At 71.3% G+C, this 54,139-nt stretch carries 62 protein-coding genes (2 of these 62 only partly in view); 21 read left to right on the top strand and 41 right to left on the bottom strand.

Going from position 1 to position 54,139, the window contains the following annotated elements; all coding sequences use genetic code 11:
• Together AB0O48_RS28880 and AB0O48_RS28875 are read right to left on the bottom strand one after the other, a co-directional pair.
• Positions 1-25, bottom strand: partial view of a low temperature requirement protein A gene (locus AB0O48_RS28880; RefSeq protein WP_357249326.1) — the start only. Its footprint begins 1,178 nt before the window's first position; 25 of the gene's 1,203 nt are visible here — the first part of the coding sequence; it begins with the start codon at positions 23-25; its stop codon lies off the left edge, out of view.
• Entirely contained in the window at positions 12-470 is a 459-nt protein-coding gene (locus tag AB0O48_RS28875; protein ID WP_357249328.1) for a hypothetical protein, read from the bottom strand. The genes AB0O48_RS28880 and AB0O48_RS28875 overlap by 14 nt, the downstream gene beginning before the upstream one ends.
• Before the next feature lie 147 nt (positions 471-617).
• Here AB0O48_RS28875 and AB0O48_RS28870 point away from each other — a divergent pair, with 147 nt between their 5' ends.
• Complete coding sequence (locus AB0O48_RS28870; RefSeq protein WP_357249331.1) at positions 618-2,321, top strand: acyl-CoA dehydrogenase family protein; 1,704 nt, start codon at positions 618-620, stop codon at positions 2,319-2,321.
• 31 nt (positions 2,322-2,352) lie between these two features.
• Entirely contained in the window at positions 2,353-3,525 is a 1,173-nt protein-coding gene (locus AB0O48_RS28865) for a hypothetical protein (protein ID WP_357249334.1), read from the top strand.
• 25 nt (positions 3,526-3,550) lie between these two features.
• Here the strand turns inward: AB0O48_RS28865 and AB0O48_RS28860 are convergent, their stop codons facing one another.
• From AB0O48_RS28860 to AB0O48_RS28825, 8 genes are all read right to left on the bottom strand, one after another.
• On the bottom strand, positions 3,551-4,396 hold the full coding sequence (locus AB0O48_RS28860; protein WP_357249337.1) for an LLM class flavin-dependent oxidoreductase: 846 nt from the start codon (positions 4,394-4,396) through the stop codon (positions 3,551-3,553).
• 28 nt (positions 4,397-4,424) lie between these two features.
• On the bottom strand, positions 4,425-5,423 hold the full coding sequence (locus AB0O48_RS28855; RefSeq protein ID WP_357249340.1) for a tyrosine-type recombinase/integrase: 999 nt from the start codon (positions 5,421-5,423) through the stop codon (positions 4,425-4,427).
• A gap of 67 nt (positions 5,424-5,490) precedes the next feature.
• On the bottom strand, positions 5,491-5,916 hold the full coding sequence (locus tag AB0O48_RS28850; RefSeq protein WP_357249343.1) for an Hsp20/alpha crystallin family protein: 426 nt from the start codon (positions 5,914-5,916) through the stop codon (positions 5,491-5,493).
• 103 nt (positions 5,917-6,019) lie between these two features.
• Entirely contained in the window at positions 6,020-6,241 is a 222-nt protein-coding gene (locus AB0O48_RS28845; RefSeq protein ID WP_365069245.1) for a GNAT family N-acetyltransferase, read from the bottom strand.
• Between the two features lie 5 nt (positions 6,242-6,246).
• Positions 6,247-6,501, bottom strand: coding sequence for a hypothetical protein (locus tag AB0O48_RS28840; RefSeq protein WP_365069244.1), 255 nt, complete (start codon positions 6,499-6,501; stop codon positions 6,247-6,249).
• A gap of 41 nt (positions 6,502-6,542) precedes the next feature.
• Positions 6,543-6,956, bottom strand: a complete 414-nt coding sequence (locus AB0O48_RS28835; protein WP_357249350.1) for a DUF6069 family protein — start codon at positions 6,954-6,956, stop codon at positions 6,543-6,545.
• Between the two features lie 76 nt (positions 6,957-7,032).
• Entirely contained in the window at positions 7,033-7,509 is a 477-nt protein-coding gene (locus AB0O48_RS28830) for a MarR family transcriptional regulator (RefSeq protein ID WP_357249353.1), read from the bottom strand.
• A gap of 52 nt (positions 7,510-7,561) precedes the next feature.
• Positions 7,562-8,077, bottom strand: coding sequence for a DUF2087 domain-containing protein (locus tag AB0O48_RS28825; protein WP_365069243.1), 516 nt, complete (start codon positions 8,075-8,077; stop codon positions 7,562-7,564).
• 124 nt (positions 8,078-8,201) lie between these two features.
• On the opposite strand from AB0O48_RS28825, the gene AB0O48_RS28820 reads away from it, so the two are divergent.
• Positions 8,202-8,921, top strand: a complete 720-nt coding sequence (locus tag AB0O48_RS28820) for a VOC family protein (RefSeq protein WP_357572797.1) — start codon at positions 8,202-8,204, stop codon at positions 8,919-8,921.
• Positions 8,922-8,966: 45 nt separating this feature from the next.
• Here AB0O48_RS28820 and AB0O48_RS28815 read toward each other — a convergent pair whose 3' ends face one another.
• On the bottom strand, positions 8,967-9,470 hold the full coding sequence (locus tag AB0O48_RS28815) for a MarR family transcriptional regulator (protein ID WP_357572798.1): 504 nt from the start codon (positions 9,468-9,470) through the stop codon (positions 8,967-8,969).
• A gap of 68 nt (positions 9,471-9,538) precedes the next feature.
• Here AB0O48_RS28815 and AB0O48_RS28810 point away from each other — a divergent pair, with 68 nt between their 5' ends.
• A complete protein-coding gene (locus AB0O48_RS28810) occupies positions 9,539-10,771 on the top strand; it encodes an MFS transporter (RefSeq protein WP_365069242.1) in 1,233 nt (410 codons plus the stop codon).
• Positions 10,772-10,968: 197 nt separating this feature from the next.
• A complete protein-coding gene (locus AB0O48_RS28805; RefSeq protein ID WP_365069241.1) occupies positions 10,969-12,240 on the top strand; it encodes an MFS transporter in 1,272 nt (423 codons plus the stop codon).
• An 80-nt stretch (positions 12,241-12,320) separates the two neighbouring features.
• Here AB0O48_RS28805 and AB0O48_RS28800 read toward each other — a convergent pair whose 3' ends face one another.
• The 3 genes from AB0O48_RS28800 to AB0O48_RS28790 form a co-directional block, all read right to left on the bottom strand.
• Positions 12,321-12,815 (bottom strand): CAP family protein, encoded by a 495-nt coding sequence (locus AB0O48_RS28800; RefSeq protein ID WP_357249371.1) that lies wholly within the window; start codon positions 12,813-12,815, stop codon positions 12,321-12,323.
• Positions 12,816-13,237: 422 nt separating this feature from the next.
• Positions 13,238-13,744, bottom strand: a complete 507-nt coding sequence (locus AB0O48_RS28795) for a DinB family protein (RefSeq protein ID WP_357249374.1) — start codon at positions 13,742-13,744, stop codon at positions 13,238-13,240.
• Positions 13,741-14,772, bottom strand: a complete 1,032-nt coding sequence (locus AB0O48_RS28790; RefSeq protein WP_357249377.1) for an aldo/keto reductase — start codon at positions 14,770-14,772, stop codon at positions 13,741-13,743. Before AB0O48_RS28790 ends, AB0O48_RS28795 begins: the two co-directional genes overlap by 4 nt.
• Positions 14,773-14,894: 122 nt before the next feature.
• Between AB0O48_RS28790 and AB0O48_RS28785 the strand changes: the two genes are divergently transcribed.
• The gene (locus AB0O48_RS28785; RefSeq protein WP_365069240.1) at positions 14,895-16,445 is read left to right on the top strand and encodes a glycosyltransferase family 39 protein; all 1,551 of its coding nucleotides are present in this window, start codon (positions 14,895-14,897) and stop codon (positions 16,443-16,445) included.
• Positions 16,446-16,482: 37 nt separating this feature from the next.
• Here the strand turns inward: AB0O48_RS28785 and AB0O48_RS28780 are convergent, their stop codons facing one another.
• Complete coding sequence (locus tag AB0O48_RS28780; protein ID WP_357249384.1) at positions 16,483-16,965, bottom strand: Rrf2 family transcriptional regulator; 483 nt, start codon at positions 16,963-16,965, stop codon at positions 16,483-16,485.
• A 137-nt stretch (positions 16,966-17,102) separates the two neighbouring features.
• Here AB0O48_RS28780 and AB0O48_RS28775 point away from each other — a divergent pair, with 137 nt between their 5' ends.
• Together AB0O48_RS28775 and AB0O48_RS28770 are read left to right on the top strand one after the other, a co-directional pair.
• A complete protein-coding gene (locus AB0O48_RS28775; protein ID WP_357249387.1) occupies positions 17,103-17,843 on the top strand; it encodes an NAD(P)H-binding protein in 741 nt (246 codons plus the stop codon).
• Between the two features lie 93 nt (positions 17,844-17,936).
• Positions 17,937-18,671 carry an SMI1/KNR4 family protein gene (locus tag AB0O48_RS28770; protein ID WP_357249390.1) on the top strand — a complete coding sequence of 245 codons (735 nt, stop codon included), beginning with the start codon at positions 17,937-17,939 and terminating at the stop codon, positions 18,669-18,671.
• 28 nt (positions 18,672-18,699) lie between these two features.
• Here the strand turns inward: AB0O48_RS28770 and AB0O48_RS28765 are convergent, their stop codons facing one another.
• Positions 18,700-19,182 (bottom strand): NUDIX hydrolase, encoded by a 483-nt coding sequence (locus AB0O48_RS28765; protein ID WP_357249392.1) that lies wholly within the window; start codon positions 19,180-19,182, stop codon positions 18,700-18,702.
• Positions 19,183-19,311: 129 nt separating this feature from the next.
• The gene (locus AB0O48_RS28760; RefSeq protein ID WP_357249395.1) at positions 19,312-20,430 is read right to left on the bottom strand and encodes an NAD(P)/FAD-dependent oxidoreductase; all 1,119 of its coding nucleotides are present in this window, start codon (positions 20,428-20,430) and stop codon (positions 19,312-19,314) included.
• A 53-nt stretch (positions 20,431-20,483) separates the two neighbouring features.
• Here AB0O48_RS28760 and AB0O48_RS28755 point away from each other — a divergent pair, with 53 nt between their 5' ends.
• Positions 20,484-21,176 carry a TetR/AcrR family transcriptional regulator gene (locus AB0O48_RS28755; RefSeq protein WP_357249398.1) on the top strand — a complete coding sequence of 231 codons (693 nt, stop codon included), beginning with the start codon at positions 20,484-20,486 and terminating at the stop codon, positions 21,174-21,176.
• A 151-nt stretch (positions 21,177-21,327) separates the two neighbouring features.
• On the opposite strand, the gene AB0O48_RS28750 is transcribed toward AB0O48_RS28755, so the two are convergent.
• On the bottom strand, positions 21,328-21,930 hold the full coding sequence (locus AB0O48_RS28750; RefSeq protein WP_365069276.1) for a uridine kinase: 603 nt from the start codon (positions 21,928-21,930) through the stop codon (positions 21,328-21,330).
• A gap of 132 nt (positions 21,931-22,062) precedes the next feature.
• The gene (locus AB0O48_RS28745; RefSeq protein ID WP_357249675.1) at positions 22,063-22,506 is read right to left on the bottom strand and encodes a nuclear transport factor 2 family protein; all 444 of its coding nucleotides are present in this window, start codon (positions 22,504-22,506) and stop codon (positions 22,063-22,065) included.
• Between the two features lie 94 nt (positions 22,507-22,600).
• Here AB0O48_RS28745 and AB0O48_RS28740 point away from each other — a divergent pair, with 94 nt between their 5' ends.
• Positions 22,601-23,059 (top strand): HNH endonuclease, encoded by a 459-nt coding sequence (locus tag AB0O48_RS28740; RefSeq protein ID WP_357249404.1) that lies wholly within the window; start codon positions 22,601-22,603, stop codon positions 23,057-23,059.
• A 102-nt stretch (positions 23,060-23,161) separates the two neighbouring features.
• On the opposite strand, the gene AB0O48_RS28735 is transcribed toward AB0O48_RS28740, so the two are convergent.
• On the bottom strand, positions 23,162-23,686 hold the full coding sequence (locus AB0O48_RS28735; protein WP_357249407.1) for an NUDIX hydrolase: 525 nt from the start codon (positions 23,684-23,686) through the stop codon (positions 23,162-23,164).
• A 317-nt stretch (positions 23,687-24,003) separates the two neighbouring features.
• Positions 24,004-24,399: a RidA family protein gene (locus AB0O48_RS28730; protein WP_365069275.1), complete on the bottom strand. Its 396-nt coding sequence runs from the start codon at positions 24,397-24,399 to the stop codon at positions 24,004-24,006.
• A gap of 130 nt (positions 24,400-24,529) precedes the next feature.
• Here AB0O48_RS28730 and AB0O48_RS28725 point away from each other — a divergent pair, with 130 nt between their 5' ends.
• The gene (locus AB0O48_RS28725; RefSeq protein ID WP_357572803.1) at positions 24,530-25,504 is read left to right on the top strand and encodes a WYL domain-containing protein; all 975 of its coding nucleotides are present in this window, start codon (positions 24,530-24,532) and stop codon (positions 25,502-25,504) included.
• Positions 25,505-25,543: 39 nt separating this feature from the next.
• Here the strand turns inward: AB0O48_RS28725 and pip are convergent, their stop codons facing one another.
• The 3 genes from pip to AB0O48_RS28710 form a co-directional block, all read right to left on the bottom strand.
• Entirely contained in the window at positions 25,544-26,551 is a 1,008-nt protein-coding gene (pip, locus tag AB0O48_RS28720) for a prolyl aminopeptidase (RefSeq protein WP_365069274.1), read from the bottom strand.
• Positions 26,552-27,077: 526 nt separating this feature from the next.
• Positions 27,078-27,740 (bottom strand): response regulator transcription factor, encoded by a 663-nt coding sequence (locus AB0O48_RS28715; protein ID WP_357249418.1) that lies wholly within the window; start codon positions 27,738-27,740, stop codon positions 27,078-27,080.
• Positions 27,737-28,786 carry a histidine kinase gene (locus AB0O48_RS28710; protein ID WP_365069239.1) on the bottom strand — a complete coding sequence of 350 codons (1,050 nt, stop codon included), beginning with the start codon at positions 28,784-28,786 and terminating at the stop codon, positions 27,737-27,739. The genes AB0O48_RS28715 and AB0O48_RS28710 overlap by 4 nt, the downstream gene beginning before the upstream one ends.
• Before the next feature lie 129 nt (positions 28,787-28,915).
• Here AB0O48_RS28710 and AB0O48_RS28705 point away from each other — a divergent pair, with 129 nt between their 5' ends.
• Entirely contained in the window at positions 28,916-29,842 is a 927-nt protein-coding gene (locus AB0O48_RS28705; protein ID WP_365069238.1) for a hypothetical protein, read from the top strand.
• A 949-nt stretch (positions 29,843-30,791) separates the two neighbouring features.
• Here the strand turns inward: AB0O48_RS28705 and AB0O48_RS28700 are convergent.
• Entirely contained in the window at positions 30,792-31,802 is a 1,011-nt protein-coding gene (locus tag AB0O48_RS28700) for a helix-turn-helix domain-containing protein (RefSeq protein WP_365069237.1), read from the bottom strand.
• A gap of 53 nt (positions 31,803-31,855) precedes the next feature.
• Here AB0O48_RS28700 and AB0O48_RS28695 point away from each other — a divergent pair, with 53 nt between their 5' ends.
• A complete protein-coding gene (locus tag AB0O48_RS28695) occupies positions 31,856-32,251 on the top strand; it encodes a cupin domain-containing protein (protein WP_365069236.1) in 396 nt (131 codons plus the stop codon).
• Positions 32,252-32,307: 56 nt separating this feature from the next.
• On the opposite strand, the gene AB0O48_RS28690 is transcribed toward AB0O48_RS28695, so the two are convergent.
• From AB0O48_RS28690 to AB0O48_RS28680, 3 genes are all read right to left on the bottom strand, one after another.
• Positions 32,308-34,209 carry a prolyl oligopeptidase family serine peptidase gene (locus AB0O48_RS28690; RefSeq protein WP_365069235.1) on the bottom strand — a complete coding sequence of 634 codons (1,902 nt, stop codon included), beginning with the start codon at positions 34,207-34,209 and terminating at the stop codon, positions 32,308-32,310.
• 45 nt (positions 34,210-34,254) lie between these two features.
• Positions 34,255-35,742 (bottom strand): rifampin monooxygenase, encoded by a 1,488-nt coding sequence (gene rox, locus AB0O48_RS28685; RefSeq protein ID WP_365069234.1) that lies wholly within the window; start codon positions 35,740-35,742, stop codon positions 34,255-34,257.
• A gap of 196 nt (positions 35,743-35,938) precedes the next feature.
• The gene (locus AB0O48_RS28680) at positions 35,939-36,670 is read right to left on the bottom strand and encodes a TetR/AcrR family transcriptional regulator (RefSeq protein ID WP_357249436.1); all 732 of its coding nucleotides are present in this window, start codon (positions 36,668-36,670) and stop codon (positions 35,939-35,941) included.
• Between the two features lie 85 nt (positions 36,671-36,755).
• On the opposite strand from AB0O48_RS28680, the gene AB0O48_RS28675 reads away from it, so the two are divergent.
• Entirely contained in the window at positions 36,756-37,619 is an 864-nt protein-coding gene (locus AB0O48_RS28675; protein WP_357572808.1) for an NmrA family NAD(P)-binding protein, read from the top strand.
• Here the strand turns inward: AB0O48_RS28675 and AB0O48_RS28670 are convergent.
• The gene (locus tag AB0O48_RS28670) at positions 37,594-38,541 is read right to left on the bottom strand and encodes an EamA family transporter (RefSeq protein ID WP_357572809.1); all 948 of its coding nucleotides are present in this window, start codon (positions 38,539-38,541) and stop codon (positions 37,594-37,596) included. The two genes, AB0O48_RS28675 and AB0O48_RS28670, sit on opposite strands and share 26 nt — an antisense overlap.
• A 40-nt stretch (positions 38,542-38,581) precedes the next feature.
• On the opposite strand from AB0O48_RS28670, the gene AB0O48_RS28665 reads away from it, so the two are divergent.
• Positions 38,582-39,106, top strand: coding sequence for a MarR family transcriptional regulator (locus AB0O48_RS28665; RefSeq protein ID WP_357249445.1), 525 nt, complete (start codon positions 38,582-38,584; stop codon positions 39,104-39,106).
• A gap of 123 nt (positions 39,107-39,229) precedes the next feature.
• On the opposite strand, the gene AB0O48_RS28660 is transcribed toward AB0O48_RS28665, so the two are convergent.
• A complete protein-coding gene (locus AB0O48_RS28660) occupies positions 39,230-39,847 on the bottom strand; it encodes a TetR family transcriptional regulator (RefSeq protein ID WP_357572810.1) in 618 nt (205 codons plus the stop codon).
• 92 nt (positions 39,848-39,939) lie between these two features.
• Here AB0O48_RS28660 and AB0O48_RS28655 point away from each other — a divergent pair, with 92 nt between their 5' ends.
• The gene (locus AB0O48_RS28655; RefSeq protein ID WP_357572811.1) at positions 39,940-40,374 is read left to right on the top strand and encodes a nuclear transport factor 2 family protein; all 435 of its coding nucleotides are present in this window, start codon (positions 39,940-39,942) and stop codon (positions 40,372-40,374) included.
• Positions 40,375-40,409: 35 nt separating this feature from the next.
• On the opposite strand, the gene AB0O48_RS28650 is transcribed toward AB0O48_RS28655, so the two are convergent.
• Positions 40,410-41,936: an MFS transporter gene (locus AB0O48_RS28650; RefSeq protein ID WP_365069233.1), complete on the bottom strand. Its 1,527-nt coding sequence runs from the start codon at positions 41,934-41,936 to the stop codon at positions 40,410-40,412.
• 54 nt (positions 41,937-41,990) lie between these two features.
• On the opposite strand from AB0O48_RS28650, the gene AB0O48_RS28645 reads away from it, so the two are divergent.
• Positions 41,991-42,359: a MerR family transcriptional regulator gene (locus AB0O48_RS28645; protein ID WP_357249681.1), complete on the top strand. Its 369-nt coding sequence runs from the start codon at positions 41,991-41,993 to the stop codon at positions 42,357-42,359.
• Between the two features lie 17 nt (positions 42,360-42,376).
• Here AB0O48_RS28645 and AB0O48_RS28640 read toward each other — a convergent pair whose 3' ends face one another.
• The gene (locus AB0O48_RS28640) at positions 42,377-43,069 is read right to left on the bottom strand and encodes a class I SAM-dependent methyltransferase (protein WP_357249458.1); all 693 of its coding nucleotides are present in this window, start codon (positions 43,067-43,069) and stop codon (positions 42,377-42,379) included.
• A gap of 100 nt (positions 43,070-43,169) precedes the next feature.
• Between AB0O48_RS28640 and AB0O48_RS28635 the strand changes: the two genes are divergently transcribed.
• Positions 43,170-43,646: a tetratricopeptide repeat protein gene (locus AB0O48_RS28635; RefSeq protein ID WP_365069232.1), complete on the top strand. Its 477-nt coding sequence runs from the start codon at positions 43,170-43,172 to the stop codon at positions 43,644-43,646.
• A gap of 33 nt (positions 43,647-43,679) precedes the next feature.
• Here the strand turns inward: AB0O48_RS28635 and AB0O48_RS28630 are convergent, their stop codons facing one another.
• The 4 genes from AB0O48_RS28630 to AB0O48_RS28615 form a co-directional block, all read right to left on the bottom strand.
• Positions 43,680-44,465, bottom strand: coding sequence for an ABC transporter permease (locus AB0O48_RS28630; protein ID WP_357249464.1), 786 nt, complete (start codon positions 44,463-44,465; stop codon positions 43,680-43,682).
• Between the two features lie 31 nt (positions 44,466-44,496).
• Positions 44,497-45,255: an ABC transporter permease gene (locus AB0O48_RS28625; RefSeq protein WP_365069231.1), complete on the bottom strand. Its 759-nt coding sequence runs from the start codon at positions 45,253-45,255 to the stop codon at positions 44,497-44,499.
• A gap of 14 nt (positions 45,256-45,269) precedes the next feature.
• A complete protein-coding gene (locus AB0O48_RS28620) occupies positions 45,270-46,211 on the bottom strand; it encodes an ABC transporter ATP-binding protein (RefSeq protein ID WP_357249684.1) in 942 nt (313 codons plus the stop codon).
• Positions 46,212-46,301: 90 nt separating this feature from the next.
• Positions 46,302-47,288, bottom strand: coding sequence for a helix-turn-helix domain-containing protein (locus AB0O48_RS28615; protein WP_365069230.1), 987 nt, complete (start codon positions 47,286-47,288; stop codon positions 46,302-46,304).
• 107 nt (positions 47,289-47,395) lie between these two features.
• Here AB0O48_RS28615 and AB0O48_RS28610 point away from each other — a divergent pair, with 107 nt between their 5' ends.
• Complete coding sequence (locus tag AB0O48_RS28610; protein ID WP_357572817.1) at positions 47,396-47,971, top strand: maleylpyruvate isomerase N-terminal domain-containing protein; 576 nt, start codon at positions 47,396-47,398, stop codon at positions 47,969-47,971.
• Positions 47,972-47,974: 3 nt separating this feature from the next.
• Here AB0O48_RS28610 and AB0O48_RS28605 read toward each other — a convergent pair whose 3' ends face one another.
• Both AB0O48_RS28605 and AB0O48_RS28600 read right to left on the bottom strand, forming a co-directional pair.
• Positions 47,975-48,583 carry a GNAT family N-acetyltransferase gene (locus AB0O48_RS28605; protein ID WP_357572818.1) on the bottom strand — a complete coding sequence of 203 codons (609 nt, stop codon included), beginning with the start codon at positions 48,581-48,583 and terminating at the stop codon, positions 47,975-47,977.
• Positions 48,562-49,047, bottom strand: a complete 486-nt coding sequence (locus AB0O48_RS28600) for a DUF1992 domain-containing protein (protein ID WP_365069229.1) — start codon at positions 49,045-49,047, stop codon at positions 48,562-48,564. Before AB0O48_RS28600 ends, AB0O48_RS28605 begins: the two co-directional genes overlap by 22 nt.
• A gap of 224 nt (positions 49,048-49,271) precedes the next feature.
• Here AB0O48_RS28600 and AB0O48_RS28595 point away from each other — a divergent pair, with 224 nt between their 5' ends.
• The gene (locus tag AB0O48_RS28595; RefSeq protein WP_357572820.1) at positions 49,272-49,922 is read left to right on the top strand and encodes a LysE family translocator; all 651 of its coding nucleotides are present in this window, start codon (positions 49,272-49,274) and stop codon (positions 49,920-49,922) included.
• Positions 49,923-49,982: 60 nt separating this feature from the next.
• Here AB0O48_RS28595 and AB0O48_RS28590 read toward each other — a convergent pair whose 3' ends face one another.
• From AB0O48_RS28590 to AB0O48_RS28580, 3 genes are read right to left on the bottom strand one after another with little or no spacing between them, the layout of a single operon-like run.
• Positions 49,983-50,807 carry an SDR family NAD(P)-dependent oxidoreductase gene (locus AB0O48_RS28590; protein ID WP_357572821.1) on the bottom strand — a complete coding sequence of 275 codons (825 nt, stop codon included), beginning with the start codon at positions 50,805-50,807 and terminating at the stop codon, positions 49,983-49,985.
• Positions 50,804-52,162, bottom strand: a complete 1,359-nt coding sequence (locus tag AB0O48_RS28585) for an NAD(P)-binding domain-containing protein (RefSeq protein WP_357572822.1) — start codon at positions 52,160-52,162, stop codon at positions 50,804-50,806. The genes AB0O48_RS28590 and AB0O48_RS28585 overlap by 4 nt, the downstream gene beginning before the upstream one ends.
• Before the next feature lie 56 nt (positions 52,163-52,218).
• A complete protein-coding gene (locus AB0O48_RS28580; RefSeq protein ID WP_357572823.1) occupies positions 52,219-52,866 on the bottom strand; it encodes a TetR/AcrR family transcriptional regulator in 648 nt (215 codons plus the stop codon).
• A gap of 57 nt (positions 52,867-52,923) precedes the next feature.
• Here AB0O48_RS28580 and AB0O48_RS28575 point away from each other — a divergent pair, with 57 nt between their 5' ends.
• A protein-coding gene (locus AB0O48_RS28575) for an MFS transporter (RefSeq protein WP_365069228.1) crosses the window boundary here: on the top strand, positions 52,924-54,139 show its 5' portion. Its footprint extends 176 nt past the window's final position; only the first 1,216 of its 1,392 coding nucleotides appear in the window; its start codon is at positions 52,924-52,926; the stop codon falls past the right edge of the window.

The following is a 54,139-nucleotide window of genomic DNA, read 5'->3' as shown; positions in this document are numbered from 1 at the left end:
AGGTCGGTGGCTCAGAAGGGGTCACCGCACACCCGCCAGTCCCCGCCCTCGCGGACCACCGGCAGGCGCCGTTCCTCGCTGAGCCCGCCGTCACGGGTCACCTTCACCGTCACCGTGCCGTGCGGTCGTCCGCTGCGGGTGGCGACCGACACGTCGGTGATCTCGTAGTCGGTGACCATCGGCGGCGTCCGCACCCAACTGGTGAAGCCGATCGCGCTCCACCGGCTGCGCGCGTCCGCGCAGAGCCGCTCGTACGCCTGGTCGCTGTCGCCCAGGGCGACCTCGCTGAGAAAGTCGTCAGCGGTTTCCCGGATCGGGCCGGCGGCCTGGCGGACGGTCTGCAGGTTCCAGGCGGCCACCCCGGCCACGCCGACGCAGCACAGCGCCACACCGAACCCGGCGAACGCCAGCCCGGTGCGCATCGGGCGGTTGCGCCGGGCCGGTCGGCTCCACGGCTGGCCGGCACCCACGACTACCGACCGTAGAGAACGCCATCGCACTGAAGTGCGACAAGTCGGAAATCGGGCGTACCTGGGTCGGTGGGACTGCCCTGTTCGGAGCGGCCACGGATCGTCTACCGTCGGCGCACGTCCCCGAGCAGTGCCAGGAGTCGATCGATGAGCCGCTTCGTGCAGCCGGTGCCACCTCCCGTCGACCCGTACGCCGGTGACGGCCTGCTGCGCTCCTGGCTGGAGCGCCACCTGGGTCCGGACGGGCACGCCGCCGCGAAGGGACGCCTCGCCGACCTGGCCGCCGACGTCAGCGGGCCGCTGCGCGCGGCGCACGCCGACGCGGAGGCGCACCCGCCGACCCTGGTCCGCTACGACCCGTGGGGTGCCCGGATCGACCGGATCGACACCTCCGCCGGCTGGCAGGCGCAGCGCGCCGCCGCCGCCCGACACGCCGTGGTCGCGCTGCCCTACCTGACCGACGCGCGCGGCACCTGGGGCGCCGCCGCGCGGGTCGTGCAACACGCCCTGCTACACCTGTACGGGCCGGAGTCGGCGACGTTCTCCTGCCCGGTGGCGATGGCCGACGGGGCGGCGGCGCTGCTGAGCATGCCCGACGTGGACGCCGGGGTGCGCGACGCGTGGCTGCCCCGGTTGATCTCCACGGACCCGGCCACGGCGATCACCAGTGGGCAGTGGATGACCGAGTCGCAGGGCGGCTCCGACCTGGGCCGGTCGAGCACGATCGGCCGACCGGCGGCGGATGGGTCCTGGCGGCTGACCGGGGAGAAGTGGTTCTGCTCGGCCGCCGACGCGGCGATGGCGGTGGCGCTGGCCCGACCGGAGGACGCCGGACGCGGCAGTCGGGTGCTGGCACCGTTCCTGGTCCCCCGCTACGCGGCCGACTCGCCGTTGAGCATCGGCGGGGCGCCGGACGCGCCCGCATCGGGTGTCACCGTGCGCCGCCTCAAGGACAAGCTCGGCACCCGCGCGCTGCCCACCGCCGAGATCGGTCTGCACGACGCGTACGCGCTCCCGCTGGGCGACCCGGCGGTGCCCGGCCTGGTCCGGGCGATGACCCTGGTCGTGGTGACCCGGGTGCACAACGCCGCCGCGGCGGCCGGCGGGATGCGCCGCGGGCTGGACTACGCCCGCGCGTACGCCGACGTGCGGCACGTCGCCGGCGGGCCGTTGCTGTCCTCGCCGCTGCACCGGGCCACGCTGGGCACCCTCGCGGTCGACGCGGCGGGCGCGTTCGCCCTCGCCGGGCACGCGTTCGCCCTGCTGGGGCGGGTCGAGGTCGGCGCCGATCCGGAGGCCGTGGCGGAGCTGCGCATCGTGGCGCCGCTGGCGAAGCTGGCCACCGGCCGGCTGGCCGTCAGCTCCGCCAGCGAGTACGTGGAGAGTTTCGGCGGCGCCGGTTACGTGGAGGACACCGGCGTGCCCCGGCTGCTGCGCGACGCGCAGGTGCTGCCGATCTGGGAGGGCACCACAAACGTGCTGGCCCTGGACGTGCTGCGCGCGTTGACCAGGGAGGACGCCGGGACCCCGGTGCTGGGCCGGCTCGCCGCCGCGGTCGACCTGGCCCGACCGCTGTCGCCGACGCTTGCCGACACCCTGGCCGCCGCCGCCACGGGGCTGGGCGACACGATCACCTCGGTGACCGCCGATCCGGGCGCCGCCGCGGTGCAGGCCGGTGCCCGTGGTCTGGCGCTACGCCTGGCGTATGCGCTGACCACCGCGTTGCTCATCGAGCACGCCGCGTGGGGTGACGAGCAGGCCGAGCTGGCGGCCCGGCTGTGGGCGCGGCGCTGGCTGCGGCACGAGGAGATCGCTGAGGACGCCCACCACCACCTGGAGTTGCTCTGCTGACCGGCCGGAGCGAGCACACGGACGGGCACCCGTGTCGGTGCTGATCGAGCTGGGCGACGACCGGGGTGCGCCCCGAGACGACGACAGACCCCCGCCGACGGTGTCGCGGGGTCGGCGGGTGGCGCTGCTGGTGGTGGCGTGCGCCCTGCTCGGCGGGGCCGCCGAGCCCGCGTACCTGACACCTGAGCTGGGACCGGCGACGCCCGCCGGCGCGACCGTGCTCGGTGCGGGGCCGCTGCTTCTGGTCGTCGACCCCGGCCCGGACCCGCCGACGATGAGTGCCTACGACGCGGCCGCGCCACGTCGCCCGGCGCGGTGGCGGGTCGCGGTGCCGCCGGGCTCCGGGTGGTCCGCCGAAACAGTCGGTGACGTGGTGCTGGTCGCCGAACGCGACCAGGTACGCGGGACGCGAGTGACCACCGCCCGGTCGATCCGCACGGGCCAGGTGGTGTGGCGACGACCCGAGCGGGTGTACGCGGCCGGCGACGTGGCGGTCGCGGTGAGCGAGGTACGCAGTGCCTCCGAGCCGGGTCGCCGGATCGAGGGCGGCGTGCACGGGGTCGATCCGGCCACGGGCGTCAATCGTTGGTCGGTGCCGGTGCCCTCCACGGCCGTCCTGCGGGTGCTGCCCGACGTACCCGGGCGGTTGCTGCTGGTCCAGGACGACGGGCTGGCCCGGCTGCTCGACATCCGCGACGGCGCCGACCGGGGGCGGGGGCGACTTCCGCCGGCCGACTACGGCCCGGACAACCCGCAGGTCGTTGGCGCGCACCTGGTGCTGCGGCATCCGAGCGGCAGCGGAGGGTCGGCGCTGACCGGTTACGACCTGCCCGGGCTGACGCCGCGCTGGCAGGTGGCGGCCGAGCCGGGCGAGTTGACCCTGCGGCCCTGCCAGGGTCTGATCTGCGGGCAGGACGAGCAGGGCCGCTGGGCCATCGACGCGGGCACCGGCGCGCGGCGGTGGACGTGGCCGGGCGGGGCGCGTTGGCACACCGTCGCGGGCGCTCGGGTCGCCGGCGAGTCGTTGGTGCTGCTGGGCTTGGCCTCGGACGGCCGGCGCGTCCTGGTCGCGACGGTGGGCGCGGACGGTCACCGGGTGATCGCGGTGCTTCCGGCCGGGCTGAGCGGCTGCCGGCGGGTCGGCGCCCGGCTCATCTGCGGCGACGGCACCCGCGTGACGCTCTGGCCGCTCGGTGTCCCCTGACCCGACCGCGTCCGCGGGTCGGCGCTCAGCGCAGCGGGCCTCGGGCGACGGCGGCGCGCATCGTGCCCGGGTCGTCGACCGGGATGAACTCCAACCACCAGGTGGCGCCGGCTGCCGCGAGGTCACCGAGGTACGCCCGTTCGGCGCGTTCGTCGGATCGGCGTCGCCGGCCACCGATCGCCACGTCGAACGGTTGACCGTCGGCGCGGGTCGCGGGCAGGGCGCTGACCAGGTCGTGGACCTCGTCGGGGGTGAAGTCGGACCACCCGTCGGTGTCGGTGAGCTTGTACGGCACGATGCCGTCGGCGCGGGCCGCCCGGCGGCGCACCGCCCCGGCCTGGGTGCTGCCGCCGACCCAGACCGGCACCCGGGGCGACTGCACCGGCGGTGGTCGGAGCGCGACGCCGTCGGCGCGGTAGTGGGTGCCGTGGTGGTCGACCCGCTCGCCGCTGAGCAGCCCGGTCAGCAGGTCGAGGCCCTCGTCGAGCATCGCGGCGCGCACGGACACCTCGGTCTGCTCGCCGAACGCCGCCATCCCCCGGTCAGCGGGGTCGCCGACGCCGACCGCCACGGTGGCGCGGCCCGCGCTGAGGTGGTCGAGGGTGAGGACCTCCCGCGCCAGCTTCGCCGGGCGGCGTCGGGGCAGCGCGGTGACCGTGGTGCCCAGCCGCACCCGGTCGGTGCGGCCGGCGATCGCGGTGAGCACCAGCCACGGGTCGTAGGTGGACGGGTCGTCGCCGGAGTAGTAGATCAGGTAGTCCTCCAGGAACACGCCGTCCCAACCGGCGCGCTCGGCGAGCTCACCCAGCTCGACCAGGGTGGACACCGCGACGGCGGCGCCGCCGCAGGAGATTTCCAGACCGTGTCTCATCGGTCGACCGTAGGACGGGGGTACGACGTCAGCTGCGGCGGCGGGACCGGGCCGCCCACACCACGTAGGCCGGGTCGCGGTCGAGGTTGTGCCGGTCGCGGTCGTAGCGGCGGGTGGTGCGCGGGTCGGCGTGGCCCATCGCGTCCTGCACGTCCTCCAGCGGCACCCCCTCGGAGCGGGCGGTGGTGGCGAAGGCGTGCCGCAGTGAGTGCGGGGACAGCTTCGCCCAGGCCGGGATACCGGCGGCGCGGGCGAGGCGGCGGACCATCCGGAACACCGAGTGCCGGTCCAGCCGGGCGCCGCTGGCGGTGACCAGCAGCGGCCCGGTGAGCTGTGGCACGGGCACGCCGGTGGCGGCGGCCCGCTGGGCCAGGTAGGCGTCCACGGCGTACCCGCTGCCGGGGGTGAGGGCCCGGCGGCGCTGCTTGCCGCCCTTGCCGACGAAGCGCACGCTGCGGTGGCCGCGTTCGGTGCCGAGGTCGGTCAGGTCCAGCGAGATCAGCTCGCCGACCCGCAGGCCCAGGTCGGCGAGGAGCGCGATCGCCGCCCGGTTGCGCAGGGCGGTCGGGCCGGTGTCCGCGTCGGCGGCGGCGAGCAGGGCGTCCACCTCCTCCGGGCTGAGCCCGAGGGTGGCGGAGTGGTCGCGGTCGACGCGGGGCCGGTCCGCGCCGGAGACCGGGTTGGCCGGCACCGCGCCCAGCTTCACCAGGAAGTCGTACCAACTGGACAGCGCGGAGAGTCGTCGCGCTACGGTCGCCGGGGTCAGCGGTCGGCCGCTGCGGGCGGCGAGGGTGGACTCCAACGCCCGGGCGTAGTCGTTGACGTGCAGGAACGTGGCGCGCAGCGGGTCGAGGTCGCGGCCGGCGCACCAGGTGAGCCAGCCGGTGACGTCGCGTCGGTACGCGTCGCGGGTGTGCTCGGACAACCGCCGGTTACGCAGCCACGCCTCGGTGACCTCGACCGGTCCACTCGGCAGCGCGGGTGGCGCGGACGGGCGGGCCAGCACCGGAGCGTCGGAGAACACCATGTGAAAAAGGTTCTCAGCCTCGGGTGGGATCAGCGCGCAGGCGCGCCGATCCCACCCGACACCGTGCTCATGCGTTGATCTGCCGACGCCCGTCGCCGTTGGCGGTGATGGTCACGCGGCGGGGCTTGGCGCGCTCGGCGACCGGGATGCGCAACGTCAGCACCCCGTGCTCGTACCCGGCTTCCAGCTTGTCGCTGTCCAGGGTGTCGCCCAGGAACAGCTGCCGGGTGAAGGTGCCCATCGGGCGTTCGGCGGCGACCAGCTCGACGCCGTCGCCGCTGGGTCGGCGACGCTCGGCGCGGACGGTGAGCACGTTGCGCTCGACGGTGCAGTCGATGGTGTCCGGGTCGACGCCGGGCAGGTCGAACGCCGCGTAGAAGTGGTCGCCGTCGCGGTAGGCGTCCAGGTGCATCATCGCGGGACGGGCTGCCGTACCGAAGAACTGCTCGGCGAGCCGGTCGATCTCGCGGAACGGGTCGGTACGCATCAACATGGTCATGCCTCCTCGGTTCTCCTGGCCGAAGGTGATGAGTTGAGCCAGGGCGACTCAACTTCCTCTTCTTATTTAGCGCATCCCCCGACCGGACGTCAACCGCTCAGCGCAGCCGCTTCTCGAACCAGTGCTCGGCGTAGGGGTCCTGCGAGTACGCCGGGATCTCGACGTAGCCGTGCCGGGCGTACAGGGCGCGGGCCTCGACCAGGTCGGCGCGGGTGTCGAGCCGTATCACGTCCGTCCCGGCCGCCCGGGTCCGCTGCTCGACGGCGGTCAGCAGTGCGGCACCGCCACCGGCGCCGCGGTGCGCGGGGCGGACGAACACCCGGGTCAGCTCGGCCCAGCCCGCATGCCAGCGCAGCCGGCCAGGTCGGCGCCGTGGTGGGCGAGCACCAGCAACCCGCTCGGGTGGGCCAGGTCATCGCCGGGCATCTCGGCGAGCGACTTGTCGACCTCGCCGGGCAGCGCCGGGCGGCGGTGGTGGCGCACCACCATCTCGGTCATGTACTCGCGCAGCAGCAGCACCGCGTCGGGTTGGTCGGGTCGGCTGACGCTCGTCGTCCAGGTCGGTCCGGTGGTGGTCACCAGTCGATCATCAGCGCCCGGTCAATCGTTTATCGAGGTGGTCAGCGGCGGCGTGCCGGCAGCAGGGCGATCAGGGGCACCGCCACGGCCAGGTGCGTCGCGCCGAGGGTCAGCTTGGCCCCGCCGGTGGCCTCGACGCCGAACAGGGGGACGAGGGACACCGCCGTGACCACCACGGCGAGGGAGATCCAGACCGGCCGGGCGACCTTTGGGGCGAACCGCTCCAGCAGGGCCAGCGCCGCCCAGCCGAGCAGGGCGGCGCCCAGGGCGACCACGACGATTTCCCCCGCCCCGATGTCGATGGCGGGTTGACCCGGGCTCTCCACCGTGAAGTCGACGCCGGCCAGTGCGCCGATCGCCCAGACGGCCAGGGCGGCCACCACGGCGGCGGCGACGCCGAGGGCGCGGCGGCGCAGAGTCGAGGTGGTGGGGGTCGTGACGGCGGTAGCGCTCATGACGGCTCCTCGTTCAGGGGAAACGAACGAGTACGACCGTAGCAGATAGTCTTGTTCGGAACTATCTCTATCGGAACTAACAGGTGGAGCGGCCACCCGGCGCGTACGGGGAGGTAGTGGCCAGCGGGCCGCTCACCAACGCCAGCAGGGCGCGCAGAAACGCCTCCCGGTCCTGCTCGGGCAGGGTCGCGAGCAGGTCGTCCTGAATGCGCCGGACCACCTGCTGCGCCCGTTGCAGGACCTGCTCCCCCGCCGGAGTCACCACGACCAGCCGGGCTCGCCGATCCGTCGGCGCCGGTCGGCGCTCGGCCAGCCCGGTCCGCTCCAACTGGTCGAGCGTGACGACCATCGTGGTCTTGTCCACGCCACACCGCTCGCCGATCTCGCGCTGGGTCAGCTCGCCGGTGCGGGCCTGCGCCAGCACGTAGTGCGCCCGCGGCGAGATACCCAACTCGGCCAGCCCCGCGGCATGCTCGGTCTGCAACGCGTGACTCGCCCAGGAGAGCAGGAACAACAGGTCCGGTGGGCCGTCGGCGGGCGTGCAGGAGGTCATGCGCCGAGGCTAGCAAGATGCTCCGCGACCAGACGGTTTGCGCCGTGGACGATCAGGGCCGCTGGTAGATGCCGTGCTCCCGGGTGAGCAACTGCTCGTCAATCAGATACCGACGTAGCGTGGCGTGGTCCGACCCGCCCGCCGCGCACCACGCCTTGAGCACCTCGTCGACGGCCCGCTCCGGATAGCGGGTGCCCGGCTCGAACGACCGCTCGGCGATGTGCGTGAGCAGGACGCGCCGCCGTTTCGGCTGCGCCGGCAGGCCCACCAGGACGTCTCCGCGTAGGAAGGTGCGCAGCACCGGATCGGCGGCCGGGTCGGTGTCGGCGGCCGGGCGGCTGTCGCGGGCGGCCGCCCGCAGCGACGCCTCGTCGGCCGCGAGCGCGCCGTCCGCGCCGGCGACAAGGCCCGCGTCGGTGAGCCGACGAACCCCGGTGAGCACGACCCGCACCGGCAGGCCGGTGCGCTCGGCGACCTGCGCCGCGCTGGTCGCCCCCAGCACGATCGCCGCGAAGATCCGTCGTCGTCCGTCGTCGGCCAGCGTCCCGGCCAGAGCATGCGCAGTCACGCCGGTCACCCTCGCATCAGCGGTACGCGCACCGCCAGGCGTTTTCCGGCCGATCGGATGGCCGAAGGCGATGATCGGCTATTTCCATGTGCGACGGGCACCCTCCCACGCCTAGGAAGAAGGCATGACCAACGAGCGGACCGTTCCCCTGCTGCCGTGCGCATCCATCGACGACATCGAGAACTTCTACGGAGTTCTCGGTTTCCGCACGACGTACAAGCAACGCAAGCCCAACGCGTGTGTGGGGGTGCAGCGCGAAGACCTGCATCTGCAGTTCTTCGAGATCACCGGATTCGACCCGGAGCAGTCCTATGGCTCCTGCCTCGTCATCACCGCCGACATCGAGGGACTACACCGGGCATTCGCGGCCGGCATGCGCGCCGCGTACGGCAAGGTACTGGTGTCCGGAACGCCGCGGATGACCCGACCCAGGGCGCGGAAGAACGCCGACGGGTTGGGCGGATTCAGCGTCATCGACCCGGGCGGCAACTGGATCCGCGTCTTCCGGGACGCCGCCACCGCGCCCCTGCCGGCCGCCACGACTGCCGGGCGGCTGGCCAAGGCCCTGGCGAATGCTGTCGTACAGGCCGATTCCAGGGGAAGCGTGGGACAGGCCGTTCGGATCCTCGACAGCGCGTTGGCCCGCCCGCAGGCCGACGACGACCCGGTCGAGCAGGTAGAGGTCCTGGTCTACCGCGCCGAACTCGCACTGGTGCTGCACGATCCATCGACCGCGACCGAGATGCTGACCCGCGCCCAGTCCGTCACGCTCACCGAAGACGAATCCGAACGGGCGGCACCGGCGTTCGACAACGCCACCGAACTCGCAGCAGCACTGCGGTGACTCACCATGCGAACGCCAGCCGGCCGACGGCTCCCGCCGGGCGGCTCAGTCGGCCGCGGGCTGCTCGGCGACGAGCAGCACCCGGCGCAGCAGGTCGGCGAGGTGTCGCCGCTCGGTCGTCGTGAGCGCGCCGAGCAACCGGTGCTCCTCCGCGCCCTGGATCTCCATCGCCCCGCGCCACGCCGCCCGCCCCGCGTCGGTGAGTTCCACGTCCACCCGCCGACGGTCGACCGTGGACGGGATGCGGCGCACGAAGCCCCGCCGCAGCAGGGCGTCCACCCGCGCGGTGATCGAGGCGGGAGCCATCGCGAGATCCGTGGCGAGGTCCGAGGGCGCCGCCCGGCCCCGGCGGCCGGCCAGGGCCTGCAGGGTGTCGTACTCATGGACCGACAGGTCGAAATCGGCCAGGACCCGCTCCTTCACCGAACGCAGGTGCCGGGTCAGCTTGATCATCCTGGTCACCGCGCCCTCGACGTCGGCATCGAGGTGCGGCACCACCGGCAGCCACCGCTCGATGTGGCTGTCGACGGTGTCGGGAGTCGTGGTCACGGCCCTAGTTTACCTCAACGTCGAAATATTCGTTGTCGAAAGGTTCGACCTCGAAGTATGTTGCCGGTATGACCCACCCCCTGCGTACCCGCTCGTTCCGGTTGCTGTTCCTGGGCCGGACCGTCTCCGCCGTCGGCGACGCGGTGGTGCCCGCCGCGCTGGCCCTGGCCGTGCTGCGGGCCACCGGCTCCACCGGCGCGCTGGCCGTCGTCCTGGCCGCGGCGATGGTCCCCCGGCTGCTGCTGTTGCCACTCGGTGGTGTCGTCGCCGACCGGTTCGACGCCCGACGGGTCGCGTTGCTGGCCGACCTGGTCCGCTGCGCCACCCAGCTCGCGGTCGGCGTGGAGCTGCTCGGGGGTAATCCGTCACTGACCACAGTCGTCATCGCGTCCGCCCTCGGCGGCACCGCGTCGGCGTTCGCGATACCGACCGCGTCTCCGCTGGTCGCCGGCACCGTCGAACCTGCCAGCCGGCAGCGGGCCAACGCCCTGATGGGGATCACCGCCAACGCCAGTCGCCTCGCCGGCCCGGCGCTGGCCGGCGCGCTGGTCTGGGCCGCCGGCCCCGGCTGGGCGTTCATCCTCGACGGCGCGTCGTTCGCGCTCAGCGCGGCACTGCTCGCGCTGGTGCGGATCCGCCACGTGCCGGTGCCCCACCGGTCCGTACTCGCCGACCTGCGCCACGGCTTCGGGGAGGTCCGCGCCCGGGACTGGTTCTGGACCAGTCTGCTCGGGCACGGCGTGTGGAACGGCGCCGCCGCCGTACTGATGACCCTCGGGCCGGCCGTCGCCATCGACCGCCTCGGCGGCGAGACGACCTGGGTGCTGCTGTTGCAGGCCGGCGCGATCGGCATGCTCACCGGCTCACTGCTGGCCGGGCGGGTCCGCCTACGGCGACCGGTGTTGCTGGCCAACCTCGCGTTGGCCAGCTACGCCGCGCCGCTGATCCTGCTCGCCGTCGCCGCGCCCGCCCCGGCGGTGATCGCCACGTACGCCGTGGCGCTGAGCGCCCTCGGCTACTTCAACCCGGTCTGGGAGACCGTCGTGCAGCACCACTTCCCGCCGGAGGTCTTGGCCCGCGTCACCTCCTACGACTGGCTGGTGTCGCTGGGCGCCATGCCGCTGGGGTACGCGCTGGCGCCACTGGCCGCCGACGCGTTCGGCGCACCCGTCCCGCTGGCCGTCGCCGGCCTGCTGGTCCTCGTCTCCTGCGCGGGCACCGCACTCGTCCCCGGCGTACGCCGACTCACCTGGCCGACCACCCCGCAGCCGCGAGCGGCCGGACCCGCCGGCGTTCGGTGAGCCAGACCGTGCGCGCCCACGAAGCAGGCTCCCGCCCAGCGCCGGGAGCCTGCGAGCGGGGTGGTCGGTCAGCCGGCGTCGCGGGTCATCGCGACGCGAATACGCTGCATTAATCGCGCGCTCTGCGACGCCGGTATGGCTAGCCTCACCCAGAGGCTGGTCGGGAAACGGCACATCCATGAGTCGGAGGATTCTCGATGTCAGGCGCAGCGACCGGCGGCGACTCGCTGCGTCCCACCCAACTGCTTCGCCGCAGTCGGCCCTTTCGCAATCTCTTCTCGGCCCGGCTCGTCTCGTACGCCGGCGACTCGCTCAGCCTCGTCGCGCTCATGTTGCACGTCAGCGAGACGACGGGGAAGGCGCTGGCCGTCTCCCTCCTGCTGCTTGTCGGAGACCTCGCGCCCTCGATGTTGGGTCCCTTCAGCGGCGCGCTCGTCGACCGACTCAACCTCCGCCGGCTGATGGTCGTCTGCGAACTCGTCCAGGCCGCGGTCCTGCTGGTGATCGTGGTGACGCTGCCCCCGCTGCCGGTGCTGCTGGCCCTCGTCGCGATCCGCGCCACCGCCTCGCAGATCTTCCAACCGGCGTCGCGGGCGGCGGTGCCCGCACTGGTCGCCGACCGTGACCTGGAGACCGCCAACTCCACAGTCGGGTTCGGCTCGAACGCGGCGGAGGCGGCCGGCCCGCTCCTCGCCGCGGCCCTGTTCCCGCTGGTCGGAGTGCGTGGGCTGCTGCTCGTCGACGCGGTGACGTTCCTCGTCTCAGCCGTCCTGCTCGTGACTCTCCCGTCGCTTCCGGCGGTGACCCCCGAGGGGCGCCAGCCGTCGCTCCTGCGCCAGGCCAGATCGGGAATCGGCTATCTGCTGAGCGTTCCGACGGTGCGGGTGATCTTCCTGGGCTTCACCGCGGTGGTCGCCTTCAACGGGGTCGACGACGTGGCACTGCTGGTGTTGGCCCGGGACACCTTCGAGGTGGGCAACTCCGCGTTCGGGTTGCTGCTGGGCGCGGTCGGCATCGGACTCGTCGCCGGGTACGCCGTGTTGTCCCGGTGGGGCACCCGGGCGTCGATGGCGCTGCTGCTGATCGTGGGCTTCGGGGTCAGCAGTCTCGGAAACCTGCTCACCGGGCTCGCCTGGGCCGTCGCCGCCGCGATCGCGCTCCAGGGGGTCCGGGGGCTCGGACTGGCGGCCATGGACGTCGCCTCCAGCACGCTGCTGCAACGGACGGTCCCCGCGGGCATGCTCGGCCGGGTCTTCGGCAACCTGTACGGCGCGATCGGGGTCGCCGCGGCGGCGTCCTACCTGGCCGGTGGCCTGCTGCTGGACCTCACGTCCGCTCCGGTGACCCTGGTGATCGCGGGTGTCGGCGGCCTGGTGGCCACCGGCATCGTCGCCCTGCGACTGCCACGGGCGATGCGACGCGATGATGGTGCGACGCCGACGACGCGGAGTTCCGGCGCTCCGGAATGAGGGGCCTCGGCCGCTCGACTGGCGCAGAGCGGGGCGCACCGGCCATCGCCGGTACGCCCCGCCGCGAGGGGGTCGGTGTGTCAGCTCGCGGGCCCGATGTTCATCACGTACTGGCCCTCCATGTTTCCGGGCGGCGAGAAGTTGGCCACGATGAAGGTCTCCCACCACTTCGTGCCCTGGCCGGCGACCCGCCCCACACCCAGCTTGGTGGTGGTCTTCCACACCAGTGCGGTGAAGTGCCCGATCGGCTTCGTGGGGTCGATGGGTTCGCCCGTGGCGAAGTTGTAGTTGCTGTTCTCGGCGTACCAATTCTCCACCGCGGCAGTTCCCGAACCCGCCGTGGGGCCGGTCGAGGCGCCCGCCCACGACGCGTTCTCACCGGTGTCCGGTCGCAGGCCCTCGTGGGTGAGCTTGGTGCTCTCGGCCATGAAGGACGCCCTCGACTTCGAATACTCCACGAGTTCCGGGTCGAGGGTGAGCAGCGACGATCCGTGCCGTGCCCGCAGTTGGTTGACCTTGGTCAGCACCTCCTGCAGGAACTCGTCGTTGGTTCGATCAGCGAATCCAGCTCGCATGATGTGACACCCTTCTGCTGAAGACGAACGGCGGAAGATCTACCCCCATGGCGGGCGGCTCGGCCCCGGAGGGCTCACACAGCGGGCCGGACAGCCATCGGCAGCCTTCCATCCGCCAACGCGAAAAGACCGTCACTTAAAGTGACGCATCAATGACAGAGGCGCTAACACTGGACTCGCCGATGAGTCGGCGAGGAGAGGTTGGGGCGAATCCCCAGGTGACCCCGGGTAGGCGGGCGTGGACGCAGCGTCAGCGACAGGTCGTGCCAGCCGGGCATGACATCAGCGGCGTGCCAGAGAAATTTCTACTCTCTGGCACAACGGCAATTTCGCACCCAGCGGCACGGTGCGGCTTCCCGCCGCCGGCCAACGGGAGGTCCGGTTGTTGCTGGCCGCCGAGGCTCCCGGCGGGCGCGGCGGCGTCACTCGCCGGTCGGACCCCCGGCGAGTTCGGCGACCACGTCGAGGTGACCGAGGTGGCGGGCGTACTCCTGGACCAGGTGGAACAGCACCCGCTCCAGCGACGCCGGGTCCGCGCCGTTCCACCGCGGCCCCGGCGCGCCGATCTCCGCCAGGTCGTGCGCCGTCACCACCGCCGTGGTGTGCGCGCCCTGCGTCCGCAGCGCCGCCACCAGGTCCTCCCGCGTCTCGTCGGGGGCGACGTACCAGCGGTCCTCACGGCGGTCGCCCCACGGCTGCGCGACGTCCCGGCCCTGGAACCCCCACTCGATCCAGCGCCGCTCGACGTGGCGCAGATGCGTGAGCAGCTCCAGCGGGGTCCACCCGGACGGCAACCGGCTGCGCCGCAACTCCGGCTCGGCCAACGCGGACACCTTGGCCACCAAGGTCTCGCGGAAGTAGTCCAGGTAGCGCAGGAAGACCTCGGTGCGGCTGCCGGCCGGTTCGGTCGGCTCGGGAAAGGCAGTCACGACCCGGTGGGCAGGTCGCGGGCGCGCTGTCGCACACCCGCCCCGCCGTACGGGTAGTCACCCACCAGCGGGGCGCTCGCCTCGTCCAGTGACCGCATCTGCTCGGCGTCGAGGACCAGGTCCGCGGCGGTGAGGTTGTCGTCGAGCTGCTCGGTGGTACGCGCGCCGAGGATCACCGAGGTGACCGCCGGGCGGGCCGCCAGCCAGGCCAACGCCACCGCCGACATGGACACGCCCCGTTCGTCGGCGACCCGGCGCACCGCGTCGAGCACCCGCCAGGTGCGCTCCTCGGCGTTGCGACCGGCGTACGCCTCGACGCCGCGCTGCGGGTTCTCACCGAGTCGGGTCGCGCCGGTGGGCGTGTTGTCGCGCTGGTACTTGCCGGTCAGCCAGCCGCCGCCCAGCGGCGACCACGGCAGGATGCCGATGCCCTCGTTCTCGCAGACCGGCACCAGTTCGAACTCGATCTCCCGGGCCAACAGGTTGTACTGCGGTTGCAGGGACACGATCGGGGTGAGGTTGAGGTGCTGGGTGAGCAGGGCCGCCTTCTGCAACTGCCAACCGGTGAAGTTGCTGACCCCCGCGTAGCGGATCTTGCCCGCGCGCACCGCGTCGTCGAAGAACCGCAGCGTCTCCGGCAGGGGGGTCAGCGGATCCCAGGCGTGCGCCTGGTACAGGTCGACGGCCTCGACACCGAGCCGCCGCAGGCTGGCGTCCAGGGCGCGGGTGAGGTGCACCCGGGACAGGCCGGCGTCGTTCGCGCCCGGACCCATCGGGAACCGGCCCTTGGTGGCGATCACCAGTCGGTCCCGCACGTCGGGCCGCGTCCGCAGCCAGCGTCCCACGATGTCCTCGGAGACACCCGCGGAGTAGACGTCGGCGGTGTCGAGGAACGTGCCCCCGGCCTCGACGAACCTGTCGAGTTGAGCGAAGCTGCCGGCCTCGTCGGTCTCCGCCCCGAACGTCATCGTGCCCAGACACAGGGTCGACACCACCGTGCCGGTGCTGCCCAGAGTGCGGTAGCGCATATCGTCCTTTCGGTCCGAGTGACAAAGCCGATCTTCGCACTCGGTGGGGCCACCCGCACACGGAGGCCGCCAGGCCCCGGCACGGGCACCCGCGCGGTCACCTCGCCGGTCATCATGGGCGGGTGAGCGAGTCCGCGATCAACATTGACCGGCCTCACCGGCCGGCTCCGACATCACCGCCGGGAGCACCGGAGCCCGGTGCGCCCACCCGCGGCCCGGGGCTGGTGGCCCTGGCGACGAGCGTGGTCCTGCTGTTGCTCGCCGGGCGCTACGGCTATCACCGCGACGAGTTGTACTTCCTGCTCGCCGGCCGGCACCTCGACTGGGGTTACGTCGACCAGGGGCCGCTGGTCCCGGCGCTGGCCCGGCTGCTGGACACGATCGCGCCGGACAACCTGGTGATTCTGCGGACCCCGTCGGCGCTGCTGGCCGGTGGCGCGGTGCTGCTGGTCGCCGCCATCGCCCGCGAGTTGGGCGCCGGTCGCGGTGCGCAGACCTGCGCGGCGGTGCTGGCCGCACTGTCCGGCATCGTGCTCGCCAGCGGGCACCTGCTCAGCACCACCACCGTCGACCTGCTGGTCTGGCTGGCCGCGGCGTGGTGTGCGGTGCGGTTGCTGCGTACCGGCGACAGCCGCTGGACGCTGGGCATCGGGCTGGCGCTCGGCGTGGGCATGCTCAGCAAACTGCTGCCCGCGTTGCTGGCCGTGGGCCTGATCGCCGGCGTGCTCATCGGCGGGCCACGTCGGCTGCTGCGCGACCGCTGGGTGCTCGCCGCCGCCGGGATCGCCGTGCTGCTGGCCGCACCCAACCTGATCTGGCAGGCGGCGCACGGCTTTCCCCAGCTCGACGTGGCGGCGTCCATCGCCGACGGTGACAGCTCCTACAGTGGCCGCCGCGACGCGTTGACCCTCCAGTTCGTCATCATCAGCCCGTACGCCGTACCCATCTGGATCGCCGGCCTCGTCGCGCTGCTGCGACGACCGGCGTGGCGGGCCTACCGGGCGGTGGGCTGGGCCTGGTTGGTGGTGTTCGGCATCGTGCTGATCGCCGGTGGCAAGGGCTACTACGACGCGCCGCTGCTGCTGGTGCTGACGGCCGCCGGCGCGGTGGTGACCGTCGGGTGGGCGTCGCGCGGGTCGGTCCGGCTGCGCCGAGGGCTGCTCGCGTTGGGCGTGGTGCCGTTCCTGTTGCCCAACATCGTGCTGCTGCTGCCGGTGCTGCCGGCCGAGCGGTTGCCCGGTTTCGTGGTCGACGTCAACTACGACGCCGGCGAGACGATCGGCTGGCCGGCGTTCGCCGACTCGGTAGCCACGGTCCATCGTGGGCTGCCGCCCGAGGAGCGCCCCCGGGCGGTCATCCTGACCAGCAACTACGGCGAGGCCGGCGCGCTGGCCCGCTACGGTCCGGTCCGTGAGCTGCCCCGGGCCTACTCCGGGCACAACAGCATGGTCGACTTCGGCCAGCCGCCGGCCAGCGCGGACGTGGTCATCGCGGTCGGCTGGGAGCGCCCCGAGCCGCTGACCGCCTGGTTCGACGAGTGCACGCTCGCGGGGCGGGTGGATCAGCGGGTCGAGGTGGACAACGACGAGAACGGCGGCCCGATCCACGTCTGCCGGGGGCTGCGGCGTCCGTGGGCGCAGATCTGGGACACCGAGGTACGCCACACCGGCTGATGCCCGGGGCGCATGCTCCGGCAGTGGGCCGCGGTGGTCAGCCGGCCCCGCTGGTCAGCCAGGTCTGGATGCCGGCCAGTGCTTCGGGGCCGGAGGTGGCGTCGACGTCGCGGGCGAGGTCGGCGATGGTGACCGCGGCGAGCGCCTGGCGCCAGGCGTCCTCGGCTGCCCACATCGCGCGGGCGACCGGGCACGGCGTGGTACAGGCGTCGGCCGGGGTCGCGAACGGGCCGCGCTGGCGGATCTCGGTGCAGACGAAGGTCGGGCCGGGGCCGTCGACGGCCCGGACCACGTCGAGCAGGGTGATGCTCTGCGGTGCCCGGGTCAGCACGTAGCCGCCCGCCTTGCCCTGCACGGAGTGGATCAGGCCGGCGCGGGCCAGGGCCTGGAGCTGCTTGGCGAGGTAGCTGCCGGAGACGTCGTGCAGCTCCGCCAGCTTGGCCGCCGGCACGGGCGCGCTGCTGGTGGTGAGCACCACGCAGCAGTGCAGCGCCCACTCGACCCCGCCGGACATCTTCATGCCCTCACCCTAGCCAACCCCACTTACTCGGACTTCAAATGTCCGAGTATTGTTCTCGGACAGGAAAGGTCCGAGTTCCGGCCGCGCACAGTGCGGCCGGACAAAGACCCCACAACGTCACGGGAAGGTGCACTGTCATGAAGATCGCCGTACTGGGTGGGACCGGGCTCATCGGTTCGCAGGTCGTGCGGATCCTGCGGGCCGCCGGTCACGACGCGGTGCCACTGTCGCCGTCCACCGGGGTGGACCTGCTCACCGGACAGGGCCTGGCCGACGGACTCACCGGCGCGGACGTCGTCGTCAACCTGACCAACTCGCCGACCTTCGACGACGCCTCCCCCGCCTTCTTCCAGACGACCATGGACAACCTCCTCGCCGCGGCCGATCGCGCGGGCGTCGGCCACGCCGTGGTGCTCTCCATCGTCGGCGTCGACCAGGTGCCCGACCTGGCCTACTACCGCGCCAAGGTCCTCCAGGAGGACATCCTCAAGGCCGGTCCCGTCCCGTACTCGATCGTGCGCGTCACCCAGTTCTTCGAGTTCGTCGAGGCGATCCTGTCGTGGACGGCCGACGACACCACCGTCCGCCTGCCCCGCACCCCCGTGCAGCCCATGGCCGCGGCCGACGTGGCGCAGGCCGTCGCGGACGTCAGCACGGGCGCACCGCTGCGCGGTGTCCGCAACGTCGCCGGCCCCGACGTCTTCGCCCTCGACGAACTGGGACGGGTCACCCTCGCCGCGCGAGGTGACCAGCGCACCGTCACCACCGACGACAGCGCCGGCATGTTCGCCGCCGTACCCGGCGCGGTGCTCATCGCCGCCGACGACGCCGTCATCGCCCCCACCACCTACCGGGAGTGGCTCGGCCGCCAGGGCTGAGGCGTCCGCCGGCCCGCACGCCGCCGTGCGGGCCGGCGCCGGTCGTGGGGCCGGGGCCGCGAAGACGAGGTGGTGACGGCTAAGGTCGGCGTCGTGACCGACACCGCAACCGAGGTCGACAGGCCCGTCGCCGAGGCGTGGGCGCGGATCGAGGCTGGCCTCGGTCGCGTCCTGCCGTCCTCCCTGAGCCAGCTCAACGCACCGGCCCCGGCACCCGCGATCGATGCGGTGGAAACCGCCTTGGCCATCACACTGCCGCCCGATTTCCGCGCAAGTCTCCGCATCCACAACGGGACCGACCCCGGTACGACACTGCCGGCTGTTGAGCCCACCCCGGTACCGCTGGACAACCTCTGTGACACCGACCAGATCATCGAGATGACCCGGATGTGGCGCGACAACTACGGTCCGGAGCCGGACTGGGACGACCCTCAGGTCTGGGCCTACCTGGTCGACAGAGGAATGCTCTGCCTGAACGGTCCGGTGCGGCCGATCGTCGGCACGCCGGGCGCGGTGGTCGTGGGGCACATGAACGGCGACGTGCTGTGGCTGCTCGACGGTGACCCGGCACCGGGAGGAACGCCCGGACAGGTGGTCCGGGTGGATGTCGAGTGCGCCTCCTGGGACGTGCTGGCCCCATCCTGGACGCAACTGCTCGTCCGCTACGCCCAGGACCTCGCGCTGTTCGCGGCGGACCCGGACACCTCACCTCTGGAGATCGATCCCCTCGTGGGGCCGGCCTGCGAGTGGGGCAGCACCCCGTCGGCCTCGTGGGGGACGCGTCCGGCCTGGCTTCGGGACGTCCCAGCTCGCAGCCCCTACACCTGATCCTCGCCGACGAGCCCTGGACGGGCGGTCAGTGTCGCAGCAGGCCGGTCGTGTGGATCGGCTCCACGTGCCCGGTGGGTGGCGCGGTGCGGTGCAGTTGCAGACCGATGTCGACGACGACGGACCGCTCCAGTGCCACGACCTGCGCCAGCGGAACCCACTGCGCCAGGTCGGTCGTGCCACAGGTCTCGGATCGAAGCTCACCGCCCACGATCCGGGCCCGATAGAACACCGCGAGCATGTGCAGCTCGACGACGTCGTCGTCGAGTCGCTCCACGTTCCTGGTCCGCGAGTTCACCCCGAGCAACTGCTCGACCCGCGCCGCGTACCCCGTCTCCTCCGCCACCTCGCGCACGACGGCGTCGAACGGATCCTCGGTGTGCTCGACCCCGCCGCCGGGCAGCGTCCAGTGCCGCCGAGCCCCGTCCGGCGACACCCAACGGGCGAGCAGCAGACTCTCGTCCCGCAGACACACCGCGTACGCGGCCACGCGAAGCCGTTGTGTGATCACAGTGACCAGGATCGCGCAGTTGCCGGCGACGTGCCGCCCGCACACGCGGTCGGCCGGCCTCACCGTGGACGTGCAGACGATGTCCGCAGACGGGGAGCGATGGCGCGGCGCCGCTCTCGCTCCCGCAGGTCAGGAGGGCTGGACGTCGTCGAAGAGGGCGAGGGCGTCGGCGGGGTCCGGGCTCACGAGACGTTCCAGACCGGCCGTCGTGATCGTCGCCCACCTGCCGGCCCGTGCCCACATCTGTTCCTCGAAGGCGCGGACGGCCTCGTCCAGATTCTCGGGCTCGGCGGCGATGGACTCCGCGAGTTCGGCACCGTCCAGCATCGCGAGGTTCGCGCCCGCGCCCAACGGCGGCATCAGGTGGGCGGCGTCGCCCAGGAGCGTCACCCCGCGCACGTGGACCCAGGTGTGGGATTCGGGCAGCACGTAGAACGGGCGGTGGACGAAGGCGGTGCCGTGGCCGAGCAGGTCGAGGACGGGAGGTGCCCAGCCGTCGAACAGCGCCAGCAGGCCCGATCGCGTGGCCTCGACGTCGGCCAGGTCCAGGCCGGCGTGCCAGTCCAGCGGTGCGCGGAACTTGGCGTACACCTTGACGTGACCGCCGCTGTTGCGCTGGGCGACGAGAGATCGGTTCACGCCGTACACGGCCACCGAACCGTCGCCGATCAACCGGGCGAGGGCGGGGTGGCGGGTGTCGACGTCGTCGAGGGAGGTCTCGACCGAGGTGACGCCGGTGTACTGCGGCGTCACCGGCGAGACTGCCGGGCGTACCCGGGACCAGGCGCCGTCCGCGCCCACCACGAGATCGAACGTCTCCTGCCGCCCGTCGGCGAAACGAATGAGTACGCCATCCCCGGCCCCCGACACCACCTGCGCCACCTCTCGACCCCACTGCACGTCGAGGGAGCCGAGCAGCAGGTCACGAAGGTGCCCGCGGTCGATCTCCGGATTGGCCTGTTCCTCCGGATCGGGTCGCCAGTCGCGCAGAACGGTCCCAGCAGTGTCCAGGATGCGCATGGCCTGCCCCTCGGGACGAGACAGCGCCTGGAACTCTGCCCGCAGCCCCGCCTTGTCCAGTGCCAGCTGGCCCAGCCCCTCGTGCAGGTCCAGCGTGCCGCCCGGGGGGCGGGCGTCGGGCGCGGGATCGCGTTCGAGGACGGTGACGGGGTAGCCGTGGCGGTGCAGGACACGGGCGAAGGTGAGACCCCCCGGGCCACCCCCGACCACCGCGATACGGTGTCTCATAGCGATACACCGTATATCGCCCGTACAATGCATCGCAACAACAGGGAGTGATCATGACCGTGTGGGACCGGCCGGAGCCGCCGCATCGCCCCGTGCCGCTCAGCCGGGAGCAGATCATCACCGCCGCCATCGCGCTCGCCGACGAGGGCGGACTGGAGGCGGTGTCGGTGCGCAAGGTCGCCGCCCGCCTCAACGCCGGCCCGATGCGGCTGTACGGATACATCTCCACCAAGGACGAACTGCTCGACCTCATCGTGGACGAGGTCCACGCCGAGATCCTCCCCGCAGAGCGGCCCGGTGACTGGCGGGAGACGCTGCGCATCCTCGCCCACCGCACCAGGCAGGCCGCGCTGCGCCACGTTTGGCTCGCCGATCTGCTCGGCGGCCGCCCGACCCTGGGCCCCAACGCCATGGCCGTGACCGAGGCCAAGCTGGCCGCCCTCGACGGTCTCGCCGACATCGACACCGTCCTGCGCGCCGTGGACACGGTCAGCGCCTACGTCATCGGTGCGATCAGGCGCGAAACCGCGAACCTGCGGGCCGAGCGCGCCACGGGCCTGTCCAAGCGCGACTGGCAACGCGCCTTCGGCCCGCACGTGACGAAGATGTTGGCCACGGGTCGCTTCCCGGCGCTGTCCAAGGCCGTGCACGACGGAACCGAGGTGGACCCGGAGGCATCCTTCGCGACCGGCCTGGACTGGGTCCTCGACGCCGTGGCCGGCAAAATCACCCGGCCGCCGGCGTAACGCTCACCTCCTACCCAACCCGCGGATACGCAGGTAGGCGCGATCGTCGAAGCTCACCTGACCAGGCAGCACCCCCTTGGTCCCGGCAAGTTCAGCCACGCACCACGGGTCCTGTCGCTCCGATGGTCTCTCCACTCAGGCTCGTTCGCACTCAGCTCGACCCTCGTCGGCCGATGTCGACCTTGGTGAGGATCGGCCGGGTCACATCCTGGTTGTCGATGACGACGTCCGCGCGTTCGTGCGGCGCACAGGCGGCGAAGTACAGCCGCTGGCCGCCGACGTAGCGGCCGAGGCTGGGATGGTCGGGATCCGGATGCGAGCCATCGCGTCCGGCCATCCGTGCCGCGGTGACCGCGAACGGCGCGTCGAGAAAGACGGAGAAGTCCCAGAAGTCCACCAGTTCGTCTCGGTGCAGGAACAGCCCGTCGACGATGAGTACCGTGCCAGGCGCCGCGGTCCGCCACGCAAGATCCAGGACCTCGTCGGTCCGAAGATCGTGGGCAGCAGGGCGGTAACGGCGCGCGCCCCCGGGACCGAACCCCTCTAGGACGTTGTGGACGAGGGCGTCGTAGTCGTAACTGTCGAGCCAGAATCCTTCCGGCGAATCCCGGCCCCGGCGATGCCGCACGGCCCGACGGTGATGAAAGTCGTCCGCCGACACGTGCACGACATGACGTCCCCGCTCGCTCAGCGACGCGGCCAGCTCGCCGGCGAACGTCGACTTCCCCACCCCATCGACCCCGTCAACGGCCACCCGCACGCACTGCGGCGCGGCGAACGTCGGAACCAGGTCAGCGACATCGTCAAGCAGTTGCCCCCGTACGACGTCCACGCCCGTCCCCTCCGCACGCCGACCGCCCGCGACCACCGTGCTCTCCCCCACCTGTCAGGGGTGCAGCGGTGTGCGGCGGGGAATCACCCTGCGATACGCGATACGCCATCCAGCCGCTTCCCGACGCACGACGTCCTCGTAGACGACACTGCCCACGCCGCCGTCGGCGGAGATCCCGATTCCCTTTGACCGCACCCGCACCGTGCCGTCCGGATCCTCGGTCACGCAGATGTTCGTGACGTGATGCCCCACCGGGTTCGCATCGCCTACCGCCAGGCTGGCTTCGGTGATCGCCTCGTACCCACGCAGTTCACCGAACCCCAACGCGGAGACGTCGTACACGATGTCGGTACAGAACAGCTCACCCATCCGGTCGAACTCGCCGCTGTCCATCAGATGCCCGTGCAACGAGATCAGCTCATGCACCGCGAGCCTGTCTTCGACTGACAACGCCACCAATGACCTCCACCCGACAACCCGACATCTTCGGCGGCGCATCGCCAACCCGCCGACGTCGATATTCCTATCAGGTCGTGGGCGGGACAGCGCGGCCGGCGACCGGGAGCATCCCCGACATGGGTACGGTGACACCGTGCTCTCGGCCGTGAAGGGTCTGTCCCGCTACCACACCGAGGAGTCGCTGCGCACCTACCTGCTGCAGCGCTCACACCGCACCGAGGATGGCTGCCTGGTCATCGAAGGCTACGGGCGGCGACGCGGGGTTCATCAGAAGGTCGCCGGTCGTGCGTGGGCGCACATCGCCGCGTACGTCGTCCTCGTCGGCGGGTACGACGCTGCCCTCGACGTCGACCAGACCTGCGGCGCCGCCGACTGTATCGAGCCGACGCACCTGCGCCAGCTCAGCCGGGCCGAGACCTGCCGCACCCGCAACCAGCCGGCACTGTGCCGCAACGGCCACGACCGTGAACTCGACCCGGTGACCAACCGGTACCGGCGAGTCTGCCGGACATGCAACCGGGAGGCTCAACGCCGATGGCGCGAACGCCAAGCCGCCGAGGTAGCCCAAGCCCGCTCCGCGCATGGCCGCTGACAGCGTGTTCCCTGACGCACCACCACGAACACCTCCCCAACCCGAACCGGTCCGTCAGCATCGCAGCCGCCACGCCGGTCTGCCGTCGGTCGAGCGGCGGGGTCAACGGGACATCGCGTAGAGGGTCAGCGCAGCCAGCGACGGCGCATCGACGATTTCACCAGCCAACACCATCGCCCGGATCTGCACGTCGGTGAACGACAGGTGCACCATGTCCTGCTCGGTCGCCTCGCGGTCCGGCTCTCCCTCGGTCAACCCGGTGGCCAGGTAGACGTCGCAGCCCTGGGTGGAAAACCCGTACGCCTCGTACAGGTGCCCCAGATGGGTGACGGTCTCCGCACGCAATCCGGTCTCCTCGGCCAACTCCTGACGAGCCAGCTCGGCAGCGTCGCCCCTGACCCCGTGTCCCCAACTGCCCTGAGGAAACTCCCAGGCTCGCCGGCCGACCGGGTAGCGGAACTGCTCGACCAGCCAAAAGCCCTCAGCCCAGCGGGGCAGGACCAGCGCGGAGTCCGGCTTCTCCACCACCCCGTAGATGCCGGTCGAGCCGTCCGGCCGGCGAACGCGATCCTCCCGGACGGTCATCCAGGCATTGGTGTAGACGGTTCGACTATCCAGGCGCTCCATCGCACGATGCTCGCAGGCCACCTGCATCGGTCGAAACACCGTCGCCGCCACTGAGCGGCTTCAGTGGCCCGCGCCCGCACCGAAAACCCCGCGTCATCGACGGATCCACACCAGCCGGATGCCTTACGCACAAGAACTGTCATTATGGTGCACGCCTGGTTCGCCCCTTTTGTGATGGTGGTTTACTGGATTACTGTTACTGGCAATACGATAAATAAGCGTCGCAGGACTTCCAGCGGGACTGAGCACCGCAACCATCCATGCCTGGTGCTCGTGCCGGCTGAACCGGCACGAGCACCAGAGGCGGCGAGGTCACCTCACGCGACGGCGGTTCCCTCAAGTTCGACCATCTGTCCGGGGATCGCCAGCCGTGGCACCCCGAGCATCGTGGTGGTCGGTGCCACCCCGGCGGCGCCCAACCGCGACGCCAGGACGCCGTAGTGCGGAAACAGCAGGTCGACGTCGGTGGTGTAGACGTTGAGCCGGACGAGGTTCGCGAGGGACATGCCGGCCTCGCCGAGCACGGCCTCCAGGTTGTCGAGGCTCAGCGCCAACTGCGCGGCCAGGTCCCCGTCATGCAGAGGTTTGCCGTCGCCGCTCATCGCGGTCTGTCCGGAGCAGTACAGGGTCCGGGTGTGCCCGGACACGATCTCACCCTGGTTGAATCCCATGTCCAACGACCAGGTCACGGGGTTGACTGCCGTTCGCTGCACTGCCACATCAGCTCCATTCGACTCAAAGGACGTACGCCCACGGGCTCGGTAGCCACCGTCGTTGACGTCGCGTTGATGAGCCTCCCAAGCAATCACGACACCCTGTGTCGTGTATCGGTAGAGTCTTCGCATGCGTGCCGACCGATTGGTCTCGCTGGTGCTGCTGCTGCGCCAACGCGGTCGGCTGTCCGCGGCCACGCTGGCCCGCGAGCTGGAGGTGTCCACCCGCACGGTGCTGCGCGACATCGAAGCGCTGTCCGCCGCAGGCGTCCCCGTACGTGCCGACCGCGGTCGGCACGGAGGATTCGCACTGTTGCCCGGGTTCCGGACCGAACTCACCGGACTGAATCACGACGAAGCGCTCGCCCTGCTCGTCGCCGGATCGCGGCGCGGCGCTCAGGCATTCGGTCTCGGCTCGGCGCTGGCTTCGGCCATGCGCAAGGTGGTCGACGCGCTGCCCGAAGGCTACCGGGCCACTGCGGCCGACGCGGTCCAGCGATTGCTCATCGACCCACAGACCGACCTGCTGTCGCGCCGGCAGGTCCCCGACGAGGTGCCCGACGCCGTCGTGGCCGAGGTCCGACGTGCGGTGTTCGCCGGACACAAGCTGCGCATCCACTACGCAGCCGTGGACCAAACCCCGACGTGGCGCACGGTGGACCCCATCGGCCTCGTCACGGTACGCGACCAGGGCTACCTGCTGGCCACGAGGTCTGGCACGGACCGCACCTACCGGCTGTCCCGGATCGTGGCCGCCGAGGAACTCGCCGAACCCGCACAGCGACCAGACCAGGTCGACCTGGACGGGGCCTGGCAGGAACGCAGCGCGCAGTTTCGCAACGGCGGCGACCAGGTCACCGTGCTGGTACGGGTGAACCCCGCGCGGCGGGAGGACTTGGTGGGCACCGCACTGGCCGTCCACGCCGAGGAGACCGACGCAGACGGCTGGCTACGGATGGAGGCGACCTTCCAAGATCCAAGACACGCCGAATGGGCGCTCTGGCAGCTCGCCACGAACGCGGAAGCCTTGGCCCCGCAGTGGTTGCGCACCTCCCTCCGTAACCGAGCGGCCACGATCGCCGCCCGCTACGGGGTGCCATCCTGAGAGTTCGATCGGGGCTTCGCGTCGGGCGACTGCTCCGGTTCACGAGATGACAGCGCCCACCTCAGGCCAGCACGGGCGGCCTCGTACGCCAAGGGAATCGTTGACTGCGAATCGGTCGAGGGCATGAAGAACATGCTCGCGCGTCTCCGCGGTACCGAGATGACCCGCGCTCTCGATCACGGTCAACGTCGAGTCGGGCCAGGCACGATGCAGATCCCACGCTGTTTGCAGCGGCCCGCCCAGGTCGAGTCGGCCATGGATGAGGACACCGGCGATGCCGGCCAGCTGGCCGGCATCGCGCAGCAGCGCGCCCTCCTCAAGCCACGCACCATGGGCGAAGTAGTGCGCGCAGATGCGCACGAAAGCCAGCCGCGCCGCAGGGGGGCGATCACCGTACGGACGTGATGCGCCGCCGGTCTCCCCGGACAGGACCGCGTCCTCCCAGGCGCACCGATCGATCGTGGCCCTGTCCCGCACGGCGGGGTCGGGGTGTTCCATGAGGCGGGCGTACGCGGCGACAACGTCCCCGTCGCGGGATGTGCCCGTAGCTCCTTCGAGGAATCGTTCCCACTGCTCGGGGAAGAACCGCCCGACGCCTCGGTAGAGCCAGTCGATGTCGGCGCGCCTGGTCATGGTGACGCCGGCGATGACGATCTCGGTCACCCGCCGAGGGTGCTGCTGCGCGTAGGCCAGGATGAGCGTGGAACCCCAGGATCCGCCATGAAGCAGCCAGCGGTCGATGCCGAGGCGTTCGCGCAGCCGCTCCATGTCGGCGATCAGGTGCCAGATGGTGTTGTGCCGCATGTCGGTCGCCGGATCGCTGGCGTGTGGTGTGCTCCGACCGCAACCACGCTGGTCGAACAGGACGACTTGGTACCGGTCCGGATCGAAGTACCGACGCCAGCCGGTCCCACACCCCGAGCCGGGCCCGCCGTGGACGACAAGCGCTGGCTTATCGGCCGGGTTACCGCACACCTCCCAGTACACGACGTTGCCGTCGCCGACGTCGAGCATGCCGGTCTCGTACGGCTCGACTGGTGGGTACAGCTCGGTCAGGGTCCAGACCTTTCGGTGCTCATTCGTGATCGGCTGAGCAGGTGCAGAACTCTGCGGGCAAGCAAGGGGAGTACGAGCAGCGCGACCAGGCCCTGCGCGAACAGGTCCGACTTGAGGCCGACGGCGCGGTGTATCCGTGCAAGCGACTGCCCGACCAGGGTGAGGCCACGCCTGCGGGTGGAGGTCATGATCAGCGCTACTCCCAGTGCGAACTGGGCTGCCAGCGTCCCCGGGTGATCGGCGCAGTTTCTCGCGCCCGTCCCGCAGCTGGCGTGCCGAGGCCTCCCATTTACTCGGATCCGGCCTCAGCTCGAACAGATGAGGTGAGCCAAGCCTGCGCGAGGACCGCGTGCGCGGCGACCGGGTCGGCGGCCAGGTACTCATCCGAGCACCGTATGGCCAGGCTGCCTGCATGGGCCGGGTGGCAACATCCCGACGACCGGTCCCGGCGACGGTCCGGCGGTGGTCCCGGCCGGGTCGTGAGGACGCGGGTCGCGGCACGACGGTACATCCGGTCCTATGCACGGCCGGTCAGGCCCGACTCATGGGCCCAGACGGCGATCTCGACCCGGTTGCGGGTTCCCAACCGGGCGTGGATGCCGGTGAGGTGCCCCTTCACCGTGCCCACGGAGATGTGCAGCTCAGCGGCGATCTCAGCGTTGGACCGGCCGGTAGCGACGAGTCGCGCGACGTCGCGTTCCCGCCCGGTGAGCATGGCCGCATCGGGCTGTTCCGGCGCGATGGCAGCCTTGGCGTTCAGATGCCTCAGTAGGCGCATCGTCACTTGTGGGCTGATCAGAGTGTCGCCAGCCATCGCCGCTCGGATTGCCTCGATCATCAGCGTCGGGCCCGACCGCTTGAGCATGAACCCGGACGCGCCGTGGCGCAGCGCGGCGTGCACGTACTCGTCGAGGTCGAAGGTGGTGACCACGATGACCCGGATCGGGTCGGCGACACCGGGGCCGGCGAGCTCGCGGGCGAGGTGCAATCCGTCGAGGCCGGGCATCCGCACGTCGGCGAGCACGATGTCCGGGCGCAGGTGGCGAGCCAGTTCCAGGGCGGTGACGCCGTCGGCCGCCTCAGCGATCACGGTCATGTCGGGCTGGGCGTCAAGGATCAGGCGGAACGCGGCCCGGATGCCCTCTTGATCGTCGGCCAGGAGGATTCTGATCGTCGTCACGGCCGGCCGTTCCCCGGCGCCAGTGGTAGTTCGGCACGCAGCCGCCAGCCGCCGCCGTGCGCTCCCGCGTCGAGGCGTCCGTGCAGAGCTGCCGCGGCCGCGGTGAGCTCCGGTAGCCCACGCCCACCGGGTGTGGCCCGAGCCGGTGCCGCCGCGGTGGTCGGCACGTCGTTGGTCACAGTCACGGTGAGGGTGCCGAGGTCGGTACGGACCACCGTGACCGAGACCGCGGTAGCGGTCGGGGCATGCCGGCGGATGTTGGTGAGCGCCTCGGCCACCGTGCGGTAGGCGAGGGCCGAGACGTCGGCCGGGACCAAGCCCGCGGGTACCGGGTCGAGGTCTAGGTCGGCGCGAACAGGACCGGCGGCGTCGAAGCCGGCCACCAGCACAGGCAGTTCGTCGAGGCCCGGTAGCTGATCGCCGAGCATGTGCACGGTCCGGTCGAGTGCGGCCATCGCGTGCTGTCCTGCCTGCTCGATCCGCCGGAACAGCGCCGTCGCGGTAGCCGGGTCGCCGCCGACGACCATCCCGGCCTGAGCGGCGGCAACCATCTCGCTGACGTCGTGGGCAACGTAGTCATGTAGATCCCGCGCAAGTCCCAGCCGCTGTGCCCGCCGCGCCTCGGCTGCGACCTGTACCCGTCGCCGGTCCTGGCGACGCAGGTGCAGTCCGACAGCGACCGCACCCACAGCCGGCAATCCCCACAGGCAGCATGCCCCGACGGCGGCGAGCAGCGACGGCGGCCCGGTGAGCCGCAACACGAGCAGGGCCACCGCCACCCCGGCCGAACCCGCCCCGAGCGCCGCTGCCCGTGGCCCGGTCCGGCGCGTCACCCAGGCCACGATCACCGTCAGCGCCGCGAACTCTGCCAGCAACGGCAGCAGCGACAGCCCCCAGGCCGGAGGCGAGCCGCTGGGACTCCGCTCGGCGACCGTGACGGTCATCGAACCCGTGACGGCGACGGCCACAGCGAACCCGCCGAACCTGCCCCGAACGATCAACACGGCCGCGACCACCGCGAGCACGGCCGAAGCCAACGTCAGCACGGTGCCAACCCTAGTGACCTGCCCGCACCGGCCACACCTGCCCAACGGCCGAAGTGCGTAGCGGGTGCGGCCCGGAACCGGCCGTTCGGCAGGTACACGGGCAACGGCTCCGCGCCGACGCTGGTCTGCATGCGAAAGAACCTCGTGCAAACAGCGACCGCCGGATGGTCGGCAGCGACCGCGGTAGCCGGTTTGATGTGGGCGACCGGCGGCCCGGGCTTCCCGTTCGGTGACAGCGATCGGGCCACCCGGATGGGCGCGGTATTGACTGGCCTCGACCCGCTCCCCACCGGCCTCGCCCTCGCCGTGCTCGCCGCGCTCGGCGCGGTCGTGGCCGTGCTGCCGGCAGGGCGCCCACCGTTGCGGTTCGTCGGTTGGCCGGCCGCCGCCGTACTCCTCCTGGTCATCCCCGACGGGCGTCTGCTGCTCGCGGTCGGCGAACTGCTGATGCTGCGGGCAGATCGGGTGGAAACGGCCGCGGTTGCGCAGGCCTGGTTCGCGGCGGGCGGCGCGTTGTGGGCGGCGGTGGCACGCCGGCCCACACCCTGCACCGCACCGCCCTGGGGCCGGCCGGTGACGTTGCTCGCCGCAGCGTTCCCGTTCGTGTATGCGGTACCGCGAGCGGTGTGGGCCGCCGGTTATCCGTTCGGGCTTGATGCGGCGACCACCGTGATGGTGTCCTCGCCAGCCGGACGCGCGCGGGAGCTGGTCTTCGCGTGCGCCGCGGCCGGCGGCGGCCTGCTGACGCTCGGGCTCACCCAGCGCTGGGGAACACGAATGCTCGGCATGCGTGTGCCACGGCTGCTGGCGGTCGTGCCGGCGACGGTCGTGGCCGTGATCCTCACCGGGTCAGGCGTCACGATGTGGCGAGCCCTGGCTCAGTTCGACCCGGCCAACTGGGCAGCATGGGTCGGAAACCTCGTATGGCTGCCGTGGGGCGTGACGCTGGGATTGGCCACCTGGGCGTATCACCGTCGACGCTGCACCGTCCACGACGAGAAGGCCCACGACAACGTGCCGGATCAGCCGTATCCGCACTCCGCCACGGCCACGTGACGCGACGCGATCACACTGCTCCGATCGCCCGCACGCTCATCGGCCAGAAGTGGATGCGCGATCAAGGTGGCACGGCACGCGTCACGTATGGCCGACGTCGCGTTTCCGGCCGTGCTGGCAGGTCGGTCAGGTCGGGCGTGGGGTCCCAGCCCAATGTGAAGACGATCTTCTCGTATGGCCGGAGTTCGGTGAAGTGGCCACGTACGACGGGCTGCTGGCCCCTGCGGCAGCCGAGGCGTCGGGAGCGCGTCGCGGTGAGGAGACGGTGTCGCCGGCGAATCGAGGACGACGATCGCGATTCGCTCCTCCCCCAACGACGGCAGCGTGATCGCGTATGGCGATGGTTGCTCGGTGACCCCTAGTCGGCTGGTGCTTGCGGCGTAAAGGGTCGACGGGCTTCCGTCGCACCAGAGCCTGGCGGTGACGAGTGCAGCCCTCCGCTCGGGCTCGTTTTTGGGTGATTGGTAACGGCGCGGAGCGACGTTTCATCTTTGCTGTTGGTGCGGCTTGCCGCACGGCCGCTAAGCCGTCCTAGGACACTGGGTTCCTGCTTGGTTCGGCTCGGTCCGTTCATCGGGTCCCAGGGATCGGTACGGAACTCAGGAGGGCGGTCGCTGAGATCGGTGAGGACGCCGTCGACGAGCGCGATCGCCGCGTCGAGGGTGGCTGGGTCCCCCGTCGATATGGTCGAGGTGCTCGGCGTACGAGCGCAGGCCCTGCCGATGGGCCAGCTGCCCGGCGGTGGTCAGCACATTCGCGCGGCGTCGCCGTACCCGGCTCAGCCGCCACGGCCAGCGCCCCGTGCCGCGGTCCGGCCGTAACAGCCGCTCATTCAGGCCGCCTGCTCGGGCCTACCGCAGTCGGAGGTACGGGCGACGTGCGGCGGCGTTCCCCGTAACGCACCGAGCCTGACGGCAGGCCCGGCGCCGGGGCGGGAGATGTCTCGTGGTCAGTTGTCAGCACGGCCCCGTTGGTGCGGGCGTGCGGCGGTGGTGAAGCGACCGCGGTAGGCGCTGGGCGTCAGCCCGGTGTGGCGGCGGATCTGGGTACGCAGGTTGGCGCTGGTGCCCAGGCCGCTGGCGCGGGCGACGCTGTCCAGGCGTGGTTCACCTGCTTCGAGCAGGCGGCAGGCCAGATTGATGCGTTCGCTGGTCAGCCAGGCCAGCGGGGTGGTGCCCAGTTCGCTGTGGAAGCGGCGGTGCAGGGTAGCCGGGCTGACGGCGGCGTGGGTGGCCAGGTCCGTCACGCTCAGGGGTTGGTGCAGCCGTCCTCGGGTCCAGTCGAGCAGCGGTGCCAGAGACGTGTCGAGTACGGCCGGCAGTGGCTGGGGGACGAACTGGCGTTGCCCGCCGTCGCGGTGCGCGGCGAACACGAGCCGACGGCTGACCGTGTTGGCGATCTCCGCGCCGTAATCGCGGCGGATCAGGTGAAGGCCGAGGTCGAGGGCGGCGGCGCTGCCGGCGGCGGTGAGGACGTCGCCGTCGTCGACGAACAGCACGTCGGGGTGCAGCAACACCCGGGGGTGGCGGGCGGCGAACAGGTCACTCCAGCGCCAGTGGGTGGTGGCGTGCCGGCCGTCGAGCACCCCGGCGGCGGCGAGGGTGAACGTGCCGGTGCAGAAGCTGACCAGTCGGGCGCCGCGGGCGGCAGCCCGCTGCACGGCGTCGATGACGGCGGGCGCGGGCGGGACGTGCGGGTCGGGCCGGTTCGGCACGATGAGGGTGTCGGCGCCCTCGGCGGCGTGCAGGCCGGGTACGCCGCTGAGGGTGAACAGCCCGGCGTGCAGCACGGTGTCCGGGGCGGCGGCGCACAGCGTGAAGTCGTACCAGCGGCGGCCGATCTCCGGGCGGCGCAGGCCGAACAGTTCGGTGGCCACGCCCAGTTCGAACGGATTCGACCCGTCGTCGACGAGCATCACCACCCGGTGCGCGTCGCCAGGTTGCGAGGATTGGTGCGGCATACGCGATTTCTAGCACTCACGCCTGGCTGACGGCATCGGCCACGATGACAGCCATGATCAGCGAACCGGTCCAGCTGTCCACCGCCCTGGCCACCTTCGAGGCGCTGTGGAGCCCGCGCATCGTGACGCGGGTCAACGACTATGACGTACGCATCGCCAAGGTCGCTGGCGAGCACGTGTGGCACCGCCACGACAACACCGACGAGTTCTTCCTCGTACTGTCCGGGCAGTTGACCATCGCCCTGCGCCTACCGGGCGAGCAGGAACGAACCGTGGTGCTGCCACAGGGGTCGGTGTTCGTCGTACCGCGCGGCACCGACCACAAACCCTCCTCCGCGGACGGTGCCGCGATCCTGATGTTCGAACCCACCGGCACCCTCACCGTCGGCGACCACCATGACCCCGTGCCCGACCACGTCGACAGCACCACTGGGTACGACCTGCGGTGATCCCGCCCAACGTGGGACCGCCCGCCGGTTACCACTGAGAAGTCCCCGTGCCCAGGTCAGGGCCGCAGCCAGCGATCGAACCAGGCGCGGGTCCGCCGCAGCACGTCGATCTGGTGGTGACGTTCCCGGATCGAGTGGCCCTCTCTCGGGTAGATCACGAACTCGTGTTCGACGTCGAAGTGGCGCAGCGCGCGATGCAGGTACACGGCTTGTCCGAGGGGAACGTTCGTGTCCTCGGCGCCGTGCAGGATGAGCACCGGAGTGCGGATGTGGCTGGCGAAGGAGATCGGGCTGACCGCGTCGTGTGGGTGTGGTCCGGTGCCGGACCAGCCGGTGCTGCCACCGAGTGCGGCTTCGAACTGGCCGTTCTCCCCCGTTGCGGCGAGCATGCCCCAGTCGACGACGCCGGCGCCGACCAACGCGGCGCGGAAGCGGTCGGTCTGGCCGACGGCCCAGGCGGACATGAAGCCGCCGTGACTCCAGCCGGCGATGCCCAGCCGGTCGGGGTCGGCGATGCCCTCGGCGACGAGCAGGTCGATGCCGGTCAGGATGTCCGTCCACTCCTGCTGTCCGACCCGGCCGGCGACGCTGGCGGCGAAGCCGTGGCCGTGGCCCTGACCACCGCGCGGGTTGGGCAACAACACGGCGTAGCCGGCGGCGGCCAGCCACTGCGCGCTGGGAAACCAGAACAACTGGCACCGATCGGCGTAGCGGTCGTACGGGCCGCCGTGCACGATCGTGATGAGCGGGAACGGACCCTGCGCTGCGGTTCTTCCGACCGGCAGGACGAGCAGGCCGTCCAGGTCGAGGCCGTCGGCGGCCCGGTAGGCCAACGGTTGTTGCGTGCCGAGTGCGACGCCGTCCAGTTCCGGGCGCGTGTTGGTGATCCTTCGCAGCGCCCCGGTTGGCGGTCCGACGTGCACGTTCGGCGGTTCATAGCGGGTCCCGGTAAGGACGGCGATCACCGCACCGGCTGGGGTGGTGGTCAGGTTGTCGAGGCGTCCCGGGTGCTGCGACAGGGTCGTGAGGCCGGTGGGGTCGAGTCGGGCCAGGGTCGTGTTCAGGCCGTCGGCGCACACCACCAACGGCGCGGCGTCGGTCTGGCAGAGTTCGGTGGGGCACATCGGTAGACCAGCCGTGCGGTTGCGCAGGACGCGGCTGTCCACGGCCAGGTCGAACACGGCAGTGCCGGCCTGCAGACCCGGTGGGGTGAGCGCGAGGTGTCCGAGGTGCCAGCCGTCCTCGCCCCGCCACCAGGCCAGCGACTGTGCGTCGACCCCGACCGGCCCGAGGTTCTCCACGGTTGCGGTGGTGGGGTCGAGCAGGTGCAGTTGGCCGCTGCGCGGGCCGTGGTCGTTGTCGGCGCTGGCCCTGGTCAGCACGGCAAGTGGCCCCCCGTCGGGACGTTGCCGCAGTTCCACGACGTGCCGGTCACCGAACACGTTCGGGGTGGTGATCCGGCCGGTGCGCAGGTCGAGCAGACGCAACCGGGCACGCGGTTCGCGCTCGCCGACGACGATGGCGTCGTCGCGGTCCCGGGCGCGGCGCGCGTCCGGCCCGGTGGGTTCGTCCTCGGCGAGCAGAGCGACCAGGGTGGGGTCGGCGAGCGGCAGATGGTCGATGGCGCCGGTGCGCCAGCTGGTCACCGTGGTCAGCGTGCCGTCGGAGAGGTTGAGGGCGTGTAGCTGCGGGGTGCCACGGACGGCGCGGTCGGACAGGAAGAACAGGGTCGTCGAGTCGGCCGACCAGCGTGGTTGGGATTCGGTCGCGGTGTCGGCGGTCGCCCGGTGCGACGCGACGGCGCCGTCGGTGTCGACGAGCCAGAGTTCGGTGTCGAGGTGGTCATCGGTCCGGCTGGTCGGAGCGAGGACGTAGCAGAGCCGGCGCCCGTCCGGGGCGAGCGCCGGCCTCTGCGGGGTACGACCATCGACCACGAGCTCGGCGGTCAGACCTGTCATGCGATCAGTCTGCCCGGTGTCGATCGAGTCGATCAAGAAGCGACGTCAGTGGGTGGACGTGCCGAACCAGCGGGAAAGGTGGTCGTCCAGGCTTTCCTGGTCGTCGCCGATCCAGGCGACGTGCCCGTCGGGGCGCAGCAGGACACCCGGCACGTCCAGCGCCGCGGTGGGATCCGCGAGGTGGTCGACCCGGTCTGACCAGCCGCCGACGGTCAGGCGTTCGGTGCGGTCCAGCAGCAGGCCGCGGCCGCGATGCAGCAGACCGTAGAGATTGCCCTGTTTCAGGGCGACGTCACCCAGGCGGCGTCCGAGCAGATCGGGACCCTCGCCGAAGTCGTAGCGGATGGCGACCGCGGTGATCTTCTCCAGCAGGTAGCGGTTGACCTCGTCGAAGTCCATCAGCTCGGTGAGCAGCCTGCGCACGGCCCGTGGACCCGGTTCGGTGGACAGCAGCTCCGTCTGGGCGCGGGTGTTGTCCAGCACGTCCTCGGCGACCGGACGGCGTTCGGCCTGGTAGGTGTCCAGCAGTTCATCCGGCGCCCAGCCGCGGATCCGCCCAGCCAGTTTCCAGCCCAGGTTGACCGCATCCTGGACGCCCAGGTTGAGGCCCTGTCCGCCGATGGGTGGGTGGATGTGCGCCGCGTCGCCGGCCAGGAGCACCCGCCCGACCCGATAACGTTCGGCGAGCCGCGTGGCCTCACCGAAGCGGGACAACCAGCGCGGAGAGTGGACGCCGAAATCGGTTCCGGCGATGCTGCGCAACTGCTGTTGGAAGTCCTCGAGGGTGGGTGGTCCCGTGCGGTCGCTGACTCCCGCGGCAGGGACCAGCACGCTGTAGACCCCTTCCCCGAAAGGCCGGAGCCAGAACCGTTGTGGGGCCTCGCCGAGCGCGGCCACCGTGGCGGCGACCTCCTCCGGGGGCATGCCCACCTTCATCTCGCCCATCAGCGTCTCGGTGCGTGTCGGCTCACCGGGGAAGCCGACACCGAGCAGTTTTCGTACGGTGCTGCGCCCGCCGTCGCAGCCGACGAGGTAGCGCGACCGCAACCGTTCCCCGTCGGCCAGCAGGACTGTCACACCCTCGTCGTCCTGCTGCACGTCGGTGACCGCGCACCCGTGCCGTACCTGCGCACCCAGTTCGAGCGCGCGTTCTTCGAGCACGTTCACGATGACCGGCTGCGGGATTCCCAGCAGGTAGGCGTACGCGGAGTCCAGGTTCTTGGGCGCGGGTTTGGCGATGGCGGCGAAGAAGCCGGCAGCTGGACGCCGTCGCCCGTGCGGGAGGACGCGATCCAGCAGTCCACGCATCGCCATCAGCTCAAGACTGCGCATGTGCAGACCGACGATGCGGACGAACGACGCGGGCTCGGTTTCCTTCTCCAGGACGAGTACCCGCACCTCGTGCAGCCGTAGCTCGGCGGCCAGCATGGCTCCGGTCGGTCCACATCCCACGATGATCACATCGAAGGTGAGGGGTGCGCGGTCGGCCCGGCTGGCAGACGGCTGCGCGGTGGTGAATTGCGGAGAACGCATAGGTGTTGCCCTTCGAGAGTGCCTTGGTGGCGAGGCGCTCCCGGCGACACCTACGTCAGTCGCCCGGCCATGACGGGATGGGGAGCACCCATATCGATACAGCGGTCATGGGTCTCACCTCCTCGGGTGCTGTCACGGTCAGGCGCAAACTACAAGGCGCGCATCATCGCGTCCAATGCTTTTCCGCGCCAGGCGATCACCTTCGGGCCGGCCCGCGGGGCGCGGTCAACGATCGGTGGAGCCACTCCGTCATGAGCGCGCGTTCGGCGTCGGTGAGCCCCGGAAGGTCGGGCACCACCGTGGCGAAGGTGACCGCCACCGCGCTCACTGTGGTATCGGGTGTCGCTGGAGCGCTCACGAGGATGCTGCTGAGCACGGCGTCGAACATGGCGTCACCCAGACCACTGTCGCGCTCCTGCGGAGGTGTCGCCAGGAGGGCGAGGATGGTTCCGTTGCCGGCGGCGTGGATCATCATGAGCGCACGCCGCTCGTCGACGCCCAGCAGGCCGGCCGCGGCCAGTCGCCGCACGCGGGTGCGCAGCACCTCGATGCCGGCAGCCGTCGCCGGCGACGCCCTCCCGGCCTCCCGAGTGCCGATGAGGGCGTACAACTCGGGATTCGCCAGGCCGAACTCGATGTGCACCCGCCATCCGAGCCGCAGGTCCGCTACCGGATCTCCCTCGGCGGCCTGCACCACGGCGGATTTGGCGGCGACGTAGGTCGCCATGACGTGTTCCGCGACGGCATCGATCAGGCCGTCCTTGTCGCCGAAGAGGCGGTAGATGGTGGGCGCCTGCACACCGGCCGCCTGGGCGACGGCCCGCGTCGTCACCGCGTTCGCGCCCTTCTCCCGCAGCAGTTGGCTGGCCGCCGTGACGATGCCGAGCCGCACGTCGTCTCGGGATGCCGTGTCCTGCGCCGCAGTCATGGATCAATGCTAACAGAAACTTGTTATCCTCGTACTATCACTGCTAACGTTGCCACGATAACGTCGACAACAGGGAGTGCCCATCATGTTCGTCATCACCGGTGCCACCGGTCAGCTCGGCTCCCAGATCGTCGACCGGTTGCTCGAGCGGGTGCCCGCCGACACCGTGGGCGTCAGCGTGCGCGATGTGACCAAGGCGGCGGGTCTCGCCGCGCGCGGCGTACGGGTCCGCGCCGGAGACTTCACCGAACCGACCACGTTGCAACACGCCTTCGAGGGCGCCGAGAAGGTCCTCGTCGTGTCCGCCGCCATTCGCGGCAGCGGTGCGATCACCGCGAACCGCGCCGCCATCGACGCCGCCCACGCCGTCGGGGCCAAGCGCGTGCTGTACACCAGCCACCAGGCGGCGGCCAGGGATTCGCTCTTTCCCGCCCAGCACACGCATGCCGAGACCGAGGAGCATCTGGCCGGACTGGGTGTTCCCTTCACCGCCCTGCGCAACGGCTTCTACGCGAGCACGCTCGGCTTCGCCATCGGCACGGCCCTCGACACCGGTCAGCTCGTGGCACCAGCGGACGGTCCGGTCTCCTGGACCGCACACGCCGACCTCGCCGAGGCCGCGGCCATCGCCCTCGCCGAGGACGGCGTACTCGGCGGGGTCACGGCCCCGCTCACCGCGCCGGAAATGCTCGACCTCGAGGCGGTGGCGGACATCCTCAGCACCGTGACGGGCCGCACCATCAGGCGCGTCGTCGTGGATGACGACCAGTGGCGGGCCGCCGCCATCGCCCGCGGCATGCCCGCGGCGGCAGCGGACTTCACCCTCGGCATGTACCGCGCGGCTCGCCGTGGCGAGTTCGCCGTCACCGACCCGACACTGGAGGCCCTCATCGGTCACCGTCCGACGTCCGCCCGTGCGGTGCTCACGGCCATCGCCGCCCAGGCCTGAGGGGCACCAGTTCAGCGGGCGGGGCACTTGTCGGGTGCGGGTTGGGAGGAGTCCGACCACCATCGCGTCGTCCTGCGGGTGTGGGCCGCCCCAGGACGACTCCGACCAGAACGAGCGCCAGCCCGCACAACTGCTGAACTGTGAGCACATCTCCGGCCAATGCCGTGCCGAGCAGCACGCCGGTGACAGGGTTGAGCAGTCCGACCAGGCCCACCGTCCCCGCGGGCAGGTGCCGCAGCCCGGTGAACCAGGCAACGAATGCCAGCGCCGTGGCGACGACTGTGACGTAGCCGAACGCGACAAGTGCCGGCGCGGAGAGCGCGGGCGGTGGGCCCTCCACGGCCGCGGCGACAGGCAGCAGGAACAGCCCTCCGGCCGTTAGTTGCCAGGCGGTCGAGGCGAGCACGTCGGCACCGGTGTTGTTCCACCGTTTGGTCAGGATGTGGCCAAAGGCCGACACGAGCATCGCCGCAGCCGAGGCGAGGACTCCCGGCGTGCTCACTCGTCCCGCCCCCGTGAGCAGCATGAGGCAGACCCCGCCGAGCCCGATCGCGGCGCCGGCGAGGTGCGCGATGCCTGGGCGCTCGGAGACGAGGGCCCAGGCGATGAGCATCATGGCCAGCGGGGACAGCGCCATGACGGTCGAGGCGATGCTCGTCGGGAGGAGTTGCGAGGCGGCGTAGACGAGCACGAAGAACACGCTCACATTGAGCAGCCCGAGCACCGCGGAACGCCACCACCACGCACCGCGCGGTCGCTGCCTGCACAGGCCCAGCAGGACGAGGCCGGCGGGGAGCGCCCGCAGAGCGGCTCCGTAGAGAGGGCTGTCGGGTGGCAGAAATTCATGGGTGACGTAGTAGTTCGCGCCCCAGGCCACCGGTGCGACAGCGGTCAGGGCCACCCACCGCAGATTAGCTTCCACGGAAGACAATATAGCTTCCTCCGAAGCTATATTGGGGTACATGGACGACCCGCAACCGCTGGACCGCGTGGCCCGCATCCAGGCCGACTGGCGTCGCGAGCGGCCCGACCTCGACATCTCCCCGCAGGGCGTGATCGGTCGGCTGCATCGCCTGGCCGACCACCTCACCGAAGAACTCTGCCTCGTCTACCGCCGCTACGGACTCAGCGAGGGAGAGTTCGACGTCCTGTGCGCACTGCGCCGCGCTGGTGAGCCCTATGAGCGCGCGCCCGGCGAACTCGCCGCACACACCATGGTCACCACCGGCGCGATGACGAAGCGAATCGACAGCCTGGAGCGGGCCGGACTGGTCACCCGCCGCCGTTCCGACGACGACCAGCGCGGCCGGATCGTCGCCCTCACCCAGCCCGGTCGCGAACTGATCGACCAGGCATTCACCGACCACATGCGCAACGAGCGCCGCCTGCTGAGCGTGCTGACGACCGCGGAGACCAAGGCACTTGAGGGACTGCTCACCACCTGGACTTCCCACGTGGAAGATCTGCGTCCGTCCGACAGCGAGTGACCCGACCGGCGCGCCGGCACGGTGCCCGAAGTGCTCAGGGTCCCCCACACCAGCGCGAGACGGTTTGCCGGGCCAGCGACCGGCGACCTGCGCGGTGCCGTGCGGAGCCCTTCGGGTCGCGGCTCAGTTCGCGCCGGCAGACCGGACCGGTGACGGCCGCACCTCGGCGGTGGCCAACGTCTGGAAGCACGGACGAAGCAGCTCGATGATCTCATCGGGTGAGGCGTCCGCGAGTCGGCCGAGTCGAAGCAGGTAACGCTCGATGATCACGCCGTGGACGATCGCGCTGAGCAGGCTGGCGCGCAGTTCGGCGTCCTCGGTCGGAATCGCGGTGGTGATCTGGCTGAGCTGAGGCTCGGCGGCGGCCCGGTACCGCTCGGCGGCGTCGCTGTTGGTGAGCATGGACCGCAGGACCGCCAGTGAGGCGACCGGCTCGTCGTCCAGGCGGCTGGCGAGCGAGGCGAGCAGGACGTCGACGATCCCTTCATCCCCGCCGCTGGGCAGATCGGCGGCCGGCAGCTCGTCGGCGGGCAGTTCGGCGGCACGGGAGAAGAGGTTGTCCTTGGTTCCGTAGTAGTGCATCACCAGGCCGGCGTCGACCCCGGCCGCCCTGGCCACGGCACGGATCGTGGTGCGCTCGTAGCCGAGTTCGGCGAACATCTGCCGGGCCGCCGTCAGGATGCTCTCTTCGGTCTGGCGGCGCTGTTGGGCTCGAGTCAACCGCGGGCTCGGTTCGGTCACCTGGTCATTCTACGGTTGTTGACCGGCTCTCTCGTTCGTTCTACGCTGGTTCAATCAACGCTTGTTCAATCAATGCTGGCCGGGAGGTCGCGATGACAACCTCGTCTCGCACTGTCGTCGAGAAGGTGCTGCGGGCTGGCCGCGAGGTCGACGTCGACACGTTCGTGGCGTTGATGGCGCCGGACGGATACATCGAGTGGCCCTACCGACCGCCGGGCGTGCCCGCTCGACTGCGAGGGCGTGCGGAGATTCGCCGTCATCTCACGGAGACAGCCGGCACCTTCGTCACGTTCGACGAATACCGCAACGTGGTGCTACACGAGACCGCCGACCCGGAGGTCGTCATCGTGGAGTACGAGGCGTACGGCAACCTCGTCGTCACCGGCCAGCCTTTCGAGCAGACGGTGATCGCGGTCATCAGAGTTCGCAATGGCCAGATTCTGTCCTATCGCGACTACCTCAACCCCTTGCCCCTGGTCGAGGCGCTGGCCAGTGTCACGGCCCGACCGACTGGCCGGGTCGGGTAGGCGAACCGGTACGCGGCCCGCCAGCGCAATCCCGCCTACCGTTTCGGCAGGTGTCGGTGTGCGGTGATGGTGAGGAGTGCGAGCAGTCCGGCTGTCGTCGCGGCGGCGACCGCGACGTGGTTGAGGCTGATGGCGAACGCCTCCCGGGCGGCCTGGGTGAGGTCACCGGCCAGCCCGTGGGGCAGTTGACCCGCGATGGCGGCGGCGTCGATGATCGACTGCCGAGCGGTCTCCGCGGCTGCCGTTGACAGCGCGTCGGGCACGGTGAGGTGCTGCCGGTAGACGGCATTGCCGAGGCTGCCGAGCAGCGCGACGCCGAGCGCGAGTCCCAGTTCGACGCTCGTTTCGGAGAGAGCCGAAGCCGCGCCGGCTTTGCGGGGAGGTGCCGCACCGACGACGAGATCGGTGCCCAACGCCATGATCGGACCTTGACCGAGGTAGACCACGGTGATGCCGGCCAGGAGGGGGACCGGGCCCGATCCGGCGTCGAGCTGTGTGATCAGGGCAAACCCGATCGCGGAGAGCGCAAGCGAGCCGCACACGATGACACTGGCGGAGCAGCGCTGGGCCAGCCGCGGCGCGAGTAGGGATGTCACGGTCATCGCCACCGCCGGTAGCAGCAGCCACAATCCCGCCTCGAACGCGGATAGATCAGCCACGTACTGCAGGTACACGGTGACGAACAGATAGACGCCAGCGACCGAGGCGAGCCCGAGGATCAGCGTGACTATCGTCGTGGCGAACTTGCGGTCGCGGAACAGACCCACGTCCACCATCGGATTGCTGAGCCGTCGTTGCCGCCGCCAGAACGACAGACCGGCGGCGAGTCCGCACGCGATGAAGGCAACGGCCACTGGTGTGGCGCCGGAGTTGGCAAGCTGCTTGATCCCGCCGACGACCGGCAGCACCGCGGCGAGGAACAACGCGATGCTGGCGGCATCCATGCGGGCCGACCGGTGATCGCGGAACTCCGGCAGGAGCCAGGGTCCAGCGATCAGCAACAGGACCATCACCGGTACGGCGATCAGGAAGGCGGCGCCCCACCAGAACCAGTCCAGCAACGCTCCCCCCACCAGCGGTCCGAGCGCCACTCCTGCGGACAGCGAGGCCGCCCAGATGCCGATCGCGGTGCCGCGTTGCCGTGGCTGCTGGAACATGTTGCTGAGCAACGCCAAGGTGGACGGCATCAGCGTGGCGCCGGCCACGCCCAACACGGCGCGCGCGGCGATGAGCATGCCGGTACTCGTCGAGTAGGCGGCGAGCATGGATGCGGCAGCGAACACCGCCGCGCCGACGAGGAGGAGTCTGCGCCGTCCGATCCGATCCCCCAGGACCCCCATGGGCACGAGGAAGCCAGCGATCATGAATCCGTAGATGTCAGTGATCCACAACAGCTCGGTGCCGTTAGGACGCAGGTCGACGGCGAGGTGCGGTACAGCCAGGTAGAGCACCGTCACGTCCATGGACAGCACGAAGGTGGGTAGGGCCAGCACGGCCAGGCCGAGCCATTGGCGTGGCGCAGCCCCGGTCGATGCGGCCTGATCGGCGTGGTTGGTGGTCATGGGCCGAGGCTAAACTCTCTCATCGATGTGAGAGTCAAGCAGTTAGGCGTGCACATGCGAATCGGAGAGCTTCAGCGTCGTACCGGCGTCAGCCACCGGCTGTTGCGCTACTACGAGGAGCAGAATCTGCTGCGACCAGAACGCCGCCCCAGCGGCTACCGGGAATACCGCGAGTCCGACGTGGCCACCGTGGCGCACATCCGCACGCTGCTGGCCGCCGGGTTGTCCACCGCGACGATCGCCGATCTGCTGCCCTGCATGGGCACGGACGGCAACCGCCTGATCATCGACTGCCCGGAGCTGCTCGTGGACCTCAATCGGGAACGCGAACGCCTCACCGCCGCCATCGACGACCTGCGGGCCGTGCGGGATGTCCTCGACGGCGTCATCTCCTCCGCCCCGCCGGAGGTCTCCCGAGCGTGACCGGAGGGTGCGCGTCGTCAGGGGTGGCGTACGCGCAGGGCGACGAAACTCGGGCGCTCGGTCAGCCGCTCGTAGCGCTCCGGGTTGACGGCGCGCAGCGTCTCGACCGCCCGCGCCTCGACCAGCCGCTCCAGCACGAACCCGGCGTCGAGCACCTCGGTCACCAGGGACTCGATGGTCATCCGCTGGAAGCGCATGGTGATCCCGTCGGCCACCGGGAACTCGACCCAGCTCTCGTCGAAGTACGATCCGCCGAAGTACCGCCAGTCCGACGTCGGGTGGGTCGTCGACAGCAGGAACCAGCCGCCCGGCCGCAGCACTCGCCGCACCTCCCCGAGGAACCCGGCGCGGTCGGTCAGGTGTTGCAGCACCAGCGCGCAGACGACTCCGTCGAACGACGCGTCGGCCGCGAACTCCAGCGGGCCGTCCAGGTCGTGCTGCTGGACGTCGGCGCGGTCGCCGAGCAGTGCCCGGGCGTGCCGGACCAGCGTCGCGCTGCCGTCCACCGCCACCACCTCGGCTCCCCGGTCGACCAGCTCGACCGCGTAGTGCCCGCCACCGCAGCCGGCGTCCAGGATCCGGAGACCGGCGACGTCGCCGGCGAGCGTCAGCATGGCCGGTCGGTCCGTGTAGGCGTTGTGCGGACCGTCGGCGGCGTGCGCCGCGAACACGTCACCGGCCTGGTCGTGGTAAGCGTGGGCTGCGGGCATCCGGGAAGCGTGCCCGGGTGCTGGCACGGACCGCAACCGAGATCGACCAGGGCGCAGCTGATTTGACCCTCGACCGGGTCGAGGCCCGAGCATCGGCGGCATGGACGACAACCCGACACCCGACCCGACAATGACCCGTATCGGCGAGGCGGTGCAGCTCGGCCGGTCAGGGCGCAAGGGTCCCGCCCGCGACGCCCTCACCGCGTTGTGGGACGAGATCGGCCCCACCGGCGACGCCTTCCACCGCTGCACCCTCGCCCACTACCTCGCCGATCTCCAGGACACCACCGAGGCGGAGCTGACCTGGGACGAGCGCGCCCTGGCCGCGGTGTCCGACCTGACCGACGAACGCGCCCAGCGCTACCTGTCCTGCCTCCAGGTCCGGGCGTTCCTGCCGTCGCTGTATCTCAACCTGGCCGACTGCCACCGGCGTCTGGGTAACCCCGCCCAGGCCCGCGAGCACCTGGCTCGGGCCGGCGAACACCTGGCGCACCTGCCCGACGACCCGTACGGCGAGGCGATCCGTGCCGCCGTCCGCGACTTCGCCGCGGACGACCCGACCGACGCAAGGCGGTGACCACCAGCGGACCGACCCGACCCAGCCGCACCGTCAGCGCAGCATCATCCGGGTCATGCGACGGGTCGCGACGATCATCGCGATCGACCCGAACGCGAGCAGGTAGACGACCGGGATCAGCAGGTCCCAGCCGAGCCGACCCAACGTCGGTTCGCGGACCAGCTCGATGCTGTGGTAGAGCGGCAGCGCCTGGATCAGGGGTCGCACCGCCTCCGGATAGACCGACAGGGGGTAGAACGTCGTCGCGAACAGGTACATCGGCAGCATGAAGAGCTGGATGTACTGGAAGTCCGGGAAGTCGCGCAGGTACGTCGTGACGGCCAGCCCGCCCGCGGCGAACGCGTACGCGATCAGCAGCGACGCGGGTAGGGCCAGCAGCACCCACGCCGAGGTCACCAGCCCACCGACCGCCATGAGGATGAGGAATCCGATCGACGTGAGCAACGCGTTGATCATCGCGCTGGTGACCTCGCCGACGGCGATGTCGGTGACGGACAGCGGCGTCGGCAGGATCGCCTGGTAGGTCTTCTCGATCCTCATCCGGGCGAAGACACCGAAGCTGGTCTGGTTGAACGCGGTGTTCATCGCGGTCGTGGCCAGGATCGCCGGGGCCACGTAGACGGCGTACGGGACGTCGACCCCGGGTACGGCGCCGACGAGCATCCCGACGCCGACGCCGATCGACAGCAGGTACAGGATCGGTTCGACGAGCGCGTTGAGCAGCGGCGTGACCGACCGACGGTAGATCATGAAGTTGCGTTCGACGAGCGCGAACGCGCGACGTCGCGTCCAGGCCGGTACGACCACGACGGTGCTCATGCTGTCTCCACGGGACTCGGTGGGTGGGCCGTCACGGGTGCAACCGTCGCCGGTAGGTGACCCGGGCGACCAGGAAGCCGCCGACGGCCAGCGTCAGCAGGTAGGCGAGGTGGACGGAACTGCCGGTGATCGTCGCGGTGCCGAGGCTGAGGGTGCGGCACAGCTCCACCCCGTGCCACAGCGGCAGCAGGTAGGACACCGGGCGGATCCACTCCGGCAGCTGGGAGACGGCGAAGAACGTGCCGGAGAACATGTAGAGCGGCATGATGACGAAGCGGAACACCGTGTCGATGTGGCGCAGCTTGCGTACCCCGACCGCCCACGCGGCGGCCGGTGCCGCGAACGCGACCCCGGTCAGTGTCGCGCCGAGCAGGGCGCCGAGCGCCCACCAGCCTCCGACCAACCCGAACGCGGCCATCACCACGATGAAGGCGCCGCTGGCGATGAGCACCCGGAAGGTGATGAAGAGCAGGTGCCCGGCGGCGAGCTGCTCCGGGCCCAGCGGCGTCGGGGTGGCGCTGCGGTACGCCCCGAAACCCGCGGCCCGGGCAACTCCCCCGGACCCCTCCAGGAACGCGTTCTGCATCGCCGCGGCGGCCAGCATGCCCGGGGCGAAGAACGCCGCGTACGAGACGCCGGCGATCTGGGCCGGCGCGTTGTCGTCGACGAGGGCGCCCAGGCCGGCGCCGATACCGATGAGGAACAGCAGCGGGTTCAGTACGTTGATCACGATCGAGCCACGCCAGGTGCGTCGGTAGCGGACCATCCAGTATCCGAATGCCTGCAACACCGTGGTCTCCTCTGCTACTCGATGAGCGATCGGCCGGTGAGCGTGAGGAACACGTCCTCCAACGTCGCGCGACGGACCAGGGCGGTGAGCGGCGTGAGCGACATGGCGTGCACCGCGGCGAGGGCGGCCTCACCGTCGGCGGTGTAGACGAGCACCCGGTCGGGAAGCGACTCGACACGGCCGTCGGTGTCGTTGCCGTCGGTGGCCAGGGCCGACGTCCGGAGCTTCTCCGTCGCGGTGTCCCGGTCGTCGAGGCGGAACCGCAGTTCGAGGACCTCCCGGGTGGCGTACCTGGTGATCAGGTCCCGGGGTGAGCCCTGCGCGACGATCCGGCCGTGGTCGACGACGATGAGCCGGTCGCAGAGTTGCTCGGCCTCGTCCATGTAGTGGGTGGTGAGGATGAGCGTGACGCCCTCCTGCTTGAGCTGGAAGAGCCGGTCCCACAGGATGTGCCGGGCCTGCGGGTCGAGGCCGGTGGTGGGCTCGTCGAGGAGCAGGATGTCAGGTTCGTTGATCAGGGAACGGGCGATGGTCAGGCGTCGGCGCATACCGCCGGAGAGCGTCTCCACCTGGTCGCCGGCCTTCTCCTGAAGCTGGGCGAAGTCCAGCAGTCGGGTCGCGCGGTCCCGGATGACGGCCCGGGGCAGGCTGAAGTAGCGCCCGTAGATGTGCAGGTTCTCCCGGACGGTCAGCTCGTTGTCCAGGTAGTCGTCCTGGGTGACGACGCCGAGCCGGGCGCGGATCTCCGGCCCCTGTCGTGTCGGGTCCAGGCCGAGCACCCGCAGGCTGCCGCCGCTGATCGGCGACGTCGCGGCGATCATCCGCATGGTCGTGGACTTGCCGGCGCCGTTGGGGCCGAGCAGCCCGAAGGACTCCCCCCGCTGGACCTCGAAGTCGATGCCGTCGACCGCGCGGAACTCCGCTGTGGACCCACGCGGTGGATAGACCTTGGTCAACTGCCTCGCCTGAACCAGGGGCTGATCGATCACCAGGGCAGCCTACGAAAATCAACATCGGCCTGCAAGATTTTATCAGGCAGATGGAATTTACGAACGAGAGCGCTGGTGGGCGGCGGCCCGGTATGCCTGCGGTGAAAGTCCGAAGCGAGCACGAAACAGGCGGCTGAAGTGGGCCTTGTCCGCAAACCCCCACCGGGCGGCGATGGCATGAACCGGTTGCCGGAGGTGCAGCGGACTCCCGAGATCACGCCGGCACTGTTCCAGACGCTTGACGCGGATCAGTTCGGCCGCCGTCGTCGTCTCCCCTTCGAACAGACGATGCAGCGACCGCAGCGAGATGTGGTGGGCGGCGGCGACGCTACGAGGGCTGAGCTCGGCACTGCCGAGATGACGATCGATGAAATCGACGACGCGGGCGCGCAGCGCGGTGTGCCGGGCCTCCGGTGACAGGGTGCCCTCGACATCGAGGTGCTGAGCGAGCATGGCGGTGAGCAGGTCGAGTGCCACCCGGCCCAGGACCTCGGCGTCAGCCTGCCCATACTGCTCCGGTTGCGCCGCGACGCTCCGGAGGTGGTTGGCCAACAACCCGCCGACGCCGAGGTGCGACGGCATCGTCATGGCCAGCAGACGGCGCAGCAGGTCCGGCGCGAAAGGTAGCGCCGCGTGGGGTATCTGCACAGTGATCGTGGCGGCGAGACCGGGGCCGTCAGCGCTGTGCCGGGCCACGTGCGGCCGCGCGGTGTCCAGCAGCGTGAAATGATTCCCGGCTTCGAACGCGGACTCGTTGCGGTCCTGAGTCAACACGTTGCGGCCCGTCAGAGGTAGGGCGAGCTGATACACGTCCGCCTCGGCTCTGCGGACCAGTTGGGCGGGCCGGGTCGAGTCCAGCGACGGGTACCGCAGCGAGGTCAGCCGGATGGGACCGAGATCGATCGCCTGGGCGTATGCGACGAAGTTGTCCAGCTGGGCACTGCTGATGTGCGCCGGCGCTGTCTCCTGGGCGACCAGGGCATGCCAGAATTCGAACCTGTCCGCCGGTGCCAACACCGTCGTGTCCACCAGCAGGTTGGGCAACACTCCACTCGCCTCCCCGCATGCAAGAATGGATTCTTGCATGCGACGAATCTCCTTGCTGACGACGAAATTCCCACGTCTTCCGATGCTGTCCGGCAGGTCGACGAATGTCAGCGGTGACCGGCGTCGAGGTGCTCCAAGCGGCCGACGAGATGACCCGGGTGTTGCACCCGCACCGCGAGCGCGACTGGTCCGTGCCCGCCGGGCCGCTGACCTGGAACTGCTGGACCACCGCCGCGCACGTCGCACACGACCTGCTCGCGTACGCCGGCCAGGTCACCGGCCGCCCGGAGGACGGCTACCTGCCGTACGACCTGCGGGTCTCCCCCGACGCGAGCCCGGCGCAGACCCTCACCGTGGCGCGGGCCTGCGCCGGGCTGCTCGCCGCCGCCGTCGACTCCGCCCCGCCGGACGCGCGGGCCTGGCACTACGGTCCCTGCGACCCGGCCGGCTTCGCCGCGATGGGGGTGGCCGAGATCCTGCTGCACACCCACGACATCAGCGTCGGCCTCGGTGTGCCGTGGCAGCCGCCGCAGCGGTTGAGCACGTTGGTGTTGCGGCGGTTGTTCCCGGACGCCCCCAGCGGCGCCGCACCGGAGGTGCTGCTCTGGATGACCGGCCGCGGTGAGCTGCCCGGCCGAGCGCGGCGAACCTCGTGGGTGTGGCAGGCGGCGGTCAGCTGACCGCTAGTCGACGCTCAGCGAGTGCCGGTGACCGTCCAGCGGAAACGGCGGCCGGGCGGGCAGCACCTCCTGGAACACGTAGCCGCTCTTCTGGGCCACCCGGCAGGAGGCCACGTTGTCCACCTGGTGCAGCAGGTCGAGGCGCTCCAGCGCGGGGAACCTGTCGAACGCCCACCGGCTGAGCGCGGTGACCGCCCGCGGAGCGACGCCGCGCCCGCGCGCCCACGCCGCCGTCCAGTAACCCACCTCGGGCGCGGGCCAATCCTCGCTGACCCGCTTGAGCACCACGTTCGCCACCAGCCGCGGCCCGTCCGCGTCGTCGTCCTCGACGACCGCGAAGCTGTACCGCCGACCCGCGTCCCAGTCCTCTCGCACCCGCTCCAGCCACTGCCGGCCCTCGGCCGGGTTGGTCACCGGCAGCCGGGTCCACTGACGCAACACCGGATCCCGGTACGCGTCCAGCAGGGCGTCCAGATCGTCGTCCGCCCAGGGACGCAGGGCCAGGCCCGGCACCGAGGAGATGCCGGACGTTCGTGGGTCGATCACCATCTGCACAGTCTGCCGGTGCCGGGCACGGCCGAGCAGGCGGGTCAGCGCGACCGGCGGCGCCACGGCAACCACCAGGCGCGACGCGGCCGGCGTGGCGCGACGACGGTCACCCGGTCGGTCGTCCGCGTCGGGAGGCTGGGCGGGGCGTGCTCGGCGCGCCAGCGGCGTACCACCTCGTCGGTATTGACCGGACGCACCGCCACGCGGGGGCCGTCGGGGTTGCGCAGCCACGCCACGATCTGCGTGTTCAACTGACCCACGAAGTCACGGACGGCCTGTTCGGTGGGCAGGTCACGGACCTCGTCGGGGACCTGCTCGACACGTCGGCGCAGTTGCAGCGGGGTGGGTAGGAGCAGGTCGCTGGGCAGCGCCTCCCGTTCCAGGAAGCTCTTGATCCACCACGACTCGTCGTACGGCGCTCCCCGGCCGGGAATCGGCTTGCCCATGCCGGGCAGGTCGTCGAACTCGCCGCGTTGCACGGCTCCCCGGATCTGCGCCTCCACGGCCGCTTCCCACGCATCGGTCACTCTGCGGCACCTCCCCTGGCCACGGTAACGCGCCGCCTCCGCCCGGCGACGCGCGCTCGTAGGGGGTCAGCGCGCCCGCGACGGTGACCATTCCCGGCGGCGACCGGCCGAGGTGGTTTCGGCCCAGGTGTCCGATTCGAGGGCCACGACCTGCGAGGTGGCCCTCGGTCGACACGGTCGCCCCGCCTACCGTCGGTACGGGGCTGACGAACGGGGGAAACATCGTGGTGAGCACGGGGGCACTGCTGGGCATCGCGCTGGTGGCGTTGGGGCTGGTCCTCACGCCCGGCCCGAACATGGTCTACCTGGTGTCCCGCTCGGTGGCCCAGGGCCGTCGGGCCGGCCTGGTCTCACTGCTCGGGGTGGCCGCCGGCTTCGGGGTGTACCTGGCGGCGGCGGTCGCCGGTCTGGCCACCGTCTTCGTGCTGGTGCCGACCCTGTACGCGGTGGTGAAGCTGGCCGGTGCCGGTTACCTGCTCTGGCTGGCCTGGCAGACGCTGCGCCCGGGTGGGCACTCACCGTTCACGCCGACGCCGCTGCCGCCGGACCCGCCCCGGCGGCTGTTCACCATGGGTCTGATCACCAACCTGCTGAACCCGAAGATCGCGATCCTCTACGTGTCGGTGCTGCCCCAGTTCATCGACCCGGCGCGCGGGCAGGTGGCGGCGCAGAGTCTGCTGCTGGGCCTGACCCAGATCACCGTGGCGCTGTTCGTGAACACGCTGATCGTGCTCAGCGCCGGCTCGTTGGCCGGGTTCTTCGCCCGCCGACCGGGGTGGCTGCGGGCGCAGCGGTGGGTGACCGGGACGGCCCTGGCCGGGCTGGCGGTCCGGATCGCCGCCGACCGCTCCCGCGCGGCGGTCGCCACGCCCTGACCGGACGGTCGCTGCCACGGTCGCGGCGGACCACCGAGAGCCACGCCCGGACCGAGGCGGTCAATGCCCCCGGTGGCGGCGGACCATCCCGGCGGCCAGCGGCGCGGCGTCCAGGTCACCGGCGGCGAGCCGGGCGGCGAGGGTACGACGGACCAGCCGATCGGCGAGCGCGGGCGCGTGCCGGCCGACGGCCAACTCCAGCCGACCGCGCGTCGTGGTCGCCACGTCGCGGGGTGCCCGCCGGGCCGTGGCGGTCCGCAGGATCGCCGCGACCACCCCCTCGACGGGCTCGGGGCGGGACACCCCCCGCAGGGACAGGCCGGCCTCGGCGGTGCTGTGGTGGATGGGTGAGACGACCATGCTCGGGTAGACCACGCTCACCCCGACGTGTGTGCCCACCTCGTGGCGCAGCGCGTCGGCGTACGCGACCAGAGCCCGTTTGCTGACTCCGTACGCGGCGGCGAGGGGCAGGGGCAGCACCGCCATCCGACTGGCCACGAAGATGACTCGTCCGCGCGCGGTGAGCAGCGGTGGCAGTGCCGCGGCGGTGGTCCGCCAGGCGGCGAGCAGGTTGACCTCCAGTTGTCGGCGGACCACCTCGTCGGGTGGCAACTCGGCGGGGGCGGGACCACCGACACCGGCGTTGTTGATCAGCAGGTCCAGCCCGCCGAGCCGGTCGACAGCGGCTCGTACGGCCGGTGCCACGGCGTCCGGGTCGGTCAGGTCGCAGCTGAGCACCGGCAGGTCGCCGTCGGGGCGCGCGCGCAGGTCGAGGCCCACCACGTGCGCGCCAGCGGCGGTGAAGGCCGCGCCGAGATGCCGGCCGAAGGTTCCGCTCGCGCCGGTCAGCAGCACCCGACGGCCCGCCAATGCGCTGGCCCTCACTGCTGAACCCCGACCGAGGAGGCCGTAGCGGTCGCAGCGGCGGCACCGGATCGGGCGCGGCGGGTGCCGGCGGTCAACTCGCGGGCCAGGTCGGCCAGGTAGGCGTCGAAGTCCACGCGCATCGCCGGGCGGCGCTGGCCCCACCGGGCGGTCGCAGACCGCAACTCGGCCCGGCACGTGGCCCGCTGTCGGTCCGGGTCCGGCAGCGCGTACCGGCCGGCGAGCTGCGCGGCGATCAGCTTGGCCTGCGCCTCCACCAGGGGGAACGCGGACCCGGTGGACTGCATCAGGCCGACGAAGGTCAGGCCGGGGGCGTCGGTGTGGAACACGTGCCGGTACAGCGGCAGGGTGTCGGCGCCACGGCCGAGCAGCGCCGGGTCGAGGAACGGGATCTCCACCCGGTAGCCGGTGCACCAGACGATCAGGTCGACGCTGTCGCTGCGGCCGTCGGTGAACTCGACCCGGTCGCCGTCGAGGGCGGTGACGCCGGGTCGGGCCTCGACGTCGCCGTGGGTCAGCCGCGACAGCAGCCCGTCGGAGAGCGTCGGGTGGTCCTGCAGGAGACCGTGCGTCGGCGCGGGCAGCCCGTAGCGGGCCGGGCTGCCGACGGTGGCGCTGAGCATCGTCTGGCTGATGCGTTGGCGCAGCCGCCACGGCAGTCGGCGGGCCAGCGCACCGTTGAGGGTGTCCGAGGGGCGACCCAGCAGGTACTTCGGCACCACCCAGACACCCCGGCGCAACGACAGCAGGGTGCGGGCGGCGGCGTACGAGGCGTCCACGGCGATGTCCATCGCGGAGTTGCCGCCACCGACGACGAGGACGCGCCTGCCGGCCAACTGCTCCGGGCCCCGGTAGTCGTGGCTGTGGATCTGCTCCGCGGTGCAGGTGCCCGGGTACGCGGGGTCGGGCAGCCGGGGCACCCGGTTGTGCCCGTTGGCGACGACCACGGCGTCGACGGTGACCTCGACCGACCGGTCCGGCCCGCGAGCGGTCACCGTCCAGGTGCCGGCGGAGTCCCGGGTGACCTGCTCGACGGTGTGTCGCAGCCGGATGTCCTCGCCCAGCCCGAAACGGTCGGCGTAGTCGGCGAGGTAGGCGGCGACCCGGCGGTGGTCGGGGTAGTCGGGCCAGTCGCCGGGCATCGGGTGGTCGGCGAACTGGGTACGCCCCCGGCTGGTGTTCAGGTGCAGCGTGCGGTACGCGGGCGAGTCGGGCGCCCCGTACACCCAGAGGCCACCGACCTGGTCGGCGGCCTCGAAGCCGATCACCGGCACCGCGGCGTCGCGCAGTGCCTTGACGGCGGCGAGCCCGGCCGCGCCAGCGCCGATCACCGCCACCCTGGGTGGTACACCCATCGCCGCCCCCATTTAATCCAACGTCTGCTGGATAATCGTCGCGCGGCGGCGACGCGTCAAGGGGTCGACGGTCCGTACAGGCCGACGAGCAGGCGATGCACGAACGCGCGGAACTCACGCCGCTCCCGAGCGCCCGGCGCACCCGCGGCCAGCGCCACCACGTGACCGTGGGTCGCCCACACCAGGCTGCGGACGGTGATGTGCGGGGTCGGCTCGGCCAGCGCCCCGGCCGCCGCGGCGGCGGTGAGCAGCTCCGCGACCAGCCGGTACAACGGCTCGGCGTACCGCTTGTCGAGCTCGTCGTGCCGCTGCGGTTCCAGCCAGCGGCGCAGCCACAGCGCGGTGGTCTCCGGGCGGTCCTCCAGAAAGTCGACGAAGACGTCGACCAGGTCGTGCAGCGCGCGCCGGGAGGCGTCCGGCCCCGCGTCGAGGGCCGCGCGGGCCTGCTCGGCGGCGCGGGTGAGCACCTCCTGCTCGGCGGCGAAGACCCGGGCGAAGCAGGCGTCGTAGAGCGCCGCCTTCGTACCCGTGTGGTGCGCGACCGTGGCGACGTCGACCCCGGCGGCGGCGGCGACCTCCCGCAGCCCGACGGCGTCGAAGCCACGCTCGGCGAACAGCGCGGTCGCCGCGGTGAGCACCACCTCCCGGGTCGGCCGGGTCTCGTCGCGGCGGGGCCGACCGGGACGGCGGCGGGGCATGGTCATGACCGCCATTCTGCCCCTAGAATCCAGCAACCGTTGGATTACCGAGGGGATGCGGCGATGACCGGGCTCGACCGGCGGCCCGTGGCCGCCACCGACGCGACGCTTGCCCGTGGTCCCCTGGCGGGCTTCGCGGCCGGCTCGCTCGGCATGGGTGTCTGGGTGACAGTTCCCGGCCTGCTGCTGCTGTACTTCCTCACCGACGTGCTGGCGGTCGGGCCGTGGTTGGCCGGCCTCGCGCTGCTGCTGCCGAAGATCGCCGACGTGCTGCTGCACCCCTGGGTGGGGCACCGCGCCGACGTCGAGCAGACCCGCCGGGGCGACAGGCGTCGCCTGCTGCTGCTCGGCTGTGCCCTGCCGGTCGCGTTCGCCGCGCTCTTCGCGGTGCCCGGCGGCCTGACCGGCGTGCCGGCGGCCGCGTGGGTGGCGGTGTTCTTCGTCGCCGGCAACCTGCTCTTCGCCGCCTACCAGGTCCCCTACCTGGCCACCCCGGCCGACCTGCGGATCGGTTATGACGAACGCACCCGGCTGATGGCGTTCCGGATGGTCGTGCTGACCCTGGGGATCCTGCTCTCCGGGTTGCTGGCCCCGCTGCTCACCGGCGGCGACGCCGCGACCCGGGGCGGCTACCAGCGGATGGGGGTGGTCCTCGCCGTCGGCATGCTGGCCGCCATGCTGGTCGGTGTCGCCGGCATCGCCCGGCTGCGCGGCGGCGCGGCGGACCCCACGCGAGCGGGGCACGGCGGGTGGCGGGCGCTGCGCACCGCGCTGCGCGACCGACAGTTCCGCTGGCTGGTGACCGCGTACCTGGCCATGTCCACCGCCACCCACCTGGTGCTCGCCGGGGTGCCCTACTACGCCGAGTACGAGTTGCGCGCGCCCGGTCTGACCACGGTGCTGGTGGCCGCGTTCGTGGCGCCGGCGCTGCTGGTGACCCCGGCCTGGCTGGTGGTGGCCCGCCGGGTCGGCAAGCAGCGGGCGTTGCTCGGCGCGCAGGGCACGTTCGCCCTCGGCTCGCTGGTGCTCGCGGTGGGTCGCCCGGCCGGACTACCGGTGCTGATCGGCGCGGTGGCAGTGCTCGGGGTGGCGTTCGCGGGCATGCAACTGCTGCCCTTCTCGATGCTGCCCGACGTGATCCGCGCCGCCGCGAGCGACCGCGCACCGACCGCCGACAGCACCGGTGCCGCCGCACCGACGGGCGCCGGCACCTACACCGGGGTGTGGACGGCCACCGAGGCAACCGGCGCGGCCCTGGGCCCGTACGCGTACGCGCTGT

It is taken from the genome of Micromonospora sp. NPDC085948, from assembly GCF_040686315.1.
GTDB lineage: Bacteria > Actinomycetota > Actinomycetes > Mycobacteriales > Micromonosporaceae > Micromonospora.
The sequence above is the reverse complement of the archived record's forward strand: the minus strand, read 5'-3'. Positions and strand labels throughout refer to the sequence as shown.

Coding starts and splice junctions, on each gene's coding strand:
- AB0O48_RS28870 (WP_357249331.1), top strand. CDS start 618: ATGAGCCGCTTCGTGCAGCCGGTGCCACCTCCCGTCGACCCGTACGCC.
- AB0O48_RS28860 (WP_357249337.1), bottom strand. CDS start 4,396: ATGAGACACGGTCTGGAAATCTCCTGCGGCGGCGCCGCCGTCGCGGTG.
- AB0O48_RS28855 (WP_357249340.1), bottom strand. CDS start 5,423: ATGGTGTTCTCCGACGCTCCGGTGCTGGCCCGCCCGTCCGCGCCACCC.
- AB0O48_RS28850 (WP_357249343.1), bottom strand. CDS start 5,916: ATGTTGATGCGTACCGACCCGTTCCGCGAGATCGACCGGCTCGCCGAG.
- AB0O48_RS28835 (WP_357249350.1), bottom strand. CDS start 6,956: ATGAGCGCTACCGCCGTCACGACCCCCACCACCTCGACTCTGCGCCGC.
- AB0O48_RS28830 (WP_357249353.1), bottom strand. CDS start 7,509: ATGACCTCCTGCACGCCCGCCGACGGCCCACCGGACCTGTTGTTCCTG.
- AB0O48_RS28820 (WP_357572797.1), top strand. CDS start 8,202: ATGACCAACGAGCGGACCGTTCCCCTGCTGCCGTGCGCATCCATCGAC.
- AB0O48_RS28810 (WP_365069242.1), top strand. CDS start 9,539: ATGACCCACCCCCTGCGTACCCGCTCGTTCCGGTTGCTGTTCCTGGGC.
- AB0O48_RS28805 (WP_365069241.1), top strand. CDS start 10,969: ATGTCAGGCGCAGCGACCGGCGGCGACTCGCTGCGTCCCACCCAACTG.
- AB0O48_RS28800 (WP_357249371.1), bottom strand. CDS start 12,815: ATGCGAGCTGGATTCGCTGATCGAACCAACGACGAGTTCCTGCAGGAG.
- AB0O48_RS28790 (WP_357249377.1), bottom strand. CDS start 14,772: ATGCGCTACCGCACTCTGGGCAGCACCGGCACGGTGGTGTCGACCCTG.
- AB0O48_RS28780 (WP_357249384.1), bottom strand. CDS start 16,965: ATGAAGATGTCCGGCGGGGTCGAGTGGGCGCTGCACTGCTGCGTGGTG.
- AB0O48_RS28775 (WP_357249387.1), top strand. CDS start 17,103: ATGAAGATCGCCGTACTGGGTGGGACCGGGCTCATCGGTTCGCAGGTC.
- AB0O48_RS28760 (WP_357249395.1), bottom strand. CDS start 20,430: ATGAGACACCGTATCGCGGTGGTCGGGGGTGGCCCGGGGGGTCTCACC.
- AB0O48_RS28755 (WP_357249398.1), top strand. CDS start 20,484: ATGACCGTGTGGGACCGGCCGGAGCCGCCGCATCGCCCCGTGCCGCTC.
- AB0O48_RS28745 (WP_357249675.1), bottom strand. CDS start 22,506: ATGCGCCGCCGAAGATGTCGGGTTGTCGGGTGGAGGTCATTGGTGGCG.
- AB0O48_RS28735 (WP_357249407.1), bottom strand. CDS start 23,686: ATGGAGCGCCTGGATAGTCGAACCGTCTACACCAATGCCTGGATGACC.
- AB0O48_RS28725 (WP_357572803.1), top strand. CDS start 24,530: ATGCGTGCCGACCGATTGGTCTCGCTGGTGCTGCTGCTGCGCCAACGC.
- AB0O48_RS28705 (WP_365069238.1), top strand. CDS start 28,916: ATGCGAAAGAACCTCGTGCAAACAGCGACCGCCGGATGGTCGGCAGCG.
- AB0O48_RS28700 (WP_365069237.1), bottom strand. CDS start 31,802: ATGCCGCACCAATCCTCGCAACCTGGCGACGCGCACCGGGTGGTGATG.
- AB0O48_RS28695 (WP_365069236.1), top strand. CDS start 31,856: ATGATCAGCGAACCGGTCCAGCTGTCCACCGCCCTGGCCACCTTCGAG.
- AB0O48_RS28690 (WP_365069235.1), bottom strand. CDS start 34,209: ATGACAGGTCTGACCGCCGAGCTCGTGGTCGATGGTCGTACCCCGCAG.
- rox (WP_365069234.1), bottom strand. CDS start 35,742: ATGCGTTCTCCGCAATTCACCACCGCGCAGCCGTCTGCCAGCCGGGCC.
- AB0O48_RS28680 (WP_357249436.1), bottom strand. CDS start 36,670: ATGACTGCGGCGCAGGACACGGCATCCCGAGACGACGTGCGGCTCGGC.
- AB0O48_RS28675 (WP_357572808.1), top strand. CDS start 36,756: ATGTTCGTCATCACCGGTGCCACCGGTCAGCTCGGCTCCCAGATCGTC.
- AB0O48_RS28665 (WP_357249445.1), top strand. CDS start 38,582: ATGGACGACCCGCAACCGCTGGACCGCGTGGCCCGCATCCAGGCCGAC.
- AB0O48_RS28655 (WP_357572811.1), top strand. CDS start 39,940: ATGACAACCTCGTCTCGCACTGTCGTCGAGAAGGTGCTGCGGGCTGGC.
- AB0O48_RS28650 (WP_365069233.1), bottom strand. CDS start 41,936: ATGACCACCAACCACGCCGATCAGGCCGCATCGACCGGGGCTGCGCCA.
- AB0O48_RS28645 (WP_357249681.1), top strand. CDS start 41,991: ATGCGAATCGGAGAGCTTCAGCGTCGTACCGGCGTCAGCCACCGGCTG.
- AB0O48_RS28640 (WP_357249458.1), bottom strand. CDS start 43,069: ATGCCCGCAGCCCACGCTTACCACGACCAGGCCGGTGACGTGTTCGCG.
- AB0O48_RS28635 (WP_365069232.1), top strand. CDS start 43,170: ATGGACGACAACCCGACACCCGACCCGACAATGACCCGTATCGGCGAG.
- AB0O48_RS28630 (WP_357249464.1), bottom strand. CDS start 44,465: ATGAGCACCGTCGTGGTCGTACCGGCCTGGACGCGACGTCGCGCGTTC.
- AB0O48_RS28610 (WP_357572817.1), top strand. CDS start 47,396: ATGTCAGCGGTGACCGGCGTCGAGGTGCTCCAAGCGGCCGACGAGATG.
- AB0O48_RS28585 (WP_357572822.1), bottom strand. CDS start 52,162: ATGGGTGTACCACCCAGGGTGGCGGTGATCGGCGCTGGCGCGGCCGGG.
- AB0O48_RS28580 (WP_357572823.1), bottom strand. CDS start 52,866: ATGACCATGCCCCGCCGCCGTCCCGGTCGGCCCCGCCGCGACGAGACC.